53 protein-coding genes, 1 tRNA gene and 1 pseudogene (2 of these 55 cut by a window edge) are annotated in these 56996 nt (G+C 61.6%); 31 read left to right on the top strand and 24 right to left on the bottom strand.

Annotated features, from left to right (window positions below):
• A protein-coding gene (gene hemN / locus EJ071_RS17395; protein WP_126098943.1) for an oxygen-independent coproporphyrinogen III oxidase crosses the window boundary here: on the bottom strand, nt 1-970 show its 5' portion. 392 nt of this gene lie to the left of the window's left edge; the window shows 970 of its 1362 coding nt (coding positions 1-970); the start codon lies at nt 968-970; its stop codon lies off the left edge, out of view.
• Between the two features lie 130 nt (nt 971-1100).
• Here hemN and EJ071_RS17390 point away from each other — a divergent pair, with 130 nt between their 5' ends.
• Nucleotides 1101-1826 (top strand): Crp/Fnr family transcriptional regulator, encoded by a 726-nt coding sequence (locus tag EJ071_RS17390; protein WP_126102624.1) that lies wholly within the window; start codon nt 1101-1103, stop codon nt 1824-1826.
• Nucleotides 1827-1829: 3 nt separating this feature from the next.
• Here the strand turns inward: EJ071_RS17390 and EJ071_RS17385 are convergent, their stop codons facing one another.
• Nucleotides 1830-2330 (bottom strand): hemerythrin domain-containing protein, encoded by a 501-nt coding sequence (locus EJ071_RS17385; protein WP_348628151.1) that lies wholly within the window; start codon nt 2328-2330, stop codon nt 1830-1832.
• A gap of 144 nt (nt 2331-2474) precedes the next feature.
• Between EJ071_RS17385 and ccoN the strand changes: the two genes are divergently transcribed.
• From ccoN to EJ071_RS17315, 13 genes and pseudogenes are all read left to right on the top strand, one after another.
• Nucleotides 2475-4085, top strand: a complete 1611-nt coding sequence (ccoN, locus tag EJ071_RS17380; protein WP_126098942.1) for a cytochrome-c oxidase, cbb3-type subunit I — start codon at nt 2475-2477, stop codon at nt 4083-4085.
• Between the two features lie 10 nt (nt 4086-4095).
• A complete protein-coding gene (gene ccoO, locus EJ071_RS17375; protein ID WP_126098941.1) occupies nt 4096-4827 on the top strand; it encodes a cytochrome-c oxidase, cbb3-type subunit II in 732 nt (243 codons plus the stop codon).
• 12 nt (nt 4828-4839) lie between these two features.
• On the top strand, nt 4840-4989 hold the full coding sequence (locus tag EJ071_RS17370; protein ID WP_126098940.1) for a cbb3-type cytochrome c oxidase subunit 3: 150 nt from the start codon (nt 4840-4842) through the stop codon (nt 4987-4989).
• A gap of 2 nt (nt 4990-4991) precedes the next feature.
• Nucleotides 4992-5855 carry a cytochrome-c oxidase, cbb3-type subunit III gene (gene ccoP / locus EJ071_RS17365; RefSeq protein ID WP_126098939.1) on the top strand — a complete coding sequence of 288 codons (864 nt, stop codon included), beginning with the start codon at nt 4992-4994 and terminating at the stop codon, nt 5853-5855.
• Nucleotides 5856-6025: 170 nt separating this feature from the next.
• Nucleotides 6026-7585 (top strand): cytochrome c oxidase accessory protein CcoG, encoded by a 1560-nt coding sequence (ccoG, locus tag EJ071_RS17360; RefSeq protein WP_126098938.1) that lies wholly within the window; start codon nt 6026-6028, stop codon nt 7583-7585.
• Entirely contained in the window at nt 7582-8097 is a 516-nt protein-coding gene (locus tag EJ071_RS17355; RefSeq protein ID WP_126098937.1) for a FixH family protein, read from the top strand. The genes ccoG and EJ071_RS17355 overlap by 4 nt, the downstream gene beginning before the upstream one ends.
• Nucleotides 8094-10379 (top strand): cation-translocating P-type ATPase, encoded by a 2286-nt coding sequence (locus EJ071_RS17350; protein ID WP_126098936.1) that lies wholly within the window; start codon nt 8094-8096, stop codon nt 10377-10379. The genes EJ071_RS17355 and EJ071_RS17350 overlap by 4 nt, the downstream gene beginning before the upstream one ends.
• Nucleotides 10376-10543 (top strand): cbb3-type cytochrome oxidase assembly protein CcoS, encoded by a 168-nt coding sequence (gene ccoS, locus EJ071_RS17345; RefSeq protein WP_126098935.1) that lies wholly within the window; start codon nt 10376-10378, stop codon nt 10541-10543. The genes EJ071_RS17350 and ccoS overlap by 4 nt, the downstream gene beginning before the upstream one ends.
• A gap of 225 nt (nt 10544-10768) precedes the next feature.
• Nucleotides 10769-12256 (top strand): PAS domain-containing sensor histidine kinase, encoded by a 1488-nt coding sequence (locus tag EJ071_RS17340; protein ID WP_126102623.1) that lies wholly within the window; start codon nt 10769-10771, stop codon nt 12254-12256.
• Nucleotides 12246-12857 (top strand): response regulator FixJ, encoded by a 612-nt coding sequence (fixJ, locus tag EJ071_RS17335; protein ID WP_126098934.1) that lies wholly within the window; start codon nt 12246-12248, stop codon nt 12855-12857. Before EJ071_RS17340 ends, fixJ begins: the two co-directional genes overlap by 11 nt.
• A 465-nt stretch (nt 12858-13322) precedes the next feature.
• Complete coding sequence (hemA, locus tag EJ071_RS17325; RefSeq protein ID WP_126098932.1) at nt 13323-14600, top strand: 5-aminolevulinate synthase; 1278 nt, start codon at nt 13323-13325, stop codon at nt 14598-14600.
• 144 nt (nt 14601-14744) lie between these two features.
• Nucleotides 14745-14989: pseudogene (locus EJ071_RS17320) on the top strand (transposase); the annotation flags it as partial.
• A 419-nt stretch (nt 14990-15408) separates the two neighbouring features.
• Nucleotides 15409-16494 carry an ABC transporter ATP-binding protein gene (locus EJ071_RS17315; RefSeq protein WP_126098931.1) on the top strand — a complete coding sequence of 362 codons (1086 nt, stop codon included), beginning with the start codon at nt 15409-15411 and terminating at the stop codon, nt 16492-16494.
• 37 nt (nt 16495-16531) lie between these two features.
• Here the strand turns inward: EJ071_RS17315 and EJ071_RS17310 are convergent, their stop codons facing one another.
• From EJ071_RS17310 to EJ071_RS17290, 5 genes are all read right to left on the bottom strand, one after another.
• Complete coding sequence (locus EJ071_RS17310) at nt 16532-17374, bottom strand: carbohydrate ABC transporter permease (protein WP_126098930.1); 843 nt, start codon at nt 17372-17374, stop codon at nt 16532-16534.
• A complete protein-coding gene (locus EJ071_RS17305) occupies nt 17371-18255 on the bottom strand; it encodes a sugar ABC transporter permease (protein ID WP_126098929.1) in 885 nt (294 codons plus the stop codon). Before EJ071_RS17305 ends, EJ071_RS17310 begins: the two co-directional genes overlap by 4 nt.
• A 59-nt stretch (nt 18256-18314) precedes the next feature.
• Nucleotides 18315-19589, bottom strand: coding sequence for an extracellular solute-binding protein (locus EJ071_RS17300; protein ID WP_126098928.1), 1275 nt, complete (start codon nt 19587-19589; stop codon nt 18315-18317).
• Between the two features lie 114 nt (nt 19590-19703).
• Nucleotides 19704-21209 (bottom strand): alpha-N-arabinofuranosidase, encoded by a 1506-nt coding sequence (locus EJ071_RS17295; RefSeq protein WP_126098927.1) that lies wholly within the window; start codon nt 21207-21209, stop codon nt 19704-19706.
• A 104-nt stretch (nt 21210-21313) separates the two neighbouring features.
• A complete protein-coding gene (locus EJ071_RS17290) occupies nt 21314-22240 on the bottom strand; it encodes a transcriptional regulator (protein WP_126098926.1) in 927 nt (308 codons plus the stop codon).
• 661 nt (nt 22241-22901) lie between these two features.
• Here EJ071_RS17290 and EJ071_RS17280 point away from each other — a divergent pair.
• The 6 genes from EJ071_RS17280 to EJ071_RS17255 all read left to right on the top strand — a co-directional run bounded on the left by EJ071_RS17280 (nt 22902) and on the right by EJ071_RS17255 (nt 31740).
• The gene (locus EJ071_RS17280; RefSeq protein ID WP_189521502.1) at nt 22902-26030 is read left to right on the top strand and encodes an AAA family ATPase; all 3129 of its coding nucleotides are present in this window, start codon (nt 22902-22904) and stop codon (nt 26028-26030) included.
• Nucleotides 26031-26060: 30 nt separating this feature from the next.
• On the top strand, nt 26061-27215 hold the full coding sequence (locus EJ071_RS17275) for a YcaO-like family protein (RefSeq protein WP_126098924.1): 1155 nt from the start codon (nt 26061-26063) through the stop codon (nt 27213-27215).
• 4 nt (nt 27216-27219) lie between these two features.
• A complete protein-coding gene (locus EJ071_RS17270) occupies nt 27220-27948 on the top strand; it encodes a TfuA-like protein (RefSeq protein ID WP_189521501.1) in 729 nt (242 codons plus the stop codon).
• A gap of 153 nt (nt 27949-28101) precedes the next feature.
• Nucleotides 28102-29214 (top strand): hypothetical protein, encoded by a 1113-nt coding sequence (locus EJ071_RS17265; RefSeq protein WP_189521500.1) that lies wholly within the window; start codon nt 28102-28104, stop codon nt 29212-29214.
• Nucleotides 29215-29243: 29 nt separating this feature from the next.
• Entirely contained in the window at nt 29244-29909 is a 666-nt protein-coding gene (locus EJ071_RS17260) for a hypothetical protein (RefSeq protein ID WP_126098922.1), read from the top strand.
• Nucleotides 29910-30840: 931 nt separating this feature from the next.
• A complete protein-coding gene (locus EJ071_RS17255; RefSeq protein ID WP_245460278.1) occupies nt 30841-31740 on the top strand; it encodes a LysR family transcriptional regulator in 900 nt (299 codons plus the stop codon).
• Here the strand turns inward: EJ071_RS17255 and EJ071_RS17250 are convergent.
• From EJ071_RS17250 to EJ071_RS17230, 5 genes are all read right to left on the bottom strand, one after another.
• Complete coding sequence (locus EJ071_RS17250; protein WP_126098920.1) at nt 31724-32428, bottom strand: peroxiredoxin-like family protein; 705 nt, start codon at nt 32426-32428, stop codon at nt 31724-31726. The genes EJ071_RS17255 and EJ071_RS17250 overlap by 17 nt on opposite strands.
• Nucleotides 32429-32568: 140 nt before the next feature.
• Complete coding sequence (locus EJ071_RS17245) at nt 32569-33915, bottom strand: NAD(P)/FAD-dependent oxidoreductase (RefSeq protein WP_126098919.1); 1347 nt, start codon at nt 33913-33915, stop codon at nt 32569-32571.
• A gap of 118 nt (nt 33916-34033) precedes the next feature.
• Nucleotides 34034-35428, bottom strand: a complete 1395-nt coding sequence (locus tag EJ071_RS17240; protein WP_245460277.1) for an NAD(P)/FAD-dependent oxidoreductase — start codon at nt 35426-35428, stop codon at nt 34034-34036.
• A 33-nt stretch (nt 35429-35461) separates the two neighbouring features.
• Complete coding sequence (locus tag EJ071_RS17235; protein ID WP_126098918.1) at nt 35462-36613, bottom strand: patatin-like phospholipase family protein; 1152 nt, start codon at nt 36611-36613, stop codon at nt 35462-35464.
• Between the two features lie 23 nt (nt 36614-36636).
• Complete coding sequence (locus EJ071_RS17230) at nt 36637-37419, bottom strand: 3-hydroxybutyrate dehydrogenase (protein ID WP_126098917.1); 783 nt, start codon at nt 37417-37419, stop codon at nt 36637-36639.
• A 249-nt stretch (nt 37420-37668) separates the two neighbouring features.
• Here EJ071_RS17230 and EJ071_RS17225 point away from each other — a divergent pair, with 249 nt between their 5' ends.
• Entirely contained in the window at nt 37669-38604 is a 936-nt protein-coding gene (locus tag EJ071_RS17225; RefSeq protein WP_245460276.1) for a LysR family transcriptional regulator, read from the top strand.
• Between the two features lie 58 nt (nt 38605-38662).
• On the opposite strand, the gene EJ071_RS17220 is transcribed toward EJ071_RS17225, so the two are convergent.
• The 6 genes from EJ071_RS17220 to EJ071_RS38545 all read right to left on the bottom strand — a co-directional run bounded on the left by EJ071_RS17220 (nt 38663) and on the right by EJ071_RS38545 (nt 42891).
• Nucleotides 38663-39106 carry a DUF302 domain-containing protein gene (locus EJ071_RS17220; RefSeq protein WP_245460339.1) on the bottom strand — a complete coding sequence of 148 codons (444 nt, stop codon included), beginning with the start codon at nt 39104-39106 and terminating at the stop codon, nt 38663-38665.
• A gap of 94 nt (nt 39107-39200) precedes the next feature.
• Entirely contained in the window at nt 39201-40403 is a 1203-nt protein-coding gene (locus tag EJ071_RS17215) for an MFS transporter (RefSeq protein WP_126098915.1), read from the bottom strand.
• Nucleotides 40404-40491: 88 nt separating this feature from the next.
• Nucleotides 40492-40992 (bottom strand): cupin, encoded by a 501-nt coding sequence (locus EJ071_RS17210; RefSeq protein WP_126098914.1) that lies wholly within the window; start codon nt 40990-40992, stop codon nt 40492-40494.
• Between the two features lie 189 nt (nt 40993-41181).
• A complete protein-coding gene (locus tag EJ071_RS17205; protein ID WP_126098913.1) occupies nt 41182-42096 on the bottom strand; it encodes a LysR family transcriptional regulator in 915 nt (304 codons plus the stop codon).
• A 172-nt stretch (nt 42097-42268) separates the two neighbouring features.
• Nucleotides 42269-42544, bottom strand: coding sequence for a hypothetical protein (locus EJ071_RS17200; protein ID WP_126098912.1), 276 nt, complete (start codon nt 42542-42544; stop codon nt 42269-42271).
• A 188-nt stretch (nt 42545-42732) separates the two neighbouring features.
• Nucleotides 42733-42891: a hypothetical protein gene (locus tag EJ071_RS38545; RefSeq protein ID WP_189521499.1), complete on the bottom strand. Its 159-nt coding sequence runs from the start codon at nt 42889-42891 to the stop codon at nt 42733-42735.
• Between the two features lie 343 nt (nt 42892-43234).
• Between EJ071_RS38545 and EJ071_RS17195 the strand changes: the two genes are divergently transcribed.
• The 6 genes from EJ071_RS17195 (at nt 43235) to EJ071_RS17170 (ending at nt 47300) form a co-directional block, all read left to right on the top strand.
• Nucleotides 43235-44092 carry a hypothetical protein gene (locus EJ071_RS17195; RefSeq protein ID WP_126098911.1) on the top strand — a complete coding sequence of 286 codons (858 nt, stop codon included), beginning with the start codon at nt 43235-43237 and terminating at the stop codon, nt 44090-44092.
• A gap of 232 nt (nt 44093-44324) precedes the next feature.
• A complete protein-coding gene (locus tag EJ071_RS17190) occupies nt 44325-44594 on the top strand; it encodes a DUF2282 domain-containing protein (protein WP_126098910.1) in 270 nt (89 codons plus the stop codon).
• Between the two features lie 42 nt (nt 44595-44636).
• Nucleotides 44637-45662, top strand: a complete 1026-nt coding sequence (locus EJ071_RS17185) for a DUF692 domain-containing protein (protein WP_126098909.1) — start codon at nt 44637-44639, stop codon at nt 45660-45662.
• Nucleotides 45649-46434, top strand: coding sequence for a DNA-binding domain-containing protein (locus EJ071_RS17180; protein ID WP_126098908.1), 786 nt, complete (start codon nt 45649-45651; stop codon nt 46432-46434). The genes EJ071_RS17185 and EJ071_RS17180 overlap by 14 nt, the downstream gene beginning before the upstream one ends.
• 11 nt (nt 46435-46445) lie before the next feature.
• Nucleotides 46446-46922 carry a DoxX family protein gene (locus EJ071_RS17175; protein ID WP_126098907.1) on the top strand — a complete coding sequence of 159 codons (477 nt, stop codon included), beginning with the start codon at nt 46446-46448 and terminating at the stop codon, nt 46920-46922.
• A gap of 27 nt (nt 46923-46949) precedes the next feature.
• Nucleotides 46950-47300, top strand: a complete 351-nt coding sequence (locus tag EJ071_RS17170; RefSeq protein ID WP_126098906.1) for an NAD(P)H-dependent oxidoreductase — start codon at nt 46950-46952, stop codon at nt 47298-47300.
• A 28-nt stretch (nt 47301-47328) separates the two neighbouring features.
• On the opposite strand, the gene EJ071_RS17165 is transcribed toward EJ071_RS17170, so the two are convergent.
• Nucleotides 47329-47404 (bottom strand) — tRNA-Ile (locus tag EJ071_RS17165).
• Between the two features lie 223 nt (nt 47405-47627).
• Here EJ071_RS17165 and EJ071_RS17160 point away from each other — a divergent pair.
• On the top strand, nt 47628-48338 hold the full coding sequence (locus EJ071_RS17160; RefSeq protein WP_126098905.1) for an SIMPL domain-containing protein: 711 nt from the start codon (nt 47628-47630) through the stop codon (nt 48336-48338).
• A 151-nt stretch (nt 48339-48489) separates the two neighbouring features.
• Here the strand turns inward: EJ071_RS17160 and EJ071_RS17155 are convergent, their stop codons facing one another.
• Together EJ071_RS17155 and EJ071_RS17150 are read right to left on the bottom strand one after the other, a co-directional pair.
• A complete protein-coding gene (locus tag EJ071_RS17155; protein ID WP_126098904.1) occupies nt 48490-48846 on the bottom strand; it encodes a hypothetical protein in 357 nt (118 codons plus the stop codon).
• A 613-nt stretch (nt 48847-49459) separates the two neighbouring features.
• On the bottom strand, nt 49460-49906 hold the full coding sequence (locus tag EJ071_RS17150) for a YcgN family cysteine cluster protein (RefSeq protein ID WP_126092492.1): 447 nt from the start codon (nt 49904-49906) through the stop codon (nt 49460-49462).
• 195 nt (nt 49907-50101) lie between these two features.
• Between EJ071_RS17150 and EJ071_RS17145 the strand changes: the two genes are divergently transcribed.
• Nucleotides 50102-52372, top strand: coding sequence for an OmpA family protein (locus EJ071_RS17145; protein ID WP_126098903.1), 2271 nt, complete (start codon nt 50102-50104; stop codon nt 52370-52372).
• 471 nt (nt 52373-52843) lie between these two features.
• Nucleotides 52844-53359 carry a TIGR00645 family protein gene (locus tag EJ071_RS17140; protein ID WP_126098902.1) on the top strand — a complete coding sequence of 172 codons (516 nt, stop codon included), beginning with the start codon at nt 52844-52846 and terminating at the stop codon, nt 53357-53359.
• Nucleotides 53360-53513: 154 nt separating this feature from the next.
• Here the strand turns inward: EJ071_RS17140 and EJ071_RS17135 are convergent, their stop codons facing one another.
• From EJ071_RS17135 to EJ071_RS17125, 3 genes are all read right to left on the bottom strand, one after another.
• On the bottom strand, nt 53514-54380 hold the full coding sequence (locus tag EJ071_RS17135; protein ID WP_126098901.1) for an NAD(P)-dependent oxidoreductase: 867 nt from the start codon (nt 54378-54380) through the stop codon (nt 53514-53516).
• A gap of 105 nt (nt 54381-54485) precedes the next feature.
• Nucleotides 54486-55127 carry a LuxR C-terminal-related transcriptional regulator gene (locus tag EJ071_RS17130; RefSeq protein WP_126098900.1) on the bottom strand — a complete coding sequence of 214 codons (642 nt, stop codon included), beginning with the start codon at nt 55125-55127 and terminating at the stop codon, nt 54486-54488.
• A gap of 8 nt (nt 55128-55135) precedes the next feature.
• Entirely contained in the window at nt 55136-56011 is an 876-nt protein-coding gene (locus EJ071_RS17125; protein WP_126098899.1) for a S1C family serine protease, read from the bottom strand.
• Nucleotides 56012-56180: 169 nt separating this feature from the next.
• Between EJ071_RS17125 and EJ071_RS17120 the strand changes: the two genes are divergently transcribed.
• Nucleotides 56181-56996 carry the 5' portion of a trypsin-like peptidase domain-containing protein gene (locus EJ071_RS17120; RefSeq protein ID WP_126098898.1) on the top strand. 129 nt of this gene lie beyond the right edge of the window, so only the first 816 of its 945 coding nucleotides appear in the window; it begins with the start codon at nt 56181-56183; the stop codon falls past the right edge of the window.

Below are 56996 nucleotides of genomic sequence, written 5' to 3'. Positions count from 1 at the left end.
CTAGACCAATCAGGGTTTCGCACTGGTCCTCGGTATAGCCCTGGAAATTGCGGCGGATCTTGCCGCCGTGCGCGGCGACCGCCAGCGAGTCCTGTGGCTTCGCGAAATGGTCCAGTCCCAACGCCTCGTACCCGGCATCGACAATCAACCGCGCGGCAAGCTGTGACTGCGCCAAGCGTGCGGCGGAATCGGGCAGCCAGGCTTCGTCGATCATCGTCTGATGCTTCTTGAACCACGGCACATGCGCGTAGCCGAACAGGGCCAGCCTGTCCGGCGTCAGCGTCAGCGCCTGGGCGACGGTCGCCGCAACGCTCTCCAAGGTCTGATGCGGCAGGCCGTACAGCAGGTCCAGGTTGACGGAAGTGACACCCCGCGCGCGCACCGCATCGACAATGCTTTTGGTCAGCGCAAAGCTCTGCTCGCGGTTGATCGCCTTCTGCACTTTGGGATCGAAGTCCTGGACGCCGAGGCTCGCCCTGGTCATGCCGATCGCGGCGAAGGCATCGAGCCGGCCTTCGTCCATGTCGTTCGGGTCGATCTCGACGCTGAGACTGGCATCGTCGAGAAAGTCGAAACGATCGCGCAATGCTTTCCCGAGCGCCAGGATGTCGTCTGGCCTGAGCATCGTCGGGGAGCCGCCGCCGAAATGGACGGCGCGGACCATGCCCCGGCCGCCCACGAGGCCGCCGACAGTCTCGATTTCCCTATGCAGCGAGCGCAGAAATGTAGCCACTGGCGCATAGTGGCGTGTCTGCTTGGTATGGCAGGCGCAGAACCAGCACAGCCTGTCGCAATAGGGGATGTGCAGATACAGCGATATCTCGTCATCGCCCTCAAGCGTGTCCATCCAGCCGCGAACGACGATCGCGTCGAGGCCTGGGTGAAAGTGTGGTGCCGTCGGATAGCTCGTATAGCGCGGCACGTTCTCGGCCAGGCTGTTGGCCAAGGCTTTCGACGATCTCTGTTGCATGGCGGCAAGCTAGCGGACCGAGCTGTCGACGCCTTGATTTCAATCAATGCCTACCAATGGACAAAAGGACGCAACAATACCGCGATGCAGAAGTGATAGGCTGCCGGCTTCGTAGACCTTGGGCTATGCGATGACCATTCGACAGGACATTCACAGCGCCGGCATCCCTGTGCTTTGCCAGTCCTGTGAAGCGCGGCACCGCGGACTTTGCGGCGCGCTTGAACCCGACCAGTTGATCGAACTGTCCAAGACCTCATCCAGGCGCGGCGTTTCACCGGGGGCTGAGCTGACGGGCGATGCGGAAGTCGTGGAACGTTATTCGAACGTGCTCTCCGGGGTGGTCAAACTGACGAAGAGCCTTTCGGACGGCCGACAGCAGATTGTCGGCCTCCAGTTCGCCCCGGACTTCCTGGGAAGGCCGTTCAAGTCCGAAAGCGCGATCAGCGCCGAGGCGGCGACGGAAGTGTCGCTGTGCTCGTTCCCAAGGAGCGTCATCGAAAGAATGATGAAGCTTTCACCGGGGCTCGAACATCGCCTGCTCAAGCAAACGCTGAACGAGCTCGACGAGGCGCGTGAATGGATGCTGGCGCTGGGACGCAAGACGGCGTCCGAAAAGGTCGCGAGCTTCCTTCTGATGATCGCCAGGAATATCGACCCGGCTACCGACCCGGCAGCCAAGTCGGCAAGCTTCGAACTGCCCTTGACCCGCGCCGACATCGCCGACTTTCTCGGACTGACGATCGAGACGGTGAGCCGCCAGTTGACCAGGCTGCGCGCGAGTGACGTGATCCGGATCGAGAACAACCGGAACGTGACAGTGGATTTAAGCCGCCTGGAACAACGCTGCGGCGACTAGGCCCTACCCTATTCGTCTATCCCGATCCGCGGCAGGAGATGCTCGCGCTCGAAGGCGATGTGGCGGCGCAGGGCTCTCGAAGAAGCCGCGCAGCATGAACCCGACCGCCTCGGCATTTTCCGTTCCTTCGCCATGACCGATCGCCAGCAGCGCCTCCGTGACCTCGCCGGCAAAGCATTCGTCCTCGATATGCTCGGCGCGAAGCCTGGTGACGGAAGACAGATTGGCCTTAACCAAGGTCAGGGCCGCTTCGTAGGCGGGGAAGACAACCGTCTCCTCATATCGATGAACATCGCGCATCAATGGAACGATTGAGTTGGCCAGGTTGAGGCATTGCAGGCGGTCCACGTTCGGCAATTGATCGGCCAACTTCTCCAGCGCGTCGCAAAGCCCGAGCTTTTCACGATGCGCGCGCTTCATCATTTCGCCCGACAACGCCGGGTGACCCGACTGGCTCGCCGACTGAGAATTAAGGAACGCCTTTTGAAGCGGTCCTTTCTTCATGATTGCCTCCTGGTCATTTCCGGAAGCCGACGCTGCCGAAAGCGAAACGACGCGGCTTTGACCTAGATCAAGGCCAATAGTCTCCGGTTGCGGAATTCATGCGCGGGTCGGCATCCGCCGGAATTTCGAGATCGGGGACTTGCGATGAGATTTGGCACGGAGATCGTCCTTCTAAGCCTGTTTGCCTTTGCGGCCCTTGTGGCTGCGGGCTTTGGCGCAGATGAACCTTTTCGCCAGCATATGTGGGTTCTGTTCTTCGCGGTCGCCGGCTTCACCGCGATCCTGCTGCGCAACACGGATTTCAAGCCAGCAGCTCCGATCGACCCCTCCGCCTACATGGATGGCCCGATCCGCTACGGAGCCATCGCAACGGTATTCTGGGGGGTCGTCGGCATGCTGGTCGGCGTCGTCATCGCGCTCCAGCTTGCCTATCCGGATCTCGATATCCAGCCCTGGTTCAATTTCGGCCGGCTGCGTCCCCTTCATACCTCCGGCGTCGTCTTTGCCTTTGGCGGCAACGCACTGATTTGCACATCGCTCTATGTCGTTCAGCGCACGTGCCGGGCGCGGCTTTTTGGCGGCAGTCTCGCCTGGTTCGTCTTCTGGGGGTATCAGCTTTTCATCGTCATGGCCGCAACGGGCTATCTGCTGGGCATCACCGAGAGCCGCGAATATGCCGAGCCGGAATGGTATGTCGATCTCTGGCTGACGATCGTCTGGGTCGCTTACCTGATCCTTTTCCTTGGCACCATTCTGAAGCGCAAGGAACCGCATATCTACGTCGCCAACTGGTTCTACCTCTCCTTCATCGTGACCATCGCGATGCTGCATGTGGTCAACAACCTGTCGATGCCCGCCTCGTTCCTCGGCTCGAAGAGTTACTCCGCCTTCTCAGGCGTTCAGGATGCGCTGACGCAGTGGTGGTATGGGCACAACGCCGTGGGCTTCTTCCTCACGGCTGGCTTCCTCGGCATGATGTACTATTTCGTGCCGAAGCAGGTGAACCGGCCGGTCTACTCCTACCGTCTGTCGATCATCCACTTCTGGGCGCTGATCTTCCTGTACATCTGGGCGGGCCCCCATCACCTTCACTACACCGCCCTGCCCGACTGGGCGCAGACGCTCGGCATGGTGTTCTCGGTGATGCTGTGGATGCCTTCCTGGGGCGGCATGATCAACGGCCTCATGACGCTTTCGGGTGCCTGGGACAAGATCCGCACGGATCCGATCGTCCGGATGATGGTCGCGGCCATCGCCTTCTACGGCATGTCCACCTTCGAGGGCCCGATGATGTCGATCAAGACGGTCAACTCGCTCTCGCACTACACCGACTGGACCATCGGCCATGTCCATTCGGGCGCGCTCGGCTGGGTCGGCCTGATCACCTTCGGCGCGATCTACTACATGGTGCCGAAGCTTTGGAACCGCCAACGGCTCTATTCGCTGCGGCTCGTTACTTGGCACTTCTGGCTGGCGACGCTTGGCATCGTCGTCTACGCGGCAGTGATGTGGGTCTCGGGCATCATGCAAGGGCTCATGTGGCGCGAGTACGACGAGCAGGGATTCCTCGTCTACTCCTTCGCCGAAACCGTCGCCGCCATGCACCCCTACTACATCATGCGCGCCGCGGGCGGTGCCATGTACCTCGCCGGCATGCTGATCATGGCCTGGAACGTCGCCATGACCATTCTCGGCTACCAGCGCGAGGAACAGTCCTCGTCGGGTTCCGCGCCCGCCCTGCAGCCCGCCCAATAAGGAGCCAGACATGGGTTTGATGGACAAACACGCGCTCATCGAGCGGAACGCGACGCTCCTTCTCGTCGGGTCCCTGCTGGTCGTGACCATCGGCGGCATCGTCGAGATCGCACCGCTCTTCTATCTCGACAACACGATCGAGAAGGTCGAGGGCATGCGCCCCTACTCGCCGCTCGAACTCGCCGGACGCAACATCTATGTGCGCGAGGGATGCTACCTCTGCCACAGCCAGATGATCAGGCCGTTCCGCGACGAGGTGGAGCGCTATGGCCATTACAGCCTGGCGGCCGAGTCGATGTACGACCATCCATTCCAATGGGGGTCCAAGCGCACGGGCCCCGATCTCGCGCGCGTCGGCGACCGCTACTCCAACGGCTGGCACGTTCAGCATCTTGCCGACCCGCGCTCCGTGGTGCCGGAGTCGATCATGCCGAGCTACACGTTCCTGAAAGACACGCCGATCGAGGTGAAGGATTTCTCGACGCATCTGATCGCCAACCGGCGGGTGGGCGTGCCCTATTCCGACGACATGATCTCTCACGCCAACGCAGACTTGATGGCGCAGGCCGATCCCAACGCCGACACGTCCGGACTGGAAAGCCGTTACCCAAAGGCCAAGGTCGGCGACTTCGACGGCAACCCCCAACAGGTCACCGAGATGGATGCGCTGGTCGCCTATCTGCAGATGCTCGGCACGCTGGTCGATTTCAAGACCTATGACGAAGCTGCCGGCTATCGCTGAGGAGGACAATCGATGGACTACAACCTGATGCGCGAGTTCGCGGACAGTTGGGGGCTGCTCGCCATGGCCCTGTTCTTCGTCGGCTGCGTGGCCTTCGCGTTTCGCCCCGGCGGCAGGACACATGCCGACCAGGCCGCACGGATCCCACTCAAGGACGATTGATCATGAGCGACGAGCATATCGACGAAATCTCGGGCGTCACGACGACCGGCCACGAATGGGATGGGATCAAGGAGCTCAACAATCCCCTGCCGCGCTGGTGGGTGATCACCTTCTACGTCACCATAGCATGGGCGCTCGCCTACACGATCGCCTACCCTGCCTGGCCGATGCTGAGTTCGGCCACCAGCGGCGTTCTGGGCTTTTCCAGCCGCAACGACGTCAAGAACGAATTGGCTGCCGCGGAAACCGCCAAGGCCAAATATGTCGCGTCAATAGAATCCAAGAGTGTTTCCGAAATCGCCGGCGACGATGCGCTGCGCGAGTTTGCCGTCGCGGCCGGCGGCGCGGCGTTCAAGGTCAATTGCGTGCAATGCCACGGATCCGGCGCGCAAGGGTCGCAAGGGTTTCCCAACCTCAACGATGACGATTGGCTCTGGGGCGGCAAGACGGAGCAAATCCAGCAGACGATAACGCACGGCATCCGGTTCGCCACGGACGCCGATACCCGCCAGTCGGAGATGCCTGCCTTCGCCGACGTGCTCCAGCCCGAGCAGGTCGCCCAGGTGAGTGCTTTCGTTGCCAGCCTGTCGGGACCAGTGAAGGACAAGAGCCTGATCGAGCCCGGCGCCAAGGTCTTCGCGGACAATTGCGTCGCCTGTCATGGCGAGAACGCAATGGGCAACAGGGACGTTGGAGCCCCCAACCTGACAGACGCGATCTGGCTCTACGGGTCTGGCGAAGCCGCCATTGCTTCACAGGTCCGAGCCCCGAAGAGCGGAGTGATGCCTGCTTGGGCCGGGCGCCTCGGCGAGACGACGGTCAAGGAACTGGCTGTCTATGTCCATTCGCTTGGCGGTGGAGAATAGGAGCGGGGCCTGTTCTCGGCCCTCGGCCGTTCAAGCGACGAGGCCCGGCCGTGCCGGGCCTCGACTTGTTTTTGACGACTCAATTTGACCAGCATCAACGCGACGCGGCGTGAGCGATTGCAAGACTGCCGGACAGAGGCGGCATTCTTCCGCCGCGATTGGAGATCGTCGTGCTGGATCAGACGCAGGTAGAACGGCTCGAGGCCGAAGCGGTCAACTCCGCCAAGACGCGACAGCCGCTATACGCGGCGCGCAAGAAGATATTCCCGAAGCGCGCGTCCGGTCGTTTTCGTCAGTTCAAATGGCTGGTGATGGCGATCACGCTCGGCATCTACTACCTGACGCCCTGGCTGCGCTGGGACCGCGGCCCCTTCGCTCCCGACCAGGCCGTTCTCCTCGATCTGGCGAACCGCCGCTTCTATTTCTTCTTCATCGAGATCTGGCCGCAGGAATTCTACTACGTCGCCGGCCTTCTCATGATGGCGGGCGTCGGCCTTTTCCTGATCACATCGACGGTCGGGCGAGCCTGGTGCGGCTACACCTGCCCGCAGACCGTCTGGGTCGACTTGTTCCTTGTCGTGGAGCGCGCGATCGAAGGCGATCGCAATGCCCGCATGAAGCTGGATGCCGCTCCCTGGAGCGCGCGGAAGCTCTTCCTGCGCATATCCAAGCATGCCATATGGCTCGTCATCGCAGTTGCCACCGGCGGCGCCTGGATCTTCTACTTCGCCGACGCGCCGACGCTGCTCCGTGAAGTGGCCACCGGCACGGCCGCGCCCGTCGCCTATGTCACGATCGCCGTCCTGACCGGCACCACCTATGTGTTCGGCGGACTGATGCGCGAGCAGGTCTGCACCTACATGTGCCCGTGGCCGCGCATCCAGGCCGCCATGCTCGACGAAAATTCGTTGACGGTGACCTACAACGACTGGCGCGGCGAGCCGCGTTCGCGCCATGCCAAGAAGGCGTTGGCCGCCGGACAATCGGTCGGCGACTGCGTCGACTGCAACGCCTGCGTCGCCGTCTGCCCGATGGGGATCGACATCCGCGATGGCCAGCAACTGGAGTGCATCACCTGCGCGCTCTGCATCGACGCCTGCGACGGCGTCATGGACAAGCTCGGCCGCGAACGCGGGCTGATCTCCTACGCAACGCTGGCTGACTACAACGCCAACATGGCGCTGGCGACCGCCGGCGGCACCGACCCGGTCAATCCGGCGCTCGTGAGAACGGCCAGCGGCAGCTTCTTCGACAGCCTGGCGCATTTCCATCTGGGCAAGATCTTCCGGTTGCGCACTTACATCTATCTCGGCGCATGGTCGGCGATCGGGCTGGTGCTCGTCTATTCGCTGCTGACGCGCGAGCGACTGGAACTGAATGTCCTGCACGACAGAAATCCGCAGTTCGTGACGCTTTCGGACGGCTCGATCCGAAACGGCTACACCGTCAAGCTGCTCAACATGATACCCAAGCCGAGGACGATCGAGGTCACGCTGCAGGGTCTCGACGGCGGTGAGATGACCATTGTCGGCATCGACCAGCCCCCAAGCCGCTCCTTCTCCATTCCAGCCGAACCCGACAGGCTGAAGATCCTGAAGGTCTTCGTTCGTCAACCGGCAGGCCAGATCAAGGAGCTGGTGCAAAGCTTCGAATTCCGGATCGAGGACAAGGCAAGTTCCGAATCCGCCGAATATACCGCCAGCTTCAACGCACCGGAGATCGGCAAATGAGCACCGAGACGCAAAAGCCGCGCGAGTTCACCGGCAGGCACATGTTGATCTCCATCATCGCTTTCTTCGCGGTGGTGATCGGGGTCAACGCCACCATGGCCACGCTCGCGCGGAAGAGCTGGACCGGGCTGGTCGTTGAGAACACCTATGTCGCCAGCCAGCAGTTCAACGAGGAAGCCAGGAAAGGAAGGACGCAGGCGGCACTCGGCTGGACGGGCAAGTTGACCATCGCCTCCGGCGACGTCCGCTACAGCCTCGTCGACAGCCAGGGCAAACCGGTGCCGCTGCACGGCGTCAGGATGCTGTTCCGCCACCCGGCCTACGAGGCCGAGGACGAAGCCCTGACACTTGCCGCGGCGTCCGGCGACTCTCCTGTCAATACGTGGGAATTTGCCGCCCGGCATGCGCCGAAGGATGGCGTCTGGATTGTGGAAATCGATGCAGACGCGGGACTGACGTCACCGTTTCGCGATGTCCGCCGCATCATGATCGTGAAAGGAGCCCTGCAATGAGCTGCTGCGCGCCAGGCGCCGAAATGGCGTTGGAGGTCGTCAACGCAGCGTCCGCTTCGCCGTCGAGCGACGAGATCAAGCTGGCCAGCCGCTCTCTTGGCGGCGACATTCACCAGACGGATTTGTCGGTGCCGACGGTTCATTGCGGAGCATGCATTCAAGCGATCGAGGCCGCGCTCGCCAAGGTCGAGAACGTTGAGTCCGCCCGCGTCAATCTATCGACCAAGCGCGTCTCGGTGCGCTGGCATGGAGACAGCGTCCCGCCATTGTTTGCCGCGCTCGGCCGGCTCGGCTACCAGGCACATCTGTTCGACCCGGACATTCACGAGAAGGACAAGACCCTTTCGGAGTTGATCCGAGCCGTCGCGGTCGCAGGCTTCGCCGCCGGCAACATCATGCTGCTGTCGGTGTCGGTCTGGTCCGGCGCCGAAGGTCCGACACGGGATCTGTTCCATTGGCTGTCCGCGCTGATCGCCATTCCGGCTCTCGCCTTCGCCGGCGGTATCTACTTCCGCTCCGCAGCGAACGCGCTTCGCCACGGCCGGATGAACATGGACGTGCCGATCGCGGTGGGTGTGTCGCTCGCCTACGCGATGAGCCTCTATGAGACCATCAATCACGGCGAGCACGCCTATTTCGACGCCTCGGTGTCGCTACTCTTTTTCCTGCTGATCGGCCGCACGCTGGATCATGTGATGCGCGAGCGGGCACGCACTGCCGTCAACGGCCTGTCGAGGCTCGCGGCACGGGGCTCGCTGGTGCTGCGGGAGGACGATACGCGCGAATACGTGCCAGTCGCCGAACTCATGCCAGGAATGCGCCTGCTTATCGCGGCCGGAGAACGGATACCGGTCGACGGCGATATACTCAGCGGGAATTCCGACCTCGATTGCTCGCTGGTCTCCGGCGAAAGCACGCCCAAGGCCGTGGGTGCCGGGGCACCTGTCCAGGCCGGAACGCTCAACATCACCGGCCCGCTGACGATGCAGGCGACCGCCGCCGCGAAGGATTCCTTCCTGGCCGAAATCGTGCGGTTGATGGAGGCCGCCGAAGGCGGGCGCTCGCACTACAGAAGGATTGCCGACCGGGTGTCGGCGCTCTACGCGCCGGTGGTTCATCTGACCGCCTTTGTAACATTCCTCGGCTGGATGGCCGTGTCCGGCGATTGGCACCGGGCGCTCACCATCGCCATCGCCGTGCTCATCATCACTTGCCCCTGCGCTCTCGGCCTTGCGGTGCCAATCGTTCAGGTCGTGGCGGCCCGGCGCTTGTTCGAAGTCGGGGTCATGGTCAAGGATGGCTCGGCCTTGGAGCGTCTTGCCGCGATCGATACGGCGGTGTTCGACAAGACCGGAACGCTGACTTTGGGACGACCAAGGCTGGTCAATGCGTCCGAGGTCGATCCGACAATGCTCGCGATGGCCGCCGACATCGCCGCTCATTCGCGGCACCCGTTTTCAAAGGCTGTTGCGGCCTATGCGGGCTTTGCCGGCCAGCCCAAACTCGACTCCGTGCGAGAAGAACCCGGCTTCGGTGTCGAAGCGATCGCCGGGGACGACGTTTGGCGCCTTGGCCGACGCGGATGGGCCGGGTGGAAGGCTCGGACCGGCGGCGAAGGCAAGATCGGCGGCTATGGCGGCACGGTGCTCTCGAAGAATGGCAGCATCGTCGCATGCTTCGCCTTCGAGGATGCGGCTCGATCGGACGCCAAGGCGGCAATCCAGCAGCTGACGGACGCCGCCTTGTCGGTGGACATGCTGTCCGGCGATACCGAGAAAGCCTGCAGCCAGGTTGCCACCACATTGGGAATCGAAAGTTTCGTCCCGGCGCTGCTGCCCTCGGGAAAGGTCGAGTGGATCGAGTCGCTGACCCGCGCGGGGCACAAGGTGCTGATGGTGGGCGACGGCCTCAACGACACGCCGGCGCTGCGAGCGGCACATGTCTCGATCGCCCCGGCGACGGCGGCCGACATCGGCCGCAAGGCCGCGGATTTCGTCTTCCTGCGCGAGAGCCTTCTGGCAGTTCCCCTTGCCGTCGATATCTCGCGGAAGGCCGGCCGGCTCATTCGCCAGAACATCGCGATCGCGATCGTCTACAACGCCTTTGCCGTTCCGATCGCCGTCCTTGGACATGTGACGCCGCTCATCGCTGCGATCGCCATGTCGGCCTCCTCGCTGATCGTGATCGCAAATGCGATGCGGCTTCAGGGCACGGTGAAAGCGATTCCCGAAGTGACTCCGTCCAGGCGCCGCTCCGATGTCGTGGGAGTGGCCCATCCATGACCACGCTCGTCTATCTCATTCCCGTGGCTCTGTTCCTGGGAGCGCTCGGGCTGTCGAGCTTCCTTTGGGCACTGCGCAGCGGCCAGTACGAGGATCTCGATGGAGCCGCCGAGCGGATACTGATCGACCCCGATGACGGGCCTGAAGCGTTACGGTCAAAATGATGCAGTTGAAGGCGCCTTGATTGCTGCCGACATGTCGGCAGCAGCCGTTTGGCGGACAGGCGGATGAGTGCTAGATCAGCGACCACTGCTGTTTCTCGATCCGGAGACCCGCTTGTGAGCAAGAAGGATCAAGGCTGGTCGAAAGTTGTCGCCGAAGCGCCCCCGCCGGCCGGCGGCCCACAGGGGCAGGCCGATAATTTGCCGGAGCATGATCTTCTTGCGCTGATGTTCGATCAGGCTCCGGGTTTCATGACCTTGCTCAGCGAGCCGGGCCACATCTTTCAGCTGACCAATGGCGCCTACCAACGCCTGATCGGTCAGCGGCAGGTTATCGGTAGGTCGGTTCGGGAAGCCCTGCCCGAGCTCGCTGGCCAGGGGTTCTTCGAATTGCTCGACCGTGTGGCTGAAACCGGCGAGCCCTATGTCGGCCGCAATGCCAAGATCATCCTGCGCAACGCTGAAACCGGTCTTGCGGAGGAGCGCATCCTAGACTTCGTCTATCAGCCGATCAGGACAAAGGATGGCCGGATCACCGCAATCTTCGTACAGGGCACGGACGTCAGCGACCTGTCATTCGCCAACGCTTCGCTGCAATTGCGCGAGGATCACCTGCGTTCGATCCTGGCGACAGTGCCCGATGCAATGATCGTCATCGACGAAAGCGCCCTTATCCAATCCTTTAGCACGGCGGCCGAGACATTGTTTGGCTACAAGGCCAGCGAAGTCATCGGTCAAAACGTAAAGTTGCTGATGCCCTCGCCGTACCGGGAAGACCATGACGCATACATGCAGCGTTATCTCACGACGGGAGAGCGCCGCATCATCGGACTCGGCCGCACCGTAACCGGGATGCGCAAGGACGGATCGACCTTTCCGATGGAACTCGCCGTCGGCGAAATGCATCCGGGAACGGGCCGCTTCTTCACCGGCTTCTGCCGCGACCTCACGGAACGCCACAGAACGGAAGCCAGGATGCAGGAGCAGCAGCAGGAACTGCTTCATATGGCACGTTTCACCGCACTCGGCGAAATGGCCTCGACATTGGCCCATGAGATAAACCAGCCGCTGACCGCGATTACGAACTACCTCAAAGGCAGCCGCCGCCTGCTCGAGAAGAGCAGGGACGACAATGCCGGCATGTTGCGGGAGGCTGTCGAAAAGGCTGCCGAGCAGGCTTTGCGCGCCGGCGATGTCATTCGTCGTCTCCGGGATTTTGTCGCCAGGGGCGAAAGCGAACGTCAGGTCGAGCGTCTGCCGGCGCTCATCGAGGACGCGTCGTCGCTGGCTTTGGTGGGCGCCAGGGAAGCGGATGTGCGCGTCACTTACGAGCTCGATCCGACGGCCGAGCTTGTTTTGACCGACCGCATCCAAATCCAGCAGGTTTTGCTGAACTTGATGAGAAACGCCGTGGAAGCCATGCATGGCGCTCCGCGGCGGGAACTGCGTGTCGTCACGGAGGCACGACATGATGGCATGGCTGAGGTAAGCGTCATCGATACCGGCCCTGGGTTGGCTCCTGAGGTTTCAGCCCAGCTTTTCCAGCCTTTCGTCACCACCAAGAAGCATGGAATGGGTGTTGGCCTGTCCATTTGTCGCACTATCGTCGAGTCTCATGGTGGTCATATCTGGGCGGAGCCGATGGTTGGCGGAGGGACCGCGTTTCGGTTCACTTTACGCGCTATAGAGAAGGAAGAGGTCGCCAGTGGCCAGTGATGTCGTTCATGTGGTCGACGACGATGTCGACGTTCGCAAGTCCCTGGGTTTCCTTCTCGCAACGGCCGACTTTGCCGTGCGCCTCTATGAATCGGCAACAGCATTCCTGGCGACAGAGCCGAAGGATATCGGGGGCTGCATCGTCACCGATGTACGCATGCCCGGCATCGATGGCATAGAGTTCCTGCGGCAGCTGAAGGCTCGCGGCCATTCCGTGCCGGTCATCGTCATGACGGGACACGCGGATGTCGCATTGGCAGTGCACGCGATGAAAGAGGGAGCAGCCGATTTCATCGAGAAGCCATTCGATGACGAAGTGCTGATCGACGCAATTCGCTCGGCTCTGGACAACCGCAATCATGCCGTTGCGTCACACCCGCAAGCCGCCGAAATTCGGAAGAATCTGGCCACGCTCTCGGAGCGGGAACGTCAAGTGCTCGACGGTCTCGTTTCGGGTTTGCCCAACAAGACGATAGCCTACGATCTTGGGATCAGTCCGCGCACCGTCGAAATCCACCGAGCCAACCTCATGAGCAAGATGGGCGCTGGCAGTCTTTCACATCTTGTCCGCATGGCATTGATCGCCGATCCCGAACACTAAAGCGCGGCGCGGCGAACGGCTTTTTTCGGTGCCATGTATTAGGACGAGTTCCGAGGAGGAGCCTCCTGGTCTTTCTCGAGGTACCAGTCGCGCCAGTGGGTCGGCCGGATATCGACGCGCACGCCGGTAACCGCATGCCGCCACCCCTCCCGGCCTTTTTCGCAAGGAAATACAAGCGCATGCAGTCCTTCCTCATCCTGGACGGCTAGTTCGAGGCTGCGGCCAAACGGAGCGCTTGCTATTGGATTCCACATCTAACCAGCGTGGGCCGGATCGGAAATCCGCGCTTTGATTTGAATCAGTTTTGGACGGTTTGGGCCGAGGCAAACTGCCTATCCCGGAGGCATCCACGCGTCCCCAATTTGACATAGCTCAAAGCGGAGCCTTCCCCTGGCTCGTAAGTTGAGCCCAGCGGATCGAAGTGCCGCAGTCTGCGGCACCATACTTCCTGCATAGGAGCTCGACATGAATTACCAGCGGTTCTTCGAAGATGCGATCGACCAGCTCCATGCCGAGCGGCGCTATCGCGTTTTCGCCGACCTCGAGCGCATCGTGGGCAAGTTTCCGCGCGCCATCTGGCGCGCCAACGGCCGCGCCCAGGAAATCACCGTCTGGTGCTCCAACGACTATCTTGGCATGGGCCAGAACGGAGACGTCATCGCCGCCTTCCAGAGCGCGGCCGGCAAGATGGGCTCGGGTGCCGGCGGCACCCGCAACATTTCCGGCACGTCCAACCCGCTGGTCGAGCTCGAGCATGAGCTCGCCGACCTGCACGACAAGGAAGCAGCCCTTGTCTTCACCTCCGGCTTCGTCTCCAACGAGGCCTCGGTCTCGACCATCGCCAGGCTCCTGCCCAACTGCCTGGTGCTCTCGGACGAATTGAACCACGCCTCGATGATCGAGGGCGTGCGCCGCTCGGGCGCCGAGAAGAAGATCTTCCGCCACAACGACGTCGCGCATCTGGAAAGCTTGCTGCAGGCCGCCGGCCGCGAGCGCGCCAAGCTGATCGTCTTCGAAAGCGTCTATTCGATGGATGGCGACATCGCCCCGATCAGGCAGATCGTCGAGCTCGCCGAGCGCTACAACGCCATGACCTATATCGACGAGGTGCATGCTGTCGGCATGTACGGTGCGCGCGGCGGCGGCATCACCGAGCGCGAGGGCCTGGCCGACCGCATCGACATCATCGAAGGCACGCTGGCCAAGGCCTTCGGCACGCTCGGCGGCTACATCACCGGCACCAGCGCCGTCATCGACGCGGTGCGCTCCTATGCGCCGGGCTTCATCTTCACCACCGCGCTGCCGCCGGCGATCGCGGCCGCCGCCACCACCTCGATCCGGCATCTGAAGCGCTCGCAGGCCGAGCGCGACGCGCAGCAGCGCCAAGCGGCGCGCACCAAGGAGGTGCTTGCTGCAGCGGGCCTGCCGGTGATGGAATCGGCCACCCATATCGTGCCGGTGCTGGTCGGCGATCCCGAGCTCTGCAAGATGGCCAGCGACCGCCTGCTCGGCGTCCACGGCATCTACATCCAGCCGATCAACTATCCGACGGTGCCGCGCGGCACCGAGCGGCTGCGCATCACGCCGACGCCGTTCCATTCGGACGCGCTGATCGCCGAACTGCAGGACGCGCTGGTCGAGACCTGGGACGCGCTCGGCATCCCCTATGCCGCCTCCGGCCGGCCTGCCGTCGCCAAGAGCGACCGGATTATCCCGCTGCTGGTTCAAAAGGCAGGTGGGTAAGGTGAAAGGCCAATGAGATCGATCCGACGTCTCCTGAAGCAGTCTGGCGGTAGTGTGCTGAGAGTTCTGCAAATTCGCTGAGAGAGGCGGTCATGGCAGGCTGGTGATTGTTCACGTCACCGATTCCCGCGAAGGAACGCCCCCATGACCAAGACTGAGATAAATCCGCCATAGTCGCCGTCAAAGACATTCTTCTTTCGAACCCGGATGGATTGCACGAAGTGATCCGCGCGGTGATGCAGGAGGTGCTCGAGGCCGAGATGGACGAGGCATTGGGTGCTTCGAAGAGCGAGCGCACGCCGGAGCGTCTTGGCTATCGCTCTGGCTATTACGGCCGCACGCTTGTCACGCGGGTCGGCAAGCTTGAGCTGCGGGTTCCGCAGGACCGGCAGGCACGCGGTGTCTCTTCATCCCACAAAAGGGGTCGATGAACCCGTGACGAGCGCCGTTTATGGGGCTGGCAACCCGTCGCCATGCCGCGCCGACGACCGCAATTTGTCGCAGCTGCCGATGTGAATCTCATCAGAACTAGCCTCCTGACCATTTAGAGCAGGGGCGGCTTGCCGCATCCCGACGAAAGCCGATCCCTCTCCGACCTCAAAGTCGATCTTATGGATCACCTCGATCGGCTGCGGCCCGGCTGGCGAATGGCAACTTCGCGGCGCGAAGCTGTCCGCGGCTATTGGTCGACTGCAGATCGACGGCTTTTGGCAGGGTAGCTGGCAGGGGTCGCTCATTGTGCCGTAGCCTCACGTTCCTTGACATCGGGTATTTATCCGAAATTATGCAGGAAAGAAGGATCGCAAGCATGACGGGAATCGCGCTGTCGGGCGTATCAAAGCACTTTGGCGCTGTCGAGGTGATCCGCGACGTGAGCCTGGACATTGAGCCAGGAGAGCTGGTCGTATTTCTCGGTCCGTCCGGTTCTGGCAAGACGACGCTGCTCCGTATGATTGCCGGCCTCGAAAGCATTGACGAGGGCACGCTGACGATCGACGGGGTGCGCTCGGAAAACCTTGCGCCGGGCAGGCGCAACGTTGCGATGGTCTTCCAGAACTATGCGCTTTACCCACATATGACAGTCGCGGAGAACATGGCCTTTGGGTTAAGGAACATTCGGGTCGCGCCGGATGTAATCCGCCAACGGATCGCTGAGGCTGCGCGTATCTTGGAGATCGAAGCGCTGCTCAACCGGCGGCCGTCGCAGCTCTCGGGCGGACAACGCCAGCGCGTGGCCATTGGGCGGGCGATCGTCAAGGAGCCCAAGGCATTCCTGTTCGACGAGCCACTCTCCAATCTGGACGCGGCGCTTCGAGCCCGTACACGCGTCGAGCTCGCCGAATTGCATCAGCGTTTGAAGTCGACGATGATCTACGTCACCCACGACCAGGTGGAAGCGATGACGCTCGCCGACCGTATTGTGATCCTCAACAATTGCCGGATAGAGCAGATGGGAAAACCCGTCGACGTCTATACACGTCCCGCGTCGCGATTCGTCGCGACCTTCGTGGGGTCTCCAGCGATGAACATCCTGCCTGTTACGGTTTCGGGCTCAGGCGACAGGCTCAACGTGCGCTTGGCGGATGGATCGCTCGTCGAACTTCCGGACGCGCCCGTCAACATGGATTGGCGCGAACTCGGAGTGCGGCCGGAATCGCTGACTGTAGTCGCGGAGGGCGGGGACGCAATTGCCACGGCCACCGTTGTCGAGCGCCTTGGCGAGCGAACACTCATCTATGCGCGGCTCGCGGATGGGAGCCAGGTGACGGCACAAGATCGCGGGCTTTCGAGCGTCAAACCGGGCGACGCCGTTCGGCTGAAGTTCGACACCACGGCCCTGCATCTCTTCGCCGCGGACGGATCGACTTGGCACGCGCACGCTGACGGGGCCTGAACCCGTCGGGTCTGAATCCGGTTCTGCGCGACGCGTTTTAGCCCTTGATACCGGCCGAGAGCGTTATCGCTTCGGTTACTCGGCGCTGGAAGAAAAGATAGGCTAGTGCCACCGGAAGGCCGGCCAGTACGGCTGCCGACAGCTGGCGCGCGTAGTAGACACCGAAGGCGTCATTGACCTGCGTGATACCGACGGTGATCGTCATCATCTCGGTGCGGGTCACGGAGAGGAACGGCCATAAAAACGCATTCCACGTCCAGATGAAGCAGACGATCGACAGCGCCGTCGTTACCCCCCAGTTCATCGGCATGTAGATCTTGAAGAGGATCCCGAATTCAGACGCATTGTCCATCACCGCGGCCTCGCGGAAGTCCTTCGGGACCTGATCGAAGAACTGCTTGTACACGATTATAATGACGGGGTGGATAAGCTGCGGCAGCATGATTCCGGCCCAGCTGTTGATCAGGCCAAGGTTGGCGACCAGCACGAAATGATTGATGATAAGCGCTGAAATTGGCACCATGAAGGAGGCCAGGATCAGCCACCATAGCGCGATCCGGCCCGGGAACCGCAACTGCGAGATCGCGTAGCCGCACAGCATCGAGATGAAGATGGTGATGATCGTTACGCCGACCGCGACCGCCACTGAATTGACGTACCAGGCGCCGATCTGCGTGGTGGTCAGGGCGCTGATGTAGTTCTCCAGCGTCGGCGTCTCGGGCCAGAGTTCGATGTAAGGCCGGACAACCTCGCTGTCCGGTTTGAGCGATGAGATCACACCCCAATAGAGCGGGAACGCCCAGAGGATGGCGCAGACGAGCGTCAGTGCCGTGATGATCCCGCCCCAAAAGTTCCAGCGTTGCGCGGCCATGACGTTCATCGGCGCCGCCTTTCGGCGAACCGGAGCAGTTGGAATTGCAGGACCGAGACGACGACCACAAGCACGAAGAGGGTGACGGCGACAGCCGCCGCCCTGCCTCCCTGGTTCTGCTGGAAGGCCTTCTGGAAGACGTAGTAGACGAGCACCATGTTGTCGTTCGGCCGGCCGCCGATCGAGAACAGATAGACCTGGTCGAAGATCTTGAGCTGCAGGATGAGTTGGATGGTGAACACCAGCGAGGTGATCGGCCATAGCAGTGGCCAGGTGATACGCCGGAACGTGGTCCATCGCGTCGAGTTGTCGAGCGCCGCGGCTTCGTAGATCTCCGCTGGTATGGACCGCAGTCCGGCGAGGAAGAGGAGGATCGAGAAGCCCGCGGTCCACCAGATCGTCACCCCGGCCACCGCCGGCAAGAACCAGAGGCGCGACTTGAAGACCGGTACGCGCGGGATTCCCAGCCAGTCCAGCGCATGCATCGCGATCCCGAACTGGAAATTCAGCGTCCAGTCCCAGATCAGATAGACTACGGACACTGGCAGGATGTAGGGCAGGAAGAACAGCGCCAGAACGATCGCCTGGAACCGGCCCTTGAGGCGCGACACGCCAAGCGCGATCAACAGCGCGATGAGCGTTCCGGGGACTACCGTCATCAGCACGAAGTAAGCGGTGTTCCAGACCGCACGCCGGAACATCGGGTCGTTGTCGAGCCGCAGGTAGTTGTCGAGACCAACCCACCGACCCGCGCCGATCAGCGGCGCATCGGTGAAGGAGATGCGGAACATCTGGACCGTCGGATAGACGAACGCCAGCAGGTAGATCGCCATGAAGGGAGCGACCAGCACCAGCGCGACAAGACGTTCAGTGCGGGAGTTGCGAAGCATGGCTCTTCCTCAAATATGACTGGGACCGCTCTGGACAGAACGGTCCCAGCCTTTGAGCCCTACATGCTGTTCAGCTCTTCCTTGATGGATTTTACCGCCTCGTCGGGGTCCATCTCTCCATTGAGGGTCGGCACGAAATAATTGGACATGATGTCGAAGATCGGCCCGGCGACACCAGCCTTGGGCGACTTCGGATCGAAGATCATGTTGGCTGTCAGCGTCGAGTAGGTCGCGTTGGGCTCCATTGCCTTGTATTCGGCCGTCTCGGTGACCGGCTTGTATGCAGGGATGTGGCCTGCCGTGGCCCAGAACAGCGAGTGCTTGTCCATCCATGAGATCACCTCGAGAACCGCGGCACGCTTTTCCGGGCTGATCTCCTTGCCCTTGTTCTTCGGGATTGCGAATGAGTGGCTGTCCGCATAGGTGCATGGCTTGTCGAAGATCACCGGGATCTCGACGGCGCCCCAGTCGAACAGCTTGCCTTGCTTGGCAAGGTCGGTCATCGTGGGAACTTCCCAGACGCCGTTGATCATCATTGCGGCCTTGCCCGAGGTGAATAGAGCGACGGTTGCGGGATAGTCCGTGTAGGTCGACTGCAGCCCTGCCTTCGTCCACCCTTGCAGAACCGCTAGCGCCTTCGCCAGCTTTTCGGGATTGTCGCCGGCGAGGAACTCGTTGCCCGTCAAAAGCTCGCCGCCTTGCTGGCACACCAGTGAATAAATGGTGCGGTACATGAAGTTGCCGTCGGCGGTGACGCTGCCCAACGGGAACTCGACGCCGGCATCCTTCAACTTCTTGAGTGTCGCGGTGAATTCCTCCTTGTTGCCCATGCCCACGGGACGGCCGTCGCCGCCGAGCACGCCTGCCTTCTTCAGGAGGTCGCGATTGTAGTACAGGACGATTGGATGGGTATCGAGCGGCACTGCGTATTGCTTGCCGTCGACCGTCACGGCGCCCATCGTCGTCTGGGAGAAGTCCGAGGCCGAGAGGCCCATCTTGCTCATGTCGTCGGCGGTGATTTCTTCGAGAATGTCCTGGCTCACCGCCAAGGGGATGCGGCTGGCATGATAGGTCATGACGTCTGGCGCCTCACCGACCGCGGCCGAGGTCTGCACCTTCGCGTAGAAGGGCGTTCCCCACTCCAGCGTCGTGGCGTCGATCTTGATCTTGCCGGCGTGGGCGGCGTTGAAGTCGGAGATCATCTGCTTCATGCGCACACCGTCACCGCCGCCGAGGAAATCCCACCATGCGACGGTTTCTTCGGCTTGGGCCGCTACGACCCAGAATCCTCCGGCCGCAACCACCGCTATGGCCATCATCTTGCGAAAGTTCATCTCAGCTTCCTCCCGAGTACGGCGGTTAGATCCGCCTTGAACATTTCAATGCTACACCAAACCAAACCGCCCGCAACGGATTTTACGGTATATATCTGATGGTCGGATATTGACTCAGAGCGTCACACGCACCATCGAGTAGGAGTGCGGCGGCAAGCTCAGCGTCATTCCCTTGCTGCTGAGCATTGCCCCGTTGCCTTTGACCGGCGATACGTTGTCCGGCGCGTCCTTCGTGTTGCAGGCCTCGAGATCGTCATGACGGATGATCGTATGCTCGATGGACTTGGCGGCGAACCGCTCGAGGGCGACGTCGGCCTCTATCGTCTCGGACCCATGCCGGTTGATTGCGAAGAAGGTCAGCGTGCCGGTGTTCGAATTATGCACGCCCGTAATGTCGAGCCATGGCACCTTGTCGGCCGCGGCCGCGTCATAGGTAGGCACCTCGACCGCGAGCTGCAGCGCGGTGCCGCGGCCGTGCTTGGAGGCCAGCATAAAAGGCCAGTAGATCGTCTGCCGCCAAGCGCTGCCGCCGGGATCGGTCATGATCGGCGCGATAACGTTCACCAGCTGCGCAATGCAGGCAATGCGAACAATATCCGACCGTCGAATGAAGGTGTTGATGATGCAGCCGACCTGCAGCACGTCCTCGAAATTGTAGATGTCTTCCAGAAGCCTGGGCGCTTCCGGCCAATCCCAGCCGCGCATACGCTCGGCGTCCCGCTTGCGCTGATGGTACCAGACGTTCCACTCGTCGAAGGAGATCTTCACGTCCCGCTTCGAGCGGGTTTTGGCCTTCACGTAGTCGATGATGCCCGCGACCGTGCCAATGTAGCGGTCGAGCTTGGCCGGAAGAGCGAGATATTCGGCCGTATTCTTCTCGTAGTTCTCGAAATACATGTGGAGAGAGATGTAGTCGACCTGCTCGTAGGTCGCTTCCAACACGGTTGCTTCCCACTGCGGATAGGTCGGCATATTGGAATGCGACGAGCCGCAGACGACCAGTTCCACCGTCGGGTCGAGGCCGCGCAGCGCCTTGGCGGTCTCGTTGGCGAGATGGCCGTATTCGCCCGCCGACTTGTGGCCGACCTGCCAGGGACCGTCCATTTCATTGCCGAGACACCAGAGGCGGCAGTTCCAGGGTTGCGCGCGTCCGTTCTTGGCCCTGAGGTCGGACCAGTAGCTGCCGCTCGGGTGGTTGACGTATTCAACGAAGGCCCGCGCCTCGTCGAGGCCGCGGGAACCGAGATTGACCGCAAGCATCATCTCGGTGCCGGCCTTTTCGGCCCAGTCGGCGAATTCGTGGATTCCAACCAGGTTCGGCTCCGTGGTGCGCCAGGCAAGATCGAGCCGCCGCGGGCGGTTCTCCTTTGGGCCTATGCCGTCTTCCCAATTGTAGGCGGACACGAAGTTGCCACCTGGATAACGGCAGATCGGAGTGTCGAGCGCACGCACCAACTCGATCACGTCCTTGCGCATCCCCTCTGCGTCCGCTTGCGGATGTCCGGGCTCGTAGATGCCCGTATAGACCGCCCGGCCAAGATGCTCGAGAAACGAGCCGTAGAGACGTTTGTCGATATCCGCGACGGCATAGGCCGCGTTCGCCGTGACTCTGGCCTTCATGATCCCTCCCAATGCGGACTATCAATCCGACTTTCCGGTCTATATCCGGGTCACGGGTCAGTTAAGGGCGGAGTTCGTGCGCCCGTCAAGGGCATAATATGCTCTCAAGCCTTCAGCAGGCGCAGAAGGATGTCGTTGCTGTAATTGCCGAAGCCGCTGCCGAAGATGTTTATGCCGCCGGGGTGACGCGCATCTTCCTTCACGCCGATTCGTATCCGGATCGAGCGGTGCCGCTCGAGCTCCAAATCAGCCAGCGAGCATTTGGAAACCTTGTCATTGTTGCGATAGGTGCCGTCGTTAGTGACGCGCCAGTGTGCGAGGTCACCATACTGCGATCCGGCCAGCTTCCACCAGCCGGGCGTATGCTTGCCGCGCTTGTCGCCATAGTCGGCCGGCGCCGTCCAGGTATCTATCTCGTGTCCGTTGATCGCGACCGTGATGTCCGATGGCCAATCCTTCGATGTGCCCGGCACCTCGGACGAAAGCTCCATCGCCAGCTCCAACCCGCCGACTTTGGCATTGGCAAGCGTCGCATTGTTGGGAAACTGGTATTCGACGAAGCCCCGCGTGAACCACAGCAGCCCGGCCCGCATACGGTCAGGATCGAGGAAGGTGTCGGGCACATCGAGAAGTCCGATGACACCGTCCTTTGAACACAGGCCGCAGGGAGCGGAAACTTCGCATCTTGTATAGAGTCCAAGCGGCATCGCCACTTCTATGACGCCGAGATCCTGCGCCGGGGTGCGGTCCTTAAAGACGACAACCAACTCGGAGAAGGTCGAATAGCAGACCTTCTGGCTTCCCTTGCGCGCCTTCTGTGATTTCGTCTCGATCAAACCGACATCGACAAGAACCTGAATGTTTGCGGAAATTGTCGATTGCGGAAGACCCAGTTCTTCGGCCACTTGATTGACGTTTTTCGGCCCCTTGCGGTGCAGCAGATCGAGAATCCGAACCCGGACCTCGCTCGCGAGGCTCTTCAACAAGTCAAGCCGCTCAAGCGGATCGACAACCATGATTTCATTCGACATATGGCCCCGCACTCGTCACACGGGGTTATGTATCAGCAGATCAGATACAAATAAAGACGTTGGCGTTATCAATTTAACCGCCTAGCTGGCATATCTTTCGTAGCGACTTCGTCATCCAGAAGTTGACCAACTCGGCCACCACGGCGGGGCAGTCGCCTGCCTTGACCAGTCCGGGGAAATGCCTGGCCGCCAGCATTCCCATGCACTTGGCAAAAGCGTCGCGGAACTTCTCATCCGCCGTTTGAAAGGTGAAATGCGCGCCCGAGAACGGCTCGTCTTGCCGACAGGAATCATTGAGCGCGGATCCGTTGGTCCCCCTGCTGATCAGGATGAGTGTTGGTGGCTCACTTCCGAGATAGCGAATAGTGCTCGTGTCAAGCCGCTAGCTATCGGCCAGAATCGCGCGCTGCTCGGCAATTTAGGATTCGGACAGGCGGCACGTGGCTGAGCTGGACGAACTTCGAGAGACTCATCCGGCTTTCGGTAATCTCGTGAGATTAGGCGGTCAGGAGCGTGACGCACATCGTCCGGTGTATCGCTATGATGAGATGAGGCTCGTCCGAGCGCTCTGGTGAATATTAGCGCATTTGATAATATCGCTCCCACCCTGCCAGCCAAGGCACTGAGCATGACGGAAAGGCGTCGGGTAGAGCCTCCAATCGTGGCCCTTGCCAAGAGCGTTCTGAGCAAGGACGACAGTAGTGTGGCCGACGTTCGCAGCGAGCGGCGCGTTATGACGGCTCTCTGTTACGATCTGGTCGGATCAACCGATCTGCTCGCGGTTCTGGATATCGAGGACTATGAGGAACTGATGTCGGCCTTCCGGCTTGAGGCAAGACAGGCAATCTCATCGTACTCGGGCGTTATCGTGAGCGAGGCCGGCGACGGCGGTGTCGCACTTTTTCCAGCAGAGATGGAGGCAAAGGACGCGGCCTCGCAAGCGATCCGGGCAGGACTCCAAATCATTGAGGCGTGCAAGCGGGTCGGGCTGGAAAAAGACCATACGGATCTACATGTCCGGGTCGGAATTGCTACATCCATGACCCTCGTTCACGGGGACGGCAGTGACCCGGCCCATGCCAGCGTCACGGGCCCTGCCTTGGCCATGGCGACGCGGCTCCAGGCTATGGCTCGGCCGGATGCAATATTGGTGTCCGACGAGACCCGAAATCTGGCGCGGCGGTCCCACGTTTTCAGTTTTCATGGCATCCACGTTATTAAAGGTTTCGCGGAGCCGGAGCGGACCTGGCGTGCCATCAGCCACAAGCGGGACGTTGACCGCTTCTTCGCCTTCGGGCGCTTGAACAATACGTTTATAGGCCGTGGGGACGAACTGGCCACCATCGCCGCATGTTGGCATGATGCCGTCGCCGGCAAGGGCGGCGTCATTTTAGTTCAGGGTGAGGCCGGTATAGGCAAGTCCCGCCTGCTTTATGAAGTCCGCAAGAGGACACGCTTTCAGCGGGCAAAATTGCTGCTTTTTCAATGTCAGCCCGGCGGCTCTCACTCGGCCCTTTATCCCCTGCTGCAAAATGTTCGGAGTGACCTGGCTGGCAAAGAGGGTCGGCTGGAGGCTTCAGACGTAGCGGAGGTCTTCGCAAATCAGAGCATTCACGATGACGAAGTGGTCGACATCTTCTCGTTTCTGCTTGGGGCTGAAGGATCGAATCCTGCCCTGAAGGAGGCTGATCTCAAGGTTATCCGGGAGAAAGCCGCCTGGGCAGTTCGCAGAAGCATCGAAGTCATATGTGAACGCGGACCACTCATCCTGGTGGTCGAAGATATACATTGGATCGACCTCACGTCGAGGCAATTGCTGGCGGAACTCGCCCTCTTCATTCATCGGGTGCCCGTGCTTCTCATAATGACTGCACGACCTGGATCCGAGACTTATTCAGGGTTCCGGGACTTGCCGCATATTACTCTGAAGCCGCTCGATCGCGAGGAAACGCGACAGGCAATCATGGCCATGCGGCCGGAAATCGGGTCAGCCGCGCATTCGGAACTCATCAGCATGGTGGAGGAGGTAACCGGGGGCGTGCCTCTTTTCATCGAGGAAATCTGCCAATGGATCGCCGAGGACGCAGCCTCCATAACGGATCGCCTTGCGCCAGCCGGCTCATCAAGCCGGATATCGGTGTTTGAAGGCGTCCTCGAAGCCAGGCTGGAAGCCTTGGGCCCTGCAAAGGACGTGGCACGAGCGGCCGCCGTCGCCGGCAATCGTTTCAATCTGGGATTGCTCCGGAAGCTGCTGCCGGAATTCAGTGACGAGACGATCGGGAATGCACTGGACACCCTCATCGAGGCGAGATTCCTGATCCGGATCAGGCCTTCCGGCGAGCCCGACCATGGATTTCGTCATGCCCTGGTCCGGGAAACAATCTACAATGCATTGCTGCGGAGGAGACGGCAGGCCCTCCATCAGTCGCTTTTCTCCGCTGTCGTCCGCGACCGAAATCTGTGCCCATGGTTGGGTACGGCTGAACTGGCGGAACATGCTGAACGCGCTGGCCTTATAGAGGAAGCAATCGATGAGTTCATCGCGGCCGGCCGGGAAAGTTACGACCGCTCTGCAATGGCCGAGGCGAGACAGATTCTCGACCATGCCATAACCCTTTGCCAGCGGGTGAGAAGGCCGGACAAGCAGGATGTTTTGCGCCTCGCCGCGATGATGCCGCTCGGGCCGGTACTTACAGCCACGGAAGGTCCAAACTCGCTGCCGGCACGCAAGCTTTACGAGGACGGGGTAGAGATCGCCAGGCGGCGACCGCTCGCCGAGCGTGCGAAGTGGTTTCCGATCTACTGGGGTTGGTGGTTCACCGGTCCCACCATCGACGGGGAACGCGCGCGGACCGTCCTCACCGACCTGAGAGATGTCGACGACCCCGAAGTGCAGTTTCAGGCCAGACACTGTGTTTGGGCAATCGAATTCAATCTTGGGCATCACAAAAACTGCATAGCGGCGGTCGACGAGGGACTTGCGCTCTATGGGATGGGCCAAAGGGCAGGGAATGCCACTCTGTTCGGCGGCCATGACGCCAGGGTCTGCGGCCTGTCGCATAGAGGTCTCTCTCAATGGTTTACCGGCCGGGCCGCAAGCGCAGTTCGGTCATTGGCTGAAGCCAGGCGCTGGGCAATGCAAACGGCGCATGTTGGTAGTATCGCCCATGTCTACATCAACGAAGCGATGCTTGATTGCTATCGCCGCGATTTCTCGGCGCTGCGAGGCGTCATCGCCGATATCCGCGAATTGACGAAGCGCCACCATCTGCCCTCCCTTGCCGCCTTGGCGCAAATTCTCGAAGGCTGGTGCGAAGGAAATGCTGCTCGGGTAGAGCAAGGCAGGGACCAGATCAAGGAAGGTCTCGCTATCCACGCCGAACTCCAGACGCCGGAAGACTATCCTGTCTACTGCGGCATGTTGGCGGAGCTTCTGGCCCGGACAGGCGAGACTGACGAGGCCCTTACGCTTGTCTCTTCCGCGGCTGCGGAAGCCGAAGCGGGCGGCAGTCTTTCTTGGCTCGCCGAACTCTATCGGCGAAAGGCCCATCTCCTTCTGCTTAGAGGGTCCTCAGGCATGGATGTTGTTGCCGCGCTCTCCAAAAGCCTGGCTGTTGCCGATGAGCAAAACGCGGTGCCAATCCTTCTCAATGCATACGAGATGCTCAGGACATGGGGCGTATCAGAGGAACTATCCCGGCAGTACCGCAGTCGCGTCGGCCTGGCGAAATCAGTCATCGAGCAAGGCGCGGCGTTGTTCGTCAATATAGAACCGAGCCTGCGCCGCTAGCCCGCGCGGCTGGGAGATCAGGAAGCCTCCATGCTGGAACGATACGAGCGCTCGGGTCCTCCGCCGCGCGAAGCACTCATGCGGCTAATGACGATGCGCGAGCTTTTGGGCATCACACGGATTGCGGACATCACAGGTCTCGACGTGCTCGACATACCCGTGGTTCAGGCTGTCAGGCCTTTCTCCCTTTTGAATTCCGTTTCGCAAGGCAAGGGGCCGACCAGAACCGAAGCTGCGGTATCGGCCATTCTCGAGGCCGCAGAGTCCTACTTTGCCGAGCGTTTGGCGCACTACGACCCCGTCGCGGCCTCCGCTGACTCCCTGAACATTCCTCCTGAAAGATTCGAAGCCCACCTCCAGCCTGGAGCCGACCCGGGCTGGCGCAGCAGGGAGATAGCTTGGATTCATGCCGAGAATATCCTCCAGGGTCAGCAGGATTGGGTCCCATTCGAGCTTGTGCACACTGCCTATGTGTTCCCGCCGCGGCCCCACGAGGAAATCTTCGCTTCGTCTACGTCCGGCCTAGCGGCCTCCTTCGAGGAAACGGACTCTATCCTGCACGGGATAATGGAATGCATCGAGCGCGACGCACTCACGCGGGCGGAGCGAATCCATGGCTTTTTCCAGCGCCGTCGAATTGACCCGAGAACGATCGATGATCCGACAGTTGCGAGCCTTCTCGAAAGCCTGGAAGCCAAAGGCCTGCTGGTGGGGCTTTGGCAGGCCCCCTCACCGCTGGGACTACCGGTGATCTGGTGCCATCTCATGGAGGATCGGCCGCCGGAAACTGCAATTCTTCACCATCCGGCAGAGGGCTCGGCTGCAGGTTTCGATGCCGCGTCCGCGATAGTTCACGCAATCTACGAGGCGGCGCAGTCGCGACTGACGGCGATCTCCGGCGCCCGTGATGACCTGACACGTGCGTCCTATCCAAAATATCCCGATTGGCAAAAAATTGCGGCGCACCGACGCCTCCTGTCCGACGGCCCTCGCGACGTACATTTCCACGCGATTGCCGGGCAGAATTACACCAGCGCGGGAAATAGGATGTCTGACCTTCTCGCACAGGTCGAGGGCGCAGGAATCGATACAGTGTACATGATTCAGCTTGATACTAGACCGCTCGGCGACCTGTCAGTCGTCAGGATCGTCATACCGGCCTTGGCGCCGCTGTTGCATGGCTAGGCAAATGCGTCCCAAGCTGGTCTTTACCGGTCCCACCCTGTCGCAGGGCGAAGTACTGGAAGTGGTGGAGGCGATCTGCCTTCCGCCGGCTGCGCAGGGTTCCATCATTGCGGCGGTGCAGCATTTTGATCCGAGTGCGATAGTCATCATCGACGGCGGCTTTCAGTCGGAGCCGGCGGTCAGGCACAAGGAAATCCTTTGGGCAATAGCGAAAGGTGTTCCGGTAATAGGCGCAGCGAGCATGGGGGCTCTTCGCGCTGCGGAGCTCTTTCCGTACATGCAAGGAGTGGGGCTCATCTACCGGTGGTATCGTCGTTTTGCCTTTGCGCCTGACGATGCGGTGGCCGTGCTGCACGGGCCATGGGAGGTAAACTGCGCGCCCATGACCCACGCGCTGATCGATCTTCGCATGACGGTTCGCAGAGCCTGCCGTCGAGGCATCATTTCGGCTGAATACAGAACGAGACTGGAGCGCGCCGCGCAAGCTCTCAATTTTCGCGAGCGCACGCTCGCCCGCATGGTCGGTAACGCCTTGTCATGCGAAGGCGATCTCGTTGTTGAGAAATATCAGGCGATCCTCGCCGCTGCTTTCGTTCAGCAAAAGAAGCAGGATGCACGTGATGCGCTCCGGCTATTGCATCACGGTTTATTCAATGAGCCCGTACCCCTGCCGGATTTCCAATTGACGGCGGCTTTCTTTAAGGATCTCGACGAAGCCGGGTTAGAGATTTGAAAGCATCAGGGCGAGAATTCTCAATCTCAATTTACAACGCGTATGCCATTTTGCTAATGTACTAATATGAGAGGGGCTGAGCTACTGGGGACGCTCGATCGATCCAGCGACCAAAGTCGCTCCGTCGGCACGCGCTTCCTGCTATTTCCCCAGGTGCCCCATCTTGCCGATTACGGCACACCCGAGACCGTCTGGATATCGACCCCACCCGGCCGGTTGCGCCCCGGTCCGGAGGACCATCGCATCTATGTCCGCGATCCGCTCCTCGACAAGGAACCTTACGAGTATCCCTATCTACCGCCCTTCGTTGGCGAGGTCTTCCCGCCGGCGGAACCCGCCTACGACGGTCACTTCGACCAGATTTCATTGAATTCACGTCAGTTCCTGGCGGCACACGCCTTCGGGGCAGTCAGCCGGGTCCTGGACATCTGGGAAAGCTACCTTGGGCGGCCGATAACCTGGTACTTCGCCGAAACCTATGAGCGGCTGGAGATCATTCCGTGGGTCGACTGGAACAACGCCCAGTCCGGCTATGGTTATCTGGAACTCGGCGCGGACAAGGCGCCCGACGGTCGAACTTATCCCTACGCTCTCAACTTCGATACGATTGCGCATGAGGTCGGCCATGCGATTCTGTTTTCCCTTTTTGGGGTGCCGGCAAATGGCTTGAGGACTGGTGACTTCGCGTCGTTCCATGAGGCGAGCGCCGACATAACGTCGCTTCTGTCCTTCCTGCATTTCGACAGCGGTCTCGACCGGCTGCTCCGCCACTGCAACGGCAACCTCCTCGTCCTGAACGAACTCAACCGCATCGCCGAACTGATCGGCGACCGGCAGATTCGCCTCGCCAGCAATTCGCGCCGCATGTCTGACGTCACCGACGAAATCCATGACAGGTCGCGGCCCTTTACTGGCGCCGTGTTCGACACGATCGTCGACGCCTATCACGCGAATCTCGTGGGTGATGGACTGGCCGACGAGCGGCTTCTCGATATCGACATCAGGGATATCGACGAGGTCGCCATGCACCGCATCTCGGATTTCACGGCGCTGGCCTTCCGTGCCAGGCCGTTCCTGTTCAAGAGCGCGCTTACCCGGGCGCGTGACGATGTGGCGCTCACCCTTGCCCGGACCTGGTCCGACCTCGACGCCGACGATCTGACATTTGAGAATGCCGCGATGGCCGTTGCCGAAGCCGGCAGCCGCATCGCGCGGGCGCTGGGCGCTAAGTTCGAAGAAAACTTCAGATGGCGAGAGATTTCATGAACTGAATTGTCAAAGCGAGGAGAAGCATCATGAGCGACGACTATCACCGCCCTACATATACGTCGACCGATGCGCACGGAGCGTTCAATGCAACGCAGGTGCGGCTCTACGGGGTTCCTGGACTACCAAAGCCAGAACACAAAAATGACTTTGGAGGTATAAACACTATTGTAAAAGAGAACCAGTACGCCATAACTTTTTCCAAATTGGCAGAAGGCGACCTTGATTATACCGATGAGTTACTACAGTCGATAAGACTCATGTTTGACAAACAAGAGGATAAAAAGCCCGACAGCTCTTATGTTTTTGTTAAGTCTGTATTAGAAAATTACATGCTATTGATTAGCGCAATCGACATACAACCAGAAACAAAGAAAGATACGAAGAAATTCAGCTCTGGAATAATATTTGGATACGCGTATGAGGGACACACATACGATCTGCCAAAACCCAAAATTATGTTGATACCGGCGCCTCCGCTAGAGATACCCAGCGATGATTCCGGATATGATCTCAAGAAAGACTACTACAGGGTCTGGATCGTCGATAAACTCGACCAATGCGTCGAGTTTGAAATGAACCAGGGCTTTATCGAACAGCTTGTTCTCGAGGCAAACCTTCCCGGCAAACGCTCGCCGACCATGTACGCGGCCAGGCAGGCGCTTGGGCACCGCAGTGGCAGGCTGACTGAGTAATGATAGATCCCGCTACTTAGCAGCCCGTCCAGGGGTTGTGTCGGCCAACCCGAGCTTGGTGCAGTCGGAAACGACAACCTCGCGGAGCTTGGGGCGTCGAGTTGGCTGCGGCGCTGCCCGATCAACTTCGAGGCTTGGCACCCGGGCTCGGTCCGGGTCGCTTCGCTGCAAGGGCAGACGGCAATTTTCATCAACAAAATCAATGATTTTGGTGGTGTTTGCAGTCAGTTGTGAACCTGTCCCTGTCTGATTTTCCCTGTCAGGCGCCAAAAAACAGCGAATTTCAGCATTTTTGGGCGCCAGAACTACTTTTCACCTGAAGTCGCGCGGTGGATTCAATGCCTTAGCTGGACTTTCCTGGGTGAGTTCATAGGGAAAAGCCTGCAGCCTGACAGGGGACTTTCCTGACCGAGCTGGCAGCTTGACGTTACGAGTTCCAAAGCCTACTCCGCTGTCCTCCAATAGCCGATCGGGCAACTTCTGGTTAGTCGGAAATAGAGGGGTTCGAGTCCGCATTATGGGCCGACCCGAAGAATCACCAGCAAAATCAATTATTTGAGTATGACAATGGTGAGCCCGGAGGTCGTTGTTTTCTACAGGAAATCAAGAGGTTAGTGGATGGTTCGCCAACCCATTTCCTTCGTATTCTCTCGTATCGTCTGGCGAACCTAGGCACTAGGAGGAGGACTAGTTTTCAATGCAAGCGGTGTCTCTACCTTATCCCACAAAAGGGTCGATGAATGTGTGTTGACCGAGGGCATTAGCTCGGCTGGTTCCGGGGCCGAATGCGAACCGGCGGTTTTCAGTGCCGGCATGGCGAAAGCAGACATTCAAGCTGGCTCGCTTTGCCGAATCCGCTCTGTTGCGCTAGCCTAATAACATGCGTAATTGCTGATAGACCATTTCGCTGAGGGGGCGGAAGTTCATGGAGATGCAGCAGGTCCGCTATTTTCTGGCCCTGTCCAGCACGTTGAACTTCACCAGAGCGGCCGAGGAATGCAACGTCACTCAGCCGGCCCTCACGCGTGCGATCAAGACGCTCGAAGAGGAATTGGGCGGAGAGCTGCTTCGGCGCGAGCGCCAGCACTCGCACCTTACCGAGCTTGGACGGCGCATGCTGCCCTTGCTGCAGCAGTGCTATGACGCGGCCACTTCTGCCAAATCACTGGCCAAGGCGGTGCAAAGCAGCGACGTCGCCCCTCTCAACGTCACCATTTCGAACAGCGTCAACATTGCGCTGCTGGTTTCGCCATTTGCCGAGCTTTTCCGGGCCTATCCCGGCGTACATCTCAAAATCCACCGCGGCTCGCCAGCGGCCGTCATAGAGGCGCTCAAGGGCGGCCAAGCGGAACTAGCCGTTGCCGGCCCCCTTGGTCAGGCTTGGGATCGCCTCGACGCATGGCCGCTTTTTCAGGAAGGGATCGAACTCGCCGTGAATTCCGATCACCCGCTGGCCCGCCGCAACGAGGCCGACGTCGCGTTGGCTCAGCTTGCCGCGGAACCTGTGCTCAGCCGGGTCGATTGGGAGACAAGCGAAGAGCTGTCGCGCTGCCTTTCTGCAAAAGGCTATTCGCCTCGGACTGCGCATGAGGTCGAGACCGACCAGGACCTGCTGGCCCTGCTGGAGGCGAACGCCGGGGTTGGCTTTGTCTCGCTCACGGCACCGCGATCCTCGAACATCCGACGACTGAAACTTCGTGATCTCGACGTTTCGCGAACCGTTTCCGTCTACGCGGTAGCCGGCAGGCAGCGCTCGCCGGTCGCGACGACGCTGCTCAACCTGCTGAGATCGGCCGACTGGTCGTCCTTCGGCGTCAGCGAGCCCGCCTGAGGGCGGCAATCAGGTCGTCGATGTCCATCCGCCGGCGGTAGTCCGGATCGACAAAGCGATCCGAGATGATCCCGTCCGTTCCGACGATGAAGGTTGCGGGGATCGGCAGAAACCAGCTGCTGTTGCCCTGGTAGTTGGGGAGATCGAACCCCAGGCCCATCAGCCGCTCCATCTCGGCGCCGACCCAGATCGCAAGGTTGAGAGACAATGCATAGCCGTTGTCCATGTCGATCAGGAACGGAAACTGCGCGCCAACCGCAGCCTTCATGGCTTTGGCGAATTTGCGCCGCTCCGGCATGATCACTACCGCCTGGCCACCCAGCTCCGCAATCTGGCGCTGCACCTCGACGATCCCGATCGCGTTCAAGCGGCAATAGGGGCACCAGTGCCCGCGCTGAAAGGTGATGACGGCGGGCCCCTTTGCAAGGATCTCGGCCAAACTGACAAGCCTGCCCTCGTCGTCTGGCAGCAGGAAACCCGGCATGGCCTCACCCCGAGCCGGCGCCAAAGTCCCGGCCCCCTGCTTCTCCAGGCGATCCACCAGCCGGTCAACGGCGTCCGCGAATTCCGAGTTCAGGCGTCGGACCGCCGCGGCGATCACCGCCAGCCGTTCATTGAGAGGCGCATCGAGTTCGATGGCAGCCTGGACAGATTGCTCGAATGTCATTGCCTGGTCGTCGGCGGCCATTTCTGCACTTTCACATGTCGCCCGCAGCCTATCACCAAAGCCCGTCGGCATTTAGCATGCTTTTCCTGCATGGTTTCGATGCCCCACGTGCATCGACGCATGCCAGGTTCATGTTCTATTCGCCACTTCGGATTGGCGCGTTACATCATGTTCCTTATATCCGCCGAAAAAGTCGGGAAACCGCAGACCATCTCGGACAGCCCTCGTGCCGGGATGCCGTGTTTCATGGCGAGCGCGAAGATGTGGATCAGCTCCTCGCCAGCATGGCCTACCAGATGCGCGCCGACGATCCGATCTGTCGTCTCCTCGACGATGATCTTCGACCATGCGACCGCCTCCGCATAGGTCCTCGCGGAAAGCCAGCCTTGCATGTCGTTCAGATGGACCTTGACGTGAAGGCCCCGTTCCCTCGCCTTGGCTTCGGTCAGTCCAACGCTTGCCACAGCCGGAATGCTGTAAAGCGAGGCTGGAATATGACTGTAATCGGGTCGATGCTTCGGTCCCTCGGCGATGTTGCGGCCGACGATCCCGCCTTCATAGGTCGCTATCGGCGAAAGCTGCGGGGAGTTCCATACCGCGTCGCCGCAGACATAGACATCGGGATTGGAGCGCGAGCGCAGGTGATCGTCGATTTCGATGCGGCCTTCTCGGTGCACGACGACACCGGCGCCAAGATCGAGGCCCTCGACATTGGCCACGCGCCCGGCGCAGTTGACGACCCGATCGGCGGCCACCATGGATTCGACGCCGTCCTTCGCAAAACTCACCCGCAGCCGTCCGTCGGCCTTGTCGATCCTCTTCACCCAGGCCGTGGTATGGATGCCGATACCGAGCCGCTCGCTCTCGCCACGCAGTTGAGCGACGGCGTCCGTGTCGAAGCCTGGGAGAAGTTGCGGCAGCGCCTCGAGGATCATCACGTCGACGCCCGCGCGCGCATAGACATGCCCCAGTTCGAAAGCGATGACGCCGCCGCCGATGAACACCACCGCACGCGGCAGCACAGGATCGCTCAGAACATCGTCGGAAGTCGTCAGATGCTCGGCGCCCGGGATCGACAGTGGACGCGGCTTGGAGCCGGTGGCGATGACGATGTTCCTGGCCTCGAGTTCTCGGGTGCCGACGCGGATAGCGTTGCTGCCAATGAATGAAGCTTGGCCGGAGATGACATCGACCCCGCGCTTGGCCATCAATCCGGACAGGCGGGATGGGATGTCCCTGATGATGTCTTTTTCCCGTTCGATCAAGGCTCGCCAATCGAGCCTCGGCGGATCGACCCTGATTGCATGACTGCCGGCCCTTTCGATCTCGTCCAACACGTGCGCCGCAGCGACCAGCACCTTCTTCGGCGTGCAGCCGCGATTGGGACAGGTGCCGCCGAGATCGCGAGCCTCTATCATGGCGACGGAAAGTCCGGCGGCGCGAGTCGCGACCGTGGCGCCCATTCCGGCATTGCCGCCGCCCAGGATCACGACGTCATACTTTTCCATCGCACCGCCTCCGCGCCAAGCGCTTCGCGTCGAAACGAATTCGATCGACGCGCTTCAAGTCTCTGTTTTGATGCACATCGTTCTCCCAAAACCGCTACGCGCTTTTGGGCGACATGCATTAGTGAAGCTTGATCCGCGGTCTGGCGCGCCTGACTATCATCTCGCCGATCGAAGCCAGCGCCGTCCTCGCCAAGCCGTGCACTGCCTTGAGATGCATCTTGTGCAGGGAGCGATAGACGAGCCTCGCAAGCAGGCCTTCAATCTTGAGGCCGCCAATCAAGCTGCCGAACGCGCCATAGTCGGCGAGCGAGACGAGCGAACCATAGTCGCGGTAGCGATACGCCGGCGCGCCCAGCCCCGCGAGACGTGCTGCGATCACCTTCGCCATGTGGTTCGCCTGTTGATGAGCTGTCTGGGCACGCGGCGGCAAGGCGTTGTCTTCGCCCGGCAGGACGAAGTTCGCGCAGTCGCCGATCGCGAACACATTCTCGTCTCCAACCGTCCGCAAGGTTTCGTCGACGATCAGGCGATTGATGCGATCTGTCTTGAGGTCGTCGAGGTCTTTGAGGAAGTCCGGCGCCTTGATTCCGGCCGCCCAGACCACGAGTTCGGCCGGCACGAAGAGTTTTTCGCCGAGCCGGATGCCATCCTCTTTCACCTCGGTGACCTTGATGCCGCACCGTATCTGGACGCCCAGTTTGATGAGCAGGCGCGCCGAAGCTTGGGCCATGTGCTCCGGAAGGGCGGGCAGGATGCGCGGCCCGGCCTCGACGATGGTGATGCGGATCAGTCGCTCGAAATCGATGTTGTCGAGATTGTTCGAGGCAATTTCCCGCATCGATTTGTGCAATTCCGCGGCCAGCTCGACACCGGTGGCGCCGGCGCCGACGATGACGCAATGGAGCTGGCCGGGCGACAGCTGCTCGTATTGCGCGTTGGCGCGCAGGCATGCATCTATCATGCGCTTGTTGAAGCGGGCGGCTTGCTCTGCTGTGTCGAGCGAAATGGCATAGCGTGCGGCGCCCGGCGTGCCGAAATCGTTGCTGATGCTGCCGACGGCCATGACCAGCGTGTCGTAGCCCAGAACACGCGGCGGGATGATCTGCCTGCCGTCATCGTCGAAGCTGGGCGCGACAAAAACCTGGCGTTTGGCACGATCGATGCCGACCACCTCGCCAATGCGGTATCGATAGCCGTGTCGGCTGGCATGGGCGATGTATTCGACGGCGTCATGCGACGCGCTCAAGGCGCCGGATGCCACCTCATGCAGCAGCGGTTTCCAGATATGGGTGCGGCTGCGGTCGACAAGCGTGACGGAAAGCCGCCGGTTGCCGAACTTGCGGCCGAGACGTGTCGCCAGTTCCAGTCCACCCGCACCGCCACCGACGATGATCACGCGATGCAGCGACTTGTCCGCGTGGGAAGGCGTTTCCGGTATCGTGCGGAAGAGTGCGGCGTTGTTGGCAAGCACGGCTTCAGGAATGAGCCGCATACCTGGAGTGATGATCTGCATCGGTGGTCTCCGTCTCTTCCTCGGCGCGGCGCATCACTCTTGCGATTCGTGGATCACGATGCCCTGCAGCATGTCGACTTCGCATTCCCACGGCTTCTGCGAGAGGACGCGCTGCCCATGCTCGTATCCTGCCTGCCAACGGGTTCGGATGCCCGCGCGTGTGAAGTCGATGTCCTTGGTGTGATCCTCGCCGTCGAGGCGCGGCGAAAGCAGCCGGACAAGGTGCATGACCGACGGGCAGCCATAGGAGGCTAGTTCCTTGAACATCGGATCGTCGCGTCGTTCTTCTGGGACGAGTTTTCCCATTTCTCGCACAACGTGCCTGAGCCGATGTAATTGCTCCTGGCGAGCGACATGGCTCTTGCCGCGGCTGGCGTATTGAAGATCCTTTTGCCGCCCCATGACCTGCCAGATCGATTTTGGCTCCGCGCCGCGCGGTTGCCACATGTTCACCGCGAAGATCAGCGCGTCGCGTCGGGGTCGCGCGTCGAGCACCACCTCGATCGGAGTGTTCGAATAGATGCCGCCGTCCCAGTAGGGCTCCCCATCGATGCACACAGCCGGAAATGCCGGCGGGAGGGCCCCTGACGCCATGATATGGGCGGCCGACAGCGGCATCAGAGTGCTGTCGAAATATCTGAGCTCGCTGGTGTTGACGTTGACCGCACCGACCGTCAAACGCATGTGGCGGCGGTTGAGGTAGTCGAAATCGATCAGGTTGGCGAGCGTCCTCTTCAGCGGATCGGTGGTATAGTAGGAGGCATTTTCCACACCCACTTCGCGGTTGACTCCGAACATGGCGCTTGGGTTCGGTTCAAAGAAGCCGGGTATTCCACCCATCACCGTGCCCATATTGGCAAAGACGTTGCTTGGAACCATCATCCGGAAAAACTCATCCAGCGGGCTGCTTCGGCTAACGCCGTCCCAAAACTCCTGGAGCCTGGGCAGGCGATCCTTAGGCTCGTTTCCGGCAATCAGCGCGGCATTGATCGCGCCAATCGATGTGCCGATGACCCAATCAGGTTCGATGCCGCCTTCGACAAGCGCCTGGTAGACGCCGGCCTGGTAGGCACCGAGCGCGCCACCGCCTTGAAGGACAAGGACAGTCTGGCGTTTGGCTTCCCCTTGATGAGTGACCTCGACTGCCGGCTCGGAGACGGGCGGGTTTCGCGTGATCTTGTTCATGGCTTTCGTTCCTCACGCCGGATCTAGTGGGCGGTCCAGCCGCCCTCGATCGGCATGATGGCGCCGGTGATCGAGGCCGCGTCGTCCGAGGCCAGGAACAGGCATAGCGACGCCACCTGCTCAACGGTCACGAACTGCTTCGTTGGCTGGGCAGCCAGGAGCACGTCCTTGATCACCTGCTCTTCGGTAATCCCGCGGGCCTTGGCCGTGTCCGGTATCTGTTTTTCGACCAGCGGGGTGAGCACGTAACCGGGGCAAACGGCGTTGACCGTAATGCCCTGTTCGGCAACTTCCAGCGCGACCGTCTTGGTCAGGCCGGCCACGCCATGCTTGGCGGCGACATAGGCGGATTTGTATGGCGAGGCGACGAGGGCGTGGGCCGAGGCAACATTGATGATGCGGCCCCATTTGCGCGCCTTCATCGCCTGCAGAGCGCGCCGTATCGTATAGAACGAAGACATCAGATCGATCGCCACGACCGCCTCCCACTTCTCGATCGGGAAGTCGTCGATCGGTGCGACATGCTGAATGCCGGCATTGTTGACCAGGATGTCGACCGCGCCGAACTCGGCGATGGCCTTGTCCATCATTACGGTGATCGCCTCGCCCTTGCTCATGTCGGCATTGTCGTAGCGGACGGTCACCTCGTGATCGGCGGCAAGCCTCGACCGCAGCAGCTCAATCTCGGCAGGGTCGCCGAAGCCATTCAGAACGACGTTGCAGCCCTTGGCCGCGAAAGCCTCCGCAATGCCTTGGCCGATGCCGCTTGTCGAGCCTGTGATGAGTGCTGTCTTTCCTCTGAGCATCGTTGTTTCCTTCGGTTTGAGCCGCTGCCGATTTGGCCGGCAAAACGGCTGCAGGCAGCGGGCTGGAAGGCCCCGGATCTACATCTCCCGATCAGTATGGCGAGCCGTCCGAAGCTGCGGAAATGCCGTTGAGACATGGATTCGATAGCCGACAGTCTGACCGGAGCGCCGGCGATATAGATCTGCAGGCCGGGTTGTTTGACGCTGGGGCAGCTTGTAAGATTGCCCCTGCAACGCGGGTCGTGCGGCATGCACGCCAAGGGGAAGCGTGCGGTGGAGATCAGCCAGGTCCGATATTTCTTGGCCGTCGCCAAGGAGTTGAATTTCACCAGGGCGGCCGAGCAGTGCAACGTCACGCAGCCGGCGCTTTCGCGTGCGATCAAGTTGCTGGAGGATGAATTCGGCGGGCCGCTCTTCCACCGAGAGCGCCGGTTCACTCACCTCACCGAACTCGGTCGCATGGTCGAGACCTATCTCGAAGGTGTTTTCGAGAACTCCCGCCAGGCAAAGCAGATCGCCGAGCAGTATGTGAACCTGAAAAAGATGCCGCTGAGGGTCGGCATCATGAGCACGATCGCACCGGACGAGATCATCGAGTTGATCGCGGCAGTCCGAAGGCATCACCCGGGCGTGGAGCTTCACCTTTGCGATTCAGACGCCGTGAACCTTCGGAAGAGACTGCTCGAAGGCGATCTCGAGGCTGCCATCTATGCGCTGCCGTCGGACGTTCCCGACGAGGAGGTTCACTCACTGCCGCTCTTTCGCGAGCAGATGGTGATGGCCGTTCATCTGTCGCACCGGCTAGCGAACCGGCGGGTCGTGCGGGTGAAGGACATGAGCAATGAAAGCTACATTCACCGCAACAACTGCGAATTCGCCGGCTATGCAGATGCCATCCTTGCCCGACAGGGCGTTACCGTCAGTCCGGTCTACTGGAGCGACCGCGACGACTGGACACTCGCCATGATCGCTGCCGGGCTCGGTTTCGGGTTTATGCCCGAGCACACCGCCAAGCACCCTGGCGTGGCGGCATTGCCGATCACGGAGCCGGAATTCTGGCGCGACGTCAATCTCGTCACGGTGCGCGGCCGCAGGCATTCGCCTGCGGTTGGCGCGCTGGTCCGCGAAGCAACGCAGAAGAAATGGTTCGGCGAACGGGCAAAGGCATTGTCCGCCGCCGAATGACCTGGCTGTGCGAGGCTGACAGGTTCGAAGAGCCGAGCATTTCGGTACCTCGCGTCGATCAGTTCTTCCTGATCGACGACGTCACGGACTGGATCACCTCGGTCGCCATCTTGAACTGCGCCTGCCGGTCAGTGATGCCGTGCCGCTTCGCAATCCAGTCGAAGTCGCTGTAGGCGGCATAAACCTGCCCATCGGGCGTCTGGTAGACCAGCACGCGCACCGGCCAGTCCAGGCCGGCCTCGGGATTTGAGGTGATGAACGTCGTGCCGAGCGCCGGATTGCCGAACATGACCAGCCGCGACGGCCTGACATCATTGCCGGCCTTGTTGCCGAGCTTTGCCTGATCGATCACGCCAAAGAACATGATGCCCTTCTTGAGGACGTCCTTCTTGATGCGGGCGACGGTCTCGGCGACGGAATAGCCGCTCTTGACAGTGACGACGCCGTCGGAAGCGGCTGCCGGCAGGACCACCGTCATCAGCACGGCGGCACCGGCAATCATGGTTTTCAGGTAGGTTCTCATCGCATTCTCCTTGGTTGCTGGTTTGGCTATGGATTGAGTTTCTCGAGCGACCTCGCCGGCGCAGCTCCGGGGATCACGCGGCTGGCGTTCTCAGCGTTCGGGCTATCGCGATCGCCGCCGTGAGAACCGCGACCAGCGCGGCCACGCATGCCGTCCAGCCGATCCGATCGTAGATCTGTCCGATGAGGAAGCTGCCGGCGAGCCCGCCCGCATAGTAGGACGCGAGATAGATGCCGCTCGCGGCGGCGCGGTCGCGCGACGCGGTCCGACTGACATGTCCCGTTGCTATCGCCTGCGCCAGGAAGGTGCCGCTGGCAACCAGCGCCATTCCGGCGAGAACGATCGAAAGGCTGGGTGTGAGCAGCAGAAGCAAGCCGACGATCGCCAGCACAAGTGTTGCGCCGACCCCCACTCTCGGGCCGAGACTCGAGGCCACACGCCCGGCGAGCGGAGTGGTCAGCATTGACGGCAGGAAGACGAAATAAACCGCGCCCAGTGCCATCGGCGTCAACGACAAGGGCACCGCAACGAGCTGAAAGTTCACATAGGTGAACGTGCCGATAAAGACGAAGAGGATCAGGAAGCCGATCGCGAAACAGGAGCGCAACTCGGCATTCTGCAGCGGAGCCGTCCAGGCCGCTTGGGCGAGCTCGCCCGTCGCATCCGCGCGCATCATTGCCGAGGTCTTCTGCAGCGTGAACCAGACAAGAGCGGCGCCGAGCAGATTGAGGGCGGCGAATGTCAGAAAGTTGGTGGAGATGCCGAACATGTCGGCGACGGCCGCCGACATCAGCCGGCCGAAAAAGTTGCTGGCGACATTGCCGGTCACATAAGCGGCAAGCGCGCCGGTCGTCTGCCGCGCGGAAAAATGCTCCGCAAGGTAGGCCATCGTGAGCGTGAACGCAGTCGACATGCAAAGGCCTTGCGCTACGCGCAGCAGGGCGAAGACCACAATATTGTCTGTCTGCGAAAGCAGCGTCGTCGGGACCGCCAGGATGGCCAGGCTGATCCAGATGCCGTCGCGGCGATCAATGCCGCGCCCGAAGAGAGCGACGGCGATACCGGCCACCGCCATGCCGAAGGTGCTGGCGTTGACGGCGAAGCCCATGGTCGCGCGGCTGACGCCGAATTTTGTCACCAGTGAAGGCAGGATGGCCTGGGTGGCGAAAAGATCGACGAGCGTGAGAAATGCGATCACGGCAATGATGCCGAAGCGCCACCCGTCTGCGGCTGCCATGCGCAGCCTTGTCGGTTCAGCATGTTCGCTTGTCGTCATGGCAAAGCTCCGTCGCGGCACGTCCCCGGGCGATCGCCCAAGGACGCGCTTTCAAATGCTGATGGGAAGAGGTCGCCCGAGGCCGGGATCACATCATGTGATCGTTGTGCATCGCAGGCGGCAGGATGTCGGCGGAATAGAGCACTGCCGGAACCTTGCCGTTGTTTTTCCACCAATGGGCGAGATGGCCGAACTCGGCCGTCACGTCGCCAGCCGGATGCTCGATGCCGACTTTGCAGGTGCTGGCGTATTCAGTGATCGAGCCTTCGACGACGATGATGTTGGCGGGGCGAATCGTGTGCTCGTGCCACGGCACGACGCCGCCGGGCTGAACGACGAGCTTCCGCAGGCGCAGCATGTTGCCTTTCCAGGCTTCACCCTTGCTGCTGAGGTCGATCGCCGAAAGAACCGTGTCGGTCACGCCGACGGGCTTGCTGGGATGTTCCTGGATGTCGGTGGTGGCGGCCTGGCCGGCAGGGCAGTCGCCGGCGAAAACCGGGGCCACAGAAAACGCGGCGGTCGCGGTGAGAAGTCCGAGTGTCAGCGCCAGCTTCAGCGGCACCCGCAATGCAACAGTCTTGGAAGCCATGTCTATTTCTCCTTTTTGTCGGTGCCCAATCGCAGAAGCGGGGCATGGGAGGAGAGTGACGGCAGCCTCGAAGAAAGAGAAATGCTGACTGGCTCTTAATTCGATACCTGAAAACTATGGTGGGTGACCGCGCCAACGCGACTTTCTCGCCGCGACATTTATTGCGGCATTAGCCTTCACTTCGATTTGCTACGCGGCTGTTTTCCTGATCGACAGATCGATGCCGCTTTCCGGCCAGCTGTGTGCCTTGACACTGTTCACAAATGTCGACGTCGCCGGCGAGAATCGACGCCCCGCGACGACAACCAGCGAGACTTCACGCCAAACTTCAGGGTCGATCACGGGCCTGATCTGCAAGCCTGGGATAACTGCGCTGAATTCCGGAATGAAACAGATACCCAGCCCGCCAGATACCATGTTCTGAATCCAGTCCTCACGCTCGCTGGCGTAGGAGATCCTGAGCTTCACGCCACGATCGTTGCAAAGGCCGGCGAGGTGATCGCGATATTCGCAATTCAGCCGCCTGAGATAGTTCTCGCCGTCGAGCTCGGAGATGGCGACATTATCGTTGCGGGCCAACCGATGGCCATTGGGGAATGCAAGGACGAAGCGCTCACGATAGAGCGGCGTGACATCGAACCGCTCCGGGAAGCTGTTGCTGGACGCCATGATGGCGACGTCGATTTCGCCCGCTTCCAGCAGTTGCGAAAGAGAGGCGGGCACGCCTTCCACCAGTTGCAACTGGATGCCCTGCTGGCGCCTGTTGAAGTCCGCCAATAGACCCGTGAATCGGCGCGGGCCAATGGTGCACATGACCCCAACTTTGAGATTTGCGTTTTCCAGGCACAGGAATCTCGATGCCTCCTGCCGAACGCCGGTCACCTCGTCGAGGATCTGCTGAAAGCGCGGGCGTAGCAAAGCGCCCAGATCGGTCAGGTGGGTCAGATTCCTCTCGCGGCGGAACAGCAGGCCGCCGACCTCATCCTCCAGTTGCTGGATCGCCCGGGACAGTGCCGGCTGGGTGACGTTGCACTTCTCGCCGGCGCGCGTGAAATTGCGTGTCTCGCAGACGGCCAGGAAATAGCGGATGTGATGAATGTCCATACGGGTCGTCCCTCCACTGCAGAGATGCAAGCTCAGGCTCGAACCCTGCCGCAAAGCATTCCATCACGCCAATGCAGGGGGGCTATAAAGTCGATAGCGTTTCGTCATGACGGATGGCGGGCCAAGAGACCCGCCATCGAAGCGTCCGGTAGTCGGTCGCCGTCTGGGAGTATCAGCTGTGGTGGCCAAGGGCGAAAAGCTGGGCGCAGAACTGAGCGTGCGGCTTGCTCATAGCGGCGTCATTGCATTCCTTCATCATCGCGTCCTGCGTGGTCTTCGGCGCGGCTTTCCACGCGATCTCGAAATCGGCGCTCGACTTCATCGTCTGCATGCCGGAATCGGTAAAGAAGGGCTGCATGTTCGACGGCTCGTCGAGCGCGCCGGCGAACGCGACTCCGCCAAGAACGGAAAGTGCAAAGGCGCCAAGGCAGATAGCTTTGATATTCATGGTGAGAACTTTCTCTAGAATTGTGCAATCGCCTTTTGACGACTGCGCTGATGACCGGCAGCATTTGGAACTCTATTGTTCCTGTTTGCCGAGGTGGACTTTGCTTCATCCGGCGCTCAAATTGCCAATGCCGTCGGCGAATGGAGTTTATGCCGGCACTGCATTCCAGGGGTGCTCGGCAAGCACTGCTAGTCGGCACCACCCAAAGCAGGCACGTTGGCGCAAAATTGGGCGTGGCGCTTGCTCATCGCCGGGTCGTTGCACGCCTTCGTCATCTTGACCCGGTGATGCTTTGACAGGGCGAACCAAGCCTTCTTGAACCCGGCCATCGGTTTCATCGTCTTCATCGTTGCGTCCGTATAGAACGTCGGCAATGCGGCGAGGTCACTGAACGGGTCGGCTGACGCTGGGCTCGCACCAAAACTGATTGCAAGCGCAGCCACACAAACGAGTTGTCTTCTCATCATTCATCTCCGGTTCCAGGTCGCGGTTCTGGCAATGGTGCCGATGTTTGGCGACACGTATCGCATCGCCTGGCCTGATCGGTATGGACGGTGCGATGGGCGAAGACCGGCAGCCAATGCAATCTGCCTATGGACTTCATGCCACCTTGGCATTTCGGCTGAACAAGAAGATGCGGCAGTCTTTCTCCAGTCGCCTTGTTGACGATCTTGGGATGGAGACCAAACAATGCTTGCTCAGCCAGCAGTGCAGACAGACCAAGTCATCATGTCGGTGACGGATCTTGGTATGGAAGACCGGACGATCGACATCGTGCTGGCAAACGACGCACATGGCGCTTTCGTCTGGGGCGTGCTCGATCGCCTGCTGGACGAGGCAAACTGCAGCGTCAGCGGCGTGACCGCGTCGGGCTTTGCCGCAATGGAGGCGGCGGTCTTTGCCTATGGGTTGAGCGTCGGCGGCAGGCGCGGCACGAGGACGGCACTCGCCAATTTCTGGCGACGCGTCAGCCACGCCTCGGTTTTCGCCGATGACAGGGCCAGCCTGCTTCGATCGATCCTGGAACAGTCAATCGACCTTGAGCAGATCCGTGACGAAGGCTGCCCGGTGAACCTGGGCGTCCTGGCCGTCAACGCATGCACGGATGCGGTGAAGATATTCACAAGCGACCAGTTGTCGATCGACGCGATCGTCGCGGCAGCCACGATCCCCTTCCTCTCGCTGCCTGTCGAGATCGACGGCGATGTCTATTGGGGTGACGGCGACGTCTTCCAGTCTCCGCCTGCCCCGGCAACTGAAGCTCGCCATCGCCTGATCGTCACCGGCAGACCTTCCGTCTTCACCACGCCGTGTCCGGATCGCAGCCTCGCAGCGGGTCATTGCTCGACCAAATGCGCGTCGGTTCACACCATATTCGACAGTCGATACCGTGCCGGAGTTCCGCTGCTCCTGCGGCCCTGGATCGACTGGGGCGAACTGACCGACATGCGCGACAGGGGGCGACAGCGCGCAGCGGACTGGCTTGCCGCTGATCCTCTGCGCACTGATGGAACCTCGGCCGCAAACTGCGAAAGACGATACATCTAGGCGCCTCGCTCCCCGCCTAGCCGCGCCTGCTTCGCATACTCCCGAATGCAGGTGCCAAGCCCTCCGGTGCCCCGCCGGAGGGCTTTTTCGCGCCGCCTTCCGGGACATAGGGACTGCGTATCAATTCCATGCCGAGACAGCATTTCAGCTCGGCATCGCGATCGGAGAGACTGATTTGCAGACGGGCCCACGGCCAGTCTTTCTCTCGAAACGCCAACCAGGAGACAAGCCTGTGATCAACACCAAGACCCTCATCGGATCGGCCCTCGCAGCCGCCACTTCGCTTGCCGCGACAGCTGCCTACAGCGGCCCCGCCGCCAAGCCCAGCTTTGCCTTCGAGAAGTGCTACGGCGTCGTCAAGGCGGGCCAGAACGACTGCCAGACCGCGACGCATTCCTGCGCCGGCACCGCGACCGCCGACAACCAGGCGGATTCCTGGCTCTACGTGCCCGCCGGCAGCTGCGCCAAGATCGCAGGCGGCAGCGACAAGCCGAAAGCCTGAACGATCCAGACTTCGAGCCAACCCTTAGAATGGAGCAGACCGATGTCCCGTGCGTTTCAGCCCCTCGCGATCCCCGCATCGGCGGGCATCGGTCTTCGCTCCCCTCACATCAGCGAAATGCTGACGCGACGGCCTTCCGCCGGCTGGCTGGAGGTCCATGCCGAGAACTACATGGGGGACGGCGCCGGCGTCGAGGCGCTGGAAAAACTGCGCGAGATCTACCCGCTTTCGGTGCATGGCGTCGGCCTGTCGCTGGGCAGCGCGCGGGGTTTGGACCGCGATCATCTAGAGCGACTGCGCAGGGTCTGCGAGCGCTTCCAGCCCGATCTCGTTTCCGAGCATCTTGCCTGGAGCGTCGCCGACGGCGCCTATCTGAACGATCTATTGCCGCTGCGCTATGACGAAGAGGCGCTGGCGATCGTGGCGCGCAATGTCGAGACGGTGCAGGACGCGCTGAAGCGGCAGGTGTTGATCGAAAATCTGTCTGCCTATGTCGCGTTTGCGGACTCCTCGATGAACGAGGCCGAGTTCCTGGCCGCGCTCGTCGCGAAGACCGGCTGTGGCCTGCTGCTGGACGTCAACAATGTCCAAGTCTCGGCGCACAATTTGCAATACGACGCAAAGGCCTTCATCGATGTGCTGCCCGCGGGCGCTGTCGGCGAGATCCATCTCGCCGGTCATGCGACCAATCAGGTCGGGGCCGACACCGTGCTGATCGACGACCATGGCTCGCGGGTCCCGCCGGTCGTTTGGGCTCTCTATGAGCACGCCATAACGCGCCTCGGGCCGCGACCCACGCTGATCGAATGGGATACCGACGTTCCGGTTCTCGACGTGCTGCTTGGCGAAGCCATGTGGGCCGACATGCTGACCGCTTCGATCATGTTCGGCCGCAAGCAGGCTGCGAGACAGGCCGCGGCAACCAAGCCCCGGCCCGCGTCCCCTACCCCCTTTGAAAACGTGACGACCAGCATGCCTGTGCTTGCAGCATTTGCTGCCGCCAAGGCCGGACCTGTGATGGCGAACGCTTTAACGCCAATGGAGGGAAGATACGATGTTGCCGCTTGAACACCTGCAGACCACCATGGCGCGCTCGGTGCTTGCCATCGAACCAATGGTCTCCGCGAAAATGCTGACCGCCGGCAAGGCCGATCCACTGGCCCGCCTGCGCATCTACCAGAACAACACGCGCAGTTCGCTCACCGCGGTGCTGATGGCTGTCTTCCCGGTCACCGTTCGCCTGGTGGACGAACGGTTCTTCCGTTACGTGGCGAGCGAGTTCATTCGACGTCATCCGCCGGTTGAATCGCGCCTTGCACGCTATGGCGCCGGCTTCCCGCGTTTCCTCAAGACGATCGACACGCTGTCCGATATGCCGATCGTCGCCGAAACGGCGCGGCTCGAATGGGCCATCGCCGAGGCGCTAGATACGACTTCGCTGCCGCCCCGCACCCTTGCGGACTATGACAAGATCGACCTGGGGCCTTCGCCCGATATCCTGCTGCAGCCATCGCTCAGGCTGATCGTTTCACACTGGTCGATCCTGTCGGTGTGGACGGCGCACCAGCAGGGCACGGCGGTCGACCAGCATTGCACCTGGACGAGGCGCCCCGAACGCGCGGCGTTGTGGCGGGCCGGGAACAGCGTTCGCCTGGTTCTTCTCGACCGCGCAGACTTCGCCTTCCGCCATTCTCTCAAGCACGGCTTCGGCCTCGAACATGCTGCAAGCCGCGCGAATGCGCTCGAACCGAACTTCGACCTCGTTTCCGCGCTCGTGCGCCTGTTCGCCGACGGGCTCGTCACAAACGTGCGCATCACCGTGCCTCCCCTCTCAAACTGATGGAGACAGTCATGACCGCAATTTCAGAACCTTCCTCGACGAGCCAGACCGGTTTATTCGGTTTCTATAGACGTGTGATCAAGCTGCCCGAACACATTCCCCTCTCGCTGGTTCAGCTCGCTGCGCGTGTGGCGGTGGCCCATGTCTTCTGGCAGTCGGCGCAGAGCAAGCTGGCGTCCTGGCCGGTGACGCTGCAGCTCTTCGCCAGCGAATACAATCTGCCGTTCATCGATCCATCGATCGCAGCGCCACTGGCGACGACGGCCGAAATCACCGGCTCGGTGCTGCTTTTCTTTGGGGCCTTTTCGCGTCTCGGTGCTCTGATGCTTCTCGGTGTCGTCTCTGTCATCCAGATCTTCGTCTATCCGGAGAACTGGGCGGAGCATCTGCTCTGGGCGTCGCTGCTGCTTCTCGTGCTGGTACGCGGCGCAGGTGTTTTCTCGCTCGACTACGTCGCCGAGCGAACCCTATCGACATCTGGAAAGTGAACATTTTGACCGCGTGGGAAAAGCACGGTGCGCATCTTCATCGTTCACGCCCACCCCGAGCCCTACAGCTTCAATGGCGCCCTGACCCGCGCGGCGCAGGGGGCGCTGTCTGCGGCTGGCCACGAGGTCGTTGTCTCCGATCTCTACGCTATGGGTTTCAATCCGGTATCAGACCGCCGCAACTTCACGACCGTTCGCGACCCGAACTACTACCGCCAGCAGTCTGAGGAGGCGAATGCGGCCGCCCTCGTTCTGAGCATCGCTCGCCGTGGTCTTGTCCTTCGTCTACGGGGCCACAGGGCCTACCATAAATCAACAAAATCAAAGCGATGCGCGGAGATTCGCCACCGGGACCTAGCTAACCAACGGAAGAAATAGGCGATAAAGCATTGATAAATAACGACAATGGTGGGCCCGGAGGGACTCGAACCCCCAACCAAGCGGTTATGAGCCGCCGGCTCTAACCATTGAGCTACAGGCCCCACGCGGGCTGGCTTAGTGTTTTTCGCCGCGCGGCACAAGGCTTTCGACGGCACTGGCGGCAAACGCCAAAATCAGCCCATATTCGCTCCGTACAGCGGCGTGCGCGCCCATAAGGCGCGTGAACAGGTCCGGGCCTGCACCGCACTGCCGGCAAACGACACTTTTTCTGGGTCGGGACGGAGGCGGCGGAAGATATCGGATCGCAGATCTCGAGGAGTTTTCATGACCAGACATCTTTTGCCTGTCGCGCTCGCAGCCGCGATCGCGTTTCCGGCGCTGGCAAGCGCTGCCGACACCCCGCCGCCTCCGCGCATTGTCGTCTCGGGCGAGGGCGAAGCGACCGTTGCGCCGGATATCGCGATGCTGACGCTCAGCGTCATGCGCGAGGCAAAGACCGCGCGCGCTGCGCTCGATGCCAACAACGACGCCATGGCGGCCGTGATCGCGGCGATGAAATCGGCCGGCATCGCCGATCGCGACCTGCAGACGGCAGGCATCCAGATCAACCCGCGCTACAATTACACCAACATGGCAGACGGCAGCCAGGAAGCCGAGCTTGTCGCCTACCAGGTGACGAACACGCTGTCGGTGCGCGTGCGCGATGTCGACAAGACCGGCGACATCCTCGACAAGGCGGTGTCGCTCGGCGTCAACCAGGGCGGCGGCATCGCCTTCACCAATGACGATCCGAAGGCCACCATCGTCGAGGCGCGCAAGAAGGCGGTTGCGGACGCGATCGCCAAGGCCAAGACGCTCGCCGAGGCCGCCGGCGTCAGCCTCGGCCGGGTGATCGAGATCACCGACCAGAACGTCGCGACGGTGCCGATGCCGATGAACGCCAAGGCTTTCGACGCCGCCCGCGCGGCCGTGCCGGTGCAGGCTGGCGAGAACTCCTATTCTGTCCAGGTCACCGTCACGTTCGAGCTGAAATAACAGGTAACCTGCTTCTGTCGTCGGACCGCAGACAAAAAACCCCGGGGACCGATCCTCCGGGGTTTTTTCGAGCCGCGCGCTTCAGCACTGGCTGAAGGGGCTTACTACTTATAGCGATCCTCGCAGAGGATCGTCCGTTGCCGATCCAGCCTCAGCGATAGATGATCGGGCAGCCGCGCTCGTTGGCGAAGACCACCACCACGCGGTCGCCATACTGGCGGCCGGCCACCTTCACCGTGCGCCGGCTGATGTCGACGATGCGGACGCGGTGCAGGCCCATGCGCTCGGCCTTGTCGAGCGCGCGATCCGGCGAGCAGCCGCGGCGGCGCCAGTCGCGATCGCGGCGGTAATACCCATCGTCATCGTCGCCGGTGTAGACGCCGAAACGCGGATCCTGGTTATTGCCGAAGCCGAGATAGAGGCTGTCCGCATGCGCCGCCGGAATGGCGCCCAGCGTGCCAAGCCCGACAAGGGCCGAAAGGGCTGCCGTCTTGATCTGATTGAACATCGTCTCTCTCCTTGTTGTGGGCCGCTAGCCCCTTGATTGATGATTGGCGAACCAATGTTTGCAAAATGCCTTTTCGTGTCTGAACTTTTTGCGAACCGGCCGTTCATGTCCGGTTCATGTCGAAGGAAGGCAACATCCCCGCGCGTCCACCGCCCCCGTCCGCTTCAAATCTGGAGCCGGAAACGCGCCATGGCGCGCCCGGTTCCCTTCAAGGCTCGTCCAAAATGCGAACCCGTCAGGGTTCGTCATCCAAAATGCGAACCCGTCAGGGTTCGTCGTCCAAACGCGAACCCTTCAAGGTTCGTCGTCCAAACGCGAACCCTTCAAGGTTCGTCGTCCAAACGCGAACCCTTCAAGGTTCGTCGTCCAAACGCGAACCCTTCAAGGTTCGTCGTCCAAACGCGAACCCTTCAAGGTTCGTCGTCCAAACGCGAACCCTTCAAGGTTCGTCGTCCAAACGCGAACCCTTCAAGGTTCGTCGTCCAAACGCGAACCCTTCAAGGTTCGTCGTCCAAACGCGAACCCTTCAAGGTTCGTCGTCCAAACGCGAACCCTTCAAGGTTCGTCGTCCAAACGCGAACCCTTCAAGGTTCGTCGTCCAAACGCGAACCCTTCAAGGTTCGTCGTCCAGTATATAGTCAAAATAGTCGTCCGGCTCGGCGAGATCCGTTTCCTTGGCCTTCACCCGGCCGCGGATCGATATCCCGGCCTCGTGCACGGTCTCCGCGCTTCCCGAGACCAGCCTGTGCCACCAATAGAGGTCGTGGCCCTCGGCGATCAGCCGGTAGGCGCAGGTCTTGGGCAGCCAGGTGATGGTGCGCACGTTCTGCGGCGTCAGCCCGACGCAATCGGGCACGCGCGACAGCCGGTTGGCATAGTCCGAGCAAAGGCATTTTTCGGCATCGAACAGCCGGCAGCCGACGCTCGTCCAATAGATCTCGCCGGTGTCCTCGTCCTCAAGCTTCGAAAGACAGCATTTGCCGCAGCCGTCGCAGAGTGATTCCCACTCGGCCGGGGTCATCGCCTCAAGCGTCTTGGTTTTCCAGAACGGTGCGGTCATGCGGCTGGATTTGGCCCTCCGTGGCCTTCCGGTCAAGCGTCGCTGTCGCGGTGACGCAGTATCAACATTAGAAAAACACGAAATTGCCTTCAAAAGGCCGGCCAGGCATCCTTGGCTGCTGCCAATGCCTGACGGAACCAATTGCGGATGACGAAAGTTTGGGCAGGGATGGGACCCCACTAGGAGAAAATTGATATGAAACGCCAACCACGGATTCTGGCGGGTACGGCAATCGGCCTGCTTATGGCATCCGCGCCGTTGGGCGCGTATCCGCTGCAGGCCGATTTCGGCACCTCGCAGGGAGCGCCACTGATTCTGGCGCAGGCGAACTGCGCCGAAGGCCAGTCGGCAGAGGAGTGTGCGCAAGGTGGCCAGCAGGGGGAAGCTGAGCAACCGAGGAAGAAGAAGCGCGAGCAGCAACAACAGACAGAATCGGCCCCCGCCGAACAGTCTGCCGAGCCCGAGCAGAAGCCGCGCCGGAAACGGCAGGACCAGCAGCAGATGGACACCGGCCAGGCGGAGCAAGCAGCGCCCGCCGAGCAGCAGCTCAAACCGCGCAAGAAACGCGATCAGCAGCAGCAGATCGAGGCAGCACCGGCCGATCAGGGCGGCCAGCCCGTGACCGACGAGCAGCAGCCGCGTAGGAAGAAGCGCCAGCAGCAGCAAACCGAAACCGCGCCGGCCGAGCAGCCCGCCGGACAGGCCGCGCCGGCGAACGACGAACAGCAGCCGCGCAAGAAGAAGCGCCAGCAGCAGCAAACCGAAACCGCGCCGGCCGAGCAGCCCGCTGAACAGGCCGCGCCGGCGAACGACGAGCAGCAGCCGCGCAAGAAGAAGCGTCAGCAGCAGCAAACCGAGACCTCGCCGGCCGAGCAGCCCGCTGAACAGGCGGCGCCCGCCAACGATAACACGCCGCAGGACAAGCTGCGCAAGAAGAAGCGGGATCAGCAGCAGCAGACTGAAACCGCCCCAACCGAGCAGGCGCCGAAGACCGAGGCCCCTGCCGGCGCGCCGGCGCAGCAGGCCGAGCCGCAGCAGAACAATCAGCAAGCTGCGCCGGCCGAGGGCGAACAGCCTCCGGACAAGACAAAGAAGCGCAGGAAAGCCCTCGGTCAGCAGCCCGGCGCCGGTCAAGCGGTGACGGGGGAGCAACCTTCGGCCAAGCAGCCCTCCGGCGAAGGCCAGGCGACAACCGGCGGCCAGCCCGCTACCGGCGAGCAGCCGGCCCAAGGCGGCGCGAATGCCGGCACTGCCGCACAGGGCGAAGCGCCTGCCAATGCGAACGAGGCCCCGCTCTTCGACAGCCAGAAGGATGTCGTTCGCAAGCGCAAGGGCCGTCAGCCGACCGGCCAGAACGAAAGCGGCCAGGCTGGCGTAGAGCAAGGCGGCACCGGCCAAACTGGCACCCAGACCGAGCAGCAGATGGGAGAGCAGGTGCAGAAGCCGCAACTGGCTCCGGTCGATCAAGGCCCACCACCCACCGACGACAAGGCGGCGCAGCAGGCGATCAAGCCTGAGACGATCGTTCCGGTCACCGAGGAAAAGGGCAAGCGGATAGAGCTTACGCCCGAGCAGGTTGTCCGCGAGCGCCGCCGGCCGCAGGGCGCGGACGTGGTGAAACAGTTCGGCGACCGCGTGATCGTCCAGTTCAACAACCAGACGATCGTGGAAAGCAATGAAGCGCCGCGCATCACCCGCGGCGCCAGGGATGTCTACTACGAGGATCTGCCGCGTGGCCGTACCCGCGAAATCGTGGAGCGCGACAACGGCGTCAGGATCGTCACGATCCGCAACCGCAACGGCGACGTCGTCCAGCGTTCGCGCATCATGCCGGATGGGCGCGAATATGTGCTGAGCTATGTCGACGAGCGGTATTACCAGGATGTCGACGACTGGCGTGATCCGGGCGACGACCTGCCGCCGATGCGGCTCGACATCCCGCGCCGGGACTACATCCTGGATTCGGAGGAGGTCGAGGATCCGGACGAGTACTACACCTTCCTCGAGCAGCCGCCGGTGGAGAGGGTGCAGCGCCTGTACTCGATCGACGAGGTCAAGCGCTCGGCGCGCGTGCGCGACATCGCCCGCCGCATCGACCTCGACACGCTGAACTTCGACTTCGGCTCGGCGACGATCTCCGACACCGAAGTCCAGAAGCTCGAGGGCGTGGCCACCGCCATGGAAAAACTCCTGAAGAAGAACCCGGCGGAAACCTTCCTGATCGAGGGCCATACCGACGCCGTCGGCACGCCCGACGCGAACCTCGCGCTGTCGGACCGGCGTGCCGAGGCGGTCGCCGAGGCGTTGACCAACGCCTTCGGCATCCCGGCCGAGAACCTCACGACACAGGGCTATGGCGAGGAGTATCTCAAGGTGAATACGTCCGGCCCGAACCGCGAGAACCGCCGCGTCGCCATCCGCCGCATCACCTCGCTGGTGGCGCCAGTGGCAAGCAACGAGCAGTGAACGCATGTCCCCCAAAACTGCGCAGCGGTTTGGGCGACATGCATAAAACAAAGACCCAAAGCGCGTCGCCTGAATCGTTTCAGCGCGACGCGCTTTAGCGTTTGATTTCAAAATCCTGATCCGATTTTCGGAATCAGAGCGAGAAGATGAGGGCCTGTCCGGATCCGGACCGGCCCTTTCTTTCAAAATGCAAGAAGAATTGTTCCGCTTGTCCCGCCGCGCTCATTGAATCGCCGCATTGCGGCACCCAGATTCTGGCCAGGGCGTTCCCTGCCCTGTCCCGACTCCAGCGGACACATGAGCCCCGCCGGCGCCCCTCTCCGGCGGGGCTTTTTTCTTGAAAAGAGAGCCCACCTGCCCGAAATACGGTCGAACCCTCGGAGAGCAATTCCAGGAAAAGTGCGCAGCGGTTTTTCCGTCCGGAATTGCGTAAAGACAAACAATCAGAGCGAAACGGCACCGGAACATCTCATGAAGCGTCTCGAACTCGCGATCGAATCCGTCATCCTCGCCTCGCGCTGGCTGCTGGTCGCCTTCTATCTGGGGCTCGGCTTGGCGCTGGCGACTTACGCGCTCTCCTTCGGCAAGAAGCTCTACGAGTTCGTGATGAGCGTTTTCACGCTCGGCGACACCGACACGATCCTGAAGATGCTCGGCCTGATCGACGCGGCCCTTGTAGCCTCGCTGGTGGTGATGGTGATCATTTCGGGCTACGAGAATTTCGTCAGCCGCTTCGACGGGCAGGACGGCGAGGTCCATTGGCTGGGCACGATCGACGTCGGCTCGCTGAAGGTCAAGGTCGCCTCGACCATCGTCGCGATCTCCTCCATCCACCTGCTGCAAGTGTTCCTCAACCACGCTTCCTACACGAGCGATCAGCTCATGTGGCTGACCGTCATGCATCTGGCCTTCGTCTTCTCGGCGCTTATGCTCGCCTATATCGACCGGGTGATGGCGCTGGCGAAAGGCAAGAAGGCCGCGGAGTGACGTTATGGAAGAAACCGAGGATCATTCAACGCTCGAACGGCTTCGTCTCGAACGGCTTCGTAAAGCGATCGACGAGGGGTGACCAATCCGGAAATCCGGAGCCGTTTGACTTTGAGCGCTTTATCGAGATGAAGCGACGTCCGCGCGATTTCCGTCAGTAGATATTCCTTATCTCGGTCTCTGTACGGTCAAACACCTCGTCGGGCACGAAGAAGTCGCCGGCGAGCGGGCCTTTGGCTCCCGGCGCATAGACCGAAAAATCCGTGACGCCTTCGGCGCGCAGAACCTCCTCGTCGATGTAGAAATTGCCGGTCGCCTCGCGCGACGGGCGCAGGAAGATCGCATGCGCCGCATCGGCCATAATGTCGGGCGAGCGGCTCATCGCCGCGACCGTGGCGCCGCCCAGCAGATTGCGCACGGCGGCCGTGTCGATGGTCGAGATCGGCCAAAGCGAATTGACGGCGATGCCGGCTCCGGCGAACTCGGCGCTCATGCCAAGCGTGCACATCGACATGCCGAACTTGGCCATGGTGTAAGCGACATGGTTCTTGAACCACTTGGCTTTCATGTCGAGCGGCGGCGCCAGATTCAGGATGTGAGGGTTCTTTGCCAACTTCAGGTGCGGAATGCACATTTTGGAGACCAGGAACGTGCCGCGCGTGTTGATCTGGTGCATCAGGTCGTAGCGCTTCATGTCGGTCTCCAGCGTGCCGGTGAGTTGGATGGCGCTGGCATTGTTGACGCAGATGTCGACGCCGCCGAACCGTTCCACGGTCTTTGCCACCGCATCGGCGACCTGAGCTTCGTCGCGAATGTCGCAAAGCACCGGCAGCGCCTTGCCGCCGGCTCGCTCGATCTCCTCGGCCGCGGTGTGGATCGTGCCAGGCAGCTTGGGATGCGGTTCGGCTGTCTTGGCCGCGATCGTCACATTGGCGCCGTCGCGCGCCGCGCGCAGCGCGATCGCCAGCCCGATGCCGCGCGATCCGCCCGAGATGAACAGCGTCTTTCCCTTGAGCGACATCCTTCGCCTCCCTCTGCAACAGGGAGGCAACTTGCGCGGCGGACAGCCGTGGCGCAAGGCCCAACGCGCCGGTCTGAGGGTTACGCAGCGTCGTGGCGAAAGGGTCTAAACCAGCACCAGCCCCTGCCGCATCGCTATGGCGATCGCATCGGTGCGGTTCGCCGCGCCGAGCTTGATCAGGATCGCGGCGACGTGGAACTTCGCCGTGTGAACGGAAATGTTGAGCCGCCTGGCGATCACCTTGTTGGGCGCGCCTTCAGCCAGCAGCGCCAGCACTTCCGCCTCGCGCGGCGACAATGCCGCGCGGACCTGGTTGTCGTCAGGCGTCTCGTCCTCGGATAGCTCTCCGCGGAAATCGCCATGAGCCTCTGGGGGCCCTGCCCTGCTGATGCGATAGCCGGACGCAGCCAACCGCAAGGCGGCGGCAATCAGCAGCCCGTCGGCAGAGGCAGGCAGCGTCGCAAACAGGTTGCCGGCCGACCGTTCGTAGCCGGCGCGTCGGGAGAGCAGCACGCATGGCGTTGCCGGGCTCACAGCCCGGCTTTCCAATGCCGCCTCGTCGACCAAGGCGACATCCGCCACCTGCCCCATGCCGCTGCCGGCGAGCGTCGGCAGCAGATCGTCGCTCGCCGCAAGCGCGTCGGCCAATTGCTCGGCGCGCGCCGCGTCGCCGAGCGCGATCAGCACTGTCAGCCGGTGGATTGCCGGCTCCGGTCTCGCAATCGTTTGTGCCGCGCTCTCCGCCATCGACCCTCTCAGCTCAGCGGCTTCTCGCCGATGGTGATCGAAACGTCTCGCTCAGCGCCGCCACTCAAGACGCCGAGCGTCACGGCCGTGCCGGCGCTGTCCGGCCCGAGCTTGCGGATCAGCTCGCGCGGCCCGTGCACCGCTTCGCCGTTCCAGGCGACGATGATGTCGCCGACATGCAGGCCGGCGGCCTTGGCTGGGCCGCTGTCGTCGAGGCTCATCACCATGGCGCCTTGCGTGTCGCCGTTGCGGATCGGATGCAGCCCGGCGCCGAGATAGCCGCGCGCGACATGGCCCTTTTCGCGCAGCGTCGTCACCGCCCGCTCGATCGTCTCGTAAGGCATGACCAGCGCCCGCCGACGCGGCCCGAACAGGAGCATGCCGATCAGGCCGCCCTTGGCATCGAGCACCGGACCGCCTTCGAAGCGGCCGCCGGTGTTGATGGCGAGGTTGATGCGCCGATCGATCGTGCCGCCGCGCATCGAGCGCCAGGCAGGCCCGACCTCGCCGACCGTGCCGAACACGGCAAGTGCAGCCCCTTCGCTATTGCCGACTGCGATCGCCACATGGCCGGGGCGCACGGCAGCACCCTGAGGCAGCTGCGGCAAACCGGCTGCGGCGGAGGCTGGTTTCAACAGGGCAACGCCCGTCGAAGGATCGCGTCCGACAAGCTCGGCCTTCACGGTTTCGCCCGAGGCCAGCGTCAGGTCGATCTCCTCGCCAGCCTCCACCGCTTCCTCGGCGGTGACGAAGAAGCCGTCGCGCCAATGGAAGGTGCTCGCGCTGCGGTGGTGATGCGTGGCGAAACTCGCCAGCGCCGGCGCGGCGGTCGCCGCGACGTCGGCAATAGCATCGGAAAAGGCACTGAGGTTGAAGTTGCTCATGTCGATGATCTCCTGGGTTCTGTGACCCAGATATCGCTCCAAGGCGCGCCCGCGGGTACTCGCCTGACGGCTAGTCGGTGGCCGGACTGGCCATGTGGTCAGGTCGCGGAGATTGCGGCCGCTCCGCACATATAGGCATCACTGATCCAAATCACACGGGACCCCGCCCATGGCCTTCGCCGCCGAAAAACTCCAATCCGATGACGCCCTGCTCGACGCCTATTCGGCGTCGGTCGCCGACGCCGTCGACCGCATCGGACCGGCCGTCTGCCGCATCGAGCGCATCGGCGCCGGCGGCCATGGCTCGGGTTTCGTCATCGCGCAGGACGGACTGGTTGTCACCAATTTCCATGTCGTAGGCGACGCGCGCGCCGTGCGCGTCACGATGCCGGATGGCGCCGCGCGCGAGGGCCGTGTGCTTGGCCGCGATCCCGACACCGACATCGCGCTGGTGCGCGCCGACGGCAGCTTTGCCGACGTCGCGCCGCTCGGCGATTCCAAGCGCCTCAGACGCGGCCAGATCGCGATCGCGATCGGCAATCCGCTCGGCTTCGAATGGACGGTCACCGCCGGCGTCGTTTCCGCGCTCGGCCGCTCGATGCGCGCCTCGACCGGCCGGCTGATCGACGACGTCATCCAGACGGATGCCGCGCTCAACCCCGGCAATTCCGGCGGGCCGCTGGTGTCGTCGGCGGGCGAGGTGATCGGCGTCAACACCGCCATGATCCATGGCGCGCAAGGCATCGCCTTCGCGGTCGCCTCCAATACCGCCAACTTCGTCATCTCCGAGATCATTCGCTTCGGCCGCGTGCGCCGCGCCTTCATCGGTGTCTCCGCCGATACGACCAACCTGCCGCGCCGCGCAGCCCTCCTGTCGCAGGTAACCACGAACACGGCCGTGCGCCTGCGCAGCGTCGAGAAGAACAGTCCCGCCGCGAAGGCCGGCCTGAAGGAAGGCGACATCATCGCCGCCCTCGATGGCCGG

This window comes from Mesorhizobium sp. M1B.F.Ca.ET.045.04.1.1 (assembly GCF_003952465.1).
In the GTDB taxonomy this organism is placed as follows: domain Bacteria; phylum Pseudomonadota; class Alphaproteobacteria; order Rhizobiales; family Rhizobiaceae; genus Mesorhizobium; species Mesorhizobium shonense.
The sequence above is the reverse complement of the archived record's forward strand: the minus strand, read 5'-3'. Positions and strand labels throughout refer to the sequence as shown.

Coding starts and splice junctions, on each gene's coding strand:
- EJ071_RS17390 (WP_126102624.1), top strand. CDS start 1,101: ATGACCATTCGACAGGACATTCACAGCGCCGGCATCCCTGTGCTTTGC.
- EJ071_RS17385 (WP_348628151.1), bottom strand. CDS start 2,330: ATGAAGAAAGGACCGCTTCAAAAGGCGTTCCTTAATTCTCAGTCGGCG.
- ccoN (WP_126098942.1), top strand. CDS start 2,475: ATGAGATTTGGCACGGAGATCGTCCTTCTAAGCCTGTTTGCCTTTGCG.
- ccoO (WP_126098941.1), top strand. CDS start 4,096: ATGGGTTTGATGGACAAACACGCGCTCATCGAGCGGAACGCGACGCTC.
- EJ071_RS17370 (WP_126098940.1), top strand. CDS start 4,840: ATGGACTACAACCTGATGCGCGAGTTCGCGGACAGTTGGGGGCTGCTC.
- ccoP (WP_126098939.1), top strand. CDS start 4,992: ATGAGCGACGAGCATATCGACGAAATCTCGGGCGTCACGACGACCGGC.
- EJ071_RS17355 (WP_126098937.1), top strand. CDS start 7,582: ATGAGCACCGAGACGCAAAAGCCGCGCGAGTTCACCGGCAGGCACATG.
- EJ071_RS17350 (WP_126098936.1), top strand. CDS start 8,094: ATGAGCTGCTGCGCGCCAGGCGCCGAAATGGCGTTGGAGGTCGTCAAC.
- ccoS (WP_126098935.1), top strand. CDS start 10,376: ATGACCACGCTCGTCTATCTCATTCCCGTGGCTCTGTTCCTGGGAGCG.
- EJ071_RS17340 (WP_126102623.1), top strand. CDS start 10,769: ATGTTCGATCAGGCTCCGGGTTTCATGACCTTGCTCAGCGAGCCGGGC.
- hemA (WP_126098932.1), top strand. CDS start 13,323: ATGAATTACCAGCGGTTCTTCGAAGATGCGATCGACCAGCTCCATGCC.
- EJ071_RS17315 (WP_126098931.1), top strand. CDS start 15,409: ATGACGGGAATCGCGCTGTCGGGCGTATCAAAGCACTTTGGCGCTGTC.
- EJ071_RS17310 (WP_126098930.1), bottom strand. CDS start 17,374: ATGAACGTCATGGCCGCGCAACGCTGGAACTTTTGGGGCGGGATCATC.
- EJ071_RS17305 (WP_126098929.1), bottom strand. CDS start 18,255: ATGCTTCGCAACTCCCGCACTGAACGTCTTGTCGCGCTGGTGCTGGTC.
- EJ071_RS17300 (WP_126098928.1), bottom strand. CDS start 19,589: ATGAACTTTCGCAAGATGATGGCCATAGCGGTGGTTGCGGCCGGAGGA.
- EJ071_RS17295 (WP_126098927.1), bottom strand. CDS start 21,209: ATGAAGGCCAGAGTCACGGCGAACGCGGCCTATGCCGTCGCGGATATC.
- EJ071_RS17290 (WP_126098926.1), bottom strand. CDS start 22,240: ATGTCGAATGAAATCATGGTTGTCGATCCGCTTGAGCGGCTTGACTTG.
- EJ071_RS17275 (WP_126098924.1), top strand. CDS start 26,061: ATGCTGGAACGATACGAGCGCTCGGGTCCTCCGCCGCGCGAAGCACTC.
- EJ071_RS17270 (WP_189521501.1), top strand. CDS start 27,220: ATGCGTCCCAAGCTGGTCTTTACCGGTCCCACCCTGTCGCAGGGCGAA.
- EJ071_RS17260 (WP_126098922.1), top strand. CDS start 29,244: ATGAGCGACGACTATCACCGCCCTACATATACGTCGACCGATGCGCAC.
- EJ071_RS17255 (WP_245460278.1), top strand. CDS start 30,841: ATGCAGCAGGTCCGCTATTTTCTGGCCCTGTCCAGCACGTTGAACTTC.
- EJ071_RS17250 (WP_126098920.1), bottom strand. CDS start 32,428: ATGGCCGCCGACGACCAGGCAATGACATTCGAGCAATCTGTCCAGGCT.
- EJ071_RS17245 (WP_126098919.1), bottom strand. CDS start 33,915: ATGGAAAAGTATGACGTCGTGATCCTGGGCGGCGGCAATGCCGGAATG.
- EJ071_RS17240 (WP_245460277.1), bottom strand. CDS start 35,428: ATGCAGATCATCACTCCAGGTATGCGGCTCATTCCTGAAGCCGTGCTT.
- EJ071_RS17235 (WP_126098918.1), bottom strand. CDS start 36,613: ATGAACAAGATCACGCGAAACCCGCCCGTCTCCGAGCCGGCAGTCGAG.
- EJ071_RS17230 (WP_126098917.1), bottom strand. CDS start 37,419: ATGCTCAGAGGAAAGACAGCACTCATCACAGGCTCGACAAGCGGCATC.
- EJ071_RS17225 (WP_245460276.1), top strand. CDS start 37,669: ATGCACGCCAAGGGGAAGCGTGCGGTGGAGATCAGCCAGGTCCGATAT.
- EJ071_RS17220 (WP_245460339.1), bottom strand. CDS start 39,106: ATGATTGCCGGTGCCGCCGTGCTGATGACGGTGGTCCTGCCGGCAGCC.
- EJ071_RS17215 (WP_126098915.1), bottom strand. CDS start 40,403: ATGACGACAAGCGAACATGCTGAACCGACAAGGCTGCGCATGGCAGCC.
- EJ071_RS17210 (WP_126098914.1), bottom strand. CDS start 40,992: ATGGCTTCCAAGACTGTTGCATTGCGGGTGCCGCTGAAGCTGGCGCTG.
- EJ071_RS17205 (WP_126098913.1), bottom strand. CDS start 42,096: ATGGACATTCATCACATCCGCTATTTCCTGGCCGTCTGCGAGACACGC.
- EJ071_RS17200 (WP_126098912.1), bottom strand. CDS start 42,544: ATGAATATCAAAGCTATCTGCCTTGGCGCCTTTGCACTTTCCGTTCTT.
- EJ071_RS38545 (WP_189521499.1), bottom strand. CDS start 42,891: ATGAAGACGATGAAACCGATGGCCGGGTTCAAGAAGGCTTGGTTCGCC.
- EJ071_RS17195 (WP_126098911.1), top strand. CDS start 43,235: ATGCTTGCTCAGCCAGCAGTGCAGACAGACCAAGTCATCATGTCGGTG.
- EJ071_RS17185 (WP_126098909.1), top strand. CDS start 44,637: ATGTCCCGTGCGTTTCAGCCCCTCGCGATCCCCGCATCGGCGGGCATC.
- EJ071_RS17180 (WP_126098908.1), top strand. CDS start 45,649: ATGTTGCCGCTTGAACACCTGCAGACCACCATGGCGCGCTCGGTGCTT.
- EJ071_RS17175 (WP_126098907.1), top strand. CDS start 46,446: ATGACCGCAATTTCAGAACCTTCCTCGACGAGCCAGACCGGTTTATTC.
- EJ071_RS17160 (WP_126098905.1), top strand. CDS start 47,628: ATGACCAGACATCTTTTGCCTGTCGCGCTCGCAGCCGCGATCGCGTTT.
- EJ071_RS17155 (WP_126098904.1), bottom strand. CDS start 48,846: ATGTTCAATCAGATCAAGACGGCAGCCCTTTCGGCCCTTGTCGGGCTT.
- EJ071_RS17150 (WP_126092492.1), bottom strand. CDS start 49,906: ATGACCGCACCGTTCTGGAAAACCAAGACGCTTGAGGCGATGACCCCG.
- EJ071_RS17145 (WP_126098903.1), top strand. CDS start 50,102: ATGAAACGCCAACCACGGATTCTGGCGGGTACGGCAATCGGCCTGCTT.
- EJ071_RS17140 (WP_126098902.1), top strand. CDS start 52,844: ATGAAGCGTCTCGAACTCGCGATCGAATCCGTCATCCTCGCCTCGCGC.
- EJ071_RS17135 (WP_126098901.1), bottom strand. CDS start 54,380: ATGTCGCTCAAGGGAAAGACGCTGTTCATCTCGGGCGGATCGCGCGGC.
- EJ071_RS17130 (WP_126098900.1), bottom strand. CDS start 55,127: ATGGCGGAGAGCGCGGCACAAACGATTGCGAGACCGGAGCCGGCAATC.
- EJ071_RS17125 (WP_126098899.1), bottom strand. CDS start 56,011: ATGAGCAACTTCAACCTCAGTGCCTTTTCCGATGCTATTGCCGACGTC.